The following is a 44,993-nucleotide window of genomic DNA, read 5'->3' as shown; positions in this document are numbered from 1 at the left end:
CCACCGCCGCGACACTAGATTCTCATCCAGATTGACGCGCTCCTCTCTCCCGGTTTGTCGCGCTATAGATCTCAGCGATTGGCCGGAACGGTGAAGACCACGTGGAAGTATGGGACCGGCAGCAGCTCAGCCTGCCGCTCGGCCAGCCACTGGGCGCGGGCTAGGCCTTGGCATTTAGGGCAGTGGCGGTTGCGGCAGGAGTTATAGGCTTGCCGCACGAGGCCGCAGTCGGTGCACTGTTCGGCGTGACCGCCCAGGGCCGCGGTCCGGCACGCCTCCACCGCGGCCATGACCCGGCGCTCGACACGCCCGAGATGGCCGGCATGGTCGCGGCGATAATCAGCCCCGTGACGGTGGAATATATCCGCCACTTCCAGATCCGGCGGATGGCGCGCGGCTCAGCCGGGGGCGTGATCTCCATGTGGAGTTGGTCAAAAGGACTGGCGGTCCGGCCGATCACAGCCGTTGAGACCTGGGCGTACAGTGTCGTCGTCGCCAGGCTGCGATGGCCCGCAGCACCTGAATGATCCTTATGTCCGTGCCGGCTTCCAAAAGGTGGGTGGCGAAGCTGTGGCGAAGGGTGTGCACCGTCACCCGCTTCTCAACGCCCAGGAACCCGCAGGCTGCTCGACATGCGATCCCCAAGGTCTGTGGGTGGATCGGGCCGCGGCCATCGCGCCGGGGAAACAGCCATCGCCCGGCCTGCAGAAAGCCGACCACCTCATCGGCGCTCAGCACGACCGGCAACTTGCGCGGCGTCCGGGCGTAAGCGATTCGCTCAGGCAGATCAGATCGACCCAGCGTCACGCCGTAGAAGAAACGCAAGGCGCAAACGGTCTGGTTCAACGCGCCCCACGAGACCCTTCGGCCCACCAAGTGGGCCCGATAGGCGCGCACCTCTTCGTATCCCAATTGATCGGGTGATCGTCCAAAAAATCGACTGAACTTCGCCACGTGATGCACGTAGGATCGCTGGGTCTCCGGTGACAAATTGCGGATCGTCAGATCTTCAATCATCCGCTGACGCAGAGGGCTTATCTGGGCCATCTGGGGTTCTCCTGTCTGGAAGGTTGGCTCGACACCAAATCTTCTCAGACAGGGACCTCCTCAGGCCAGACCGGCGCATCAGCTACCGCGGCAGCGGTTTAGTTCAATCAGAACTGCGATGATTTGGGAATCCCACGACTCTTACAAATCTCATCCCGCTCTAGGGCAGCCGCTCGGCGAGCAGGCGCGGCTGCTTTACCAGATGGAGTCACAGCTGGAGCATTCGGAGGCCGCTGCGACTGAAGACGAGCTGGCGGCGAGACAAGCGGCCGCGCAGCGGTTATCATTCGAACGCATGCGCCTGCGCGCAAGACCGTCCCTCCTCAGCGACGACATCACGAAACGCTTGAGCTGTTTCCGCGATGGTCTCCGGATTTCCCTCGAGATCGACGAACCCCTGACCGGCCTTCACCGGCCGGAAAAACGTTCATTCCTGATCCCGGTCGTCGCGCTACGGCGCCGACCCGAGCGGGAATGACTTTTGGTACGTCAATTGAGATCGCGAGCGAACTCCTTGACCTCTTCGCGTTCCAAGACAAGCTCCTCGCCGCCCTGTGCGACAATGCGTGTCTCGATGCGCCATACGTCCCGCAGCGCGTGCACTGTGGCTGAGATCGCGAGGCGAACCTTCCAGTCGCCGCGAGCGTAGGTCTCTTCCCGAGTGCAGGTGCCACGCGCCGTGTTCGGATCGTCGGGATGCACGGTAAATGTGTCGATATGCCTGGCCGAAACGATCATTCCGGTGTGCGGGTGTAGCACGGTGCCCGTGTCGCTAATGAGGCGGAACGTGGTTTCTCCGGTGATTTGGTCCGTGGTTAGCTGCCGATAGAAAGGTTCACCGGGTATGATGACGTCCTGCGCCATCGGCTGCGCGCTTTCGGACCCTGCGAACGGCGCCAGTTTGGCGTCCAGATCATTCCTTTTCCGCACCGGCAAAATCAGCCTGCTGCCGGTACAATGTATCGAGAGAGTTGTCCTCTCTGGACCGGGAAAAACGATAGGCCAATGGCTGGTAGCGATGGCGAGCCGAATTCGTTGGCCTTTTTCGAAACGCTGTCCGCAGCAACGCAATTTCATGCGGATCGCTTCCGGCCTGCCCGGCGTCATCGGCACAAGTTCAAGGTCGTCGTGTCGATGGGTCAAGTTCAGGATACCATAGCTGACTAGGACGGCTGCTCCGTCTTCCAGCCCGAGCGACAGCGTAGCTGACAGAATTGCAACCGGCAGATCAGAGACGAGTGTCACCTCGAGTTCCGGGAAGCCCAGAATTTCGACTGCCTCCGCAAGAGGCTCAGTTTCGAATACCAACGCGCTGTCGCCTTCCATGCGCTGGTCGATCGGCAGCGTCGGCACCATGCCGTCGGCGCACCAGGCGCCGGATGACAGCCCAGCTGTGGACGGCGAACAGATCGTGAGGACTTCGTCGCTGCTATCGTGTTCGGCAAGACGGCCCGGTAAAAGCGCTAGTCGGTGTTCGACGATACTCGGTGCGGGCCAGGAGGACTCAGCCACCCAGCGGCCAGGTCGTTCGAGATACATGGGTGCGGGATAGAAGGAATCCTGCATCCAGGCGCGCAACATTGGCTCGTCTGCAATGCCGGTTTCAAGGTCTTTCAGATAGTGGTCCCACCAGCGCAGGCATTCCTGGAGGAAGCCGATGCGTGGTCCTGGTGTGGCGAAGTGTGGGTACTTATGACCCCAAGGGCCAATCAAGCCCTTGCGAGATCCTGGCAGGTTCTCAAGCATGCGAAAAACCGGGTTGGGATAGGTGTCCGCCCAGCCGCTCACGGCATAGACAGGAACCTCGACTTCGGTGTAGTCCTCGCAAATAGAGCCGTGCTTATAGAAATCGTCCCGGCGCTGGTGCTCGAACCAATCCTGCAGCCAGACGCCGTTGCCGTTGAGCCGCTGCTCCCACATCTCACGCCAGCGCTCCCCAACGAGCGCCGGGTCAGGCGGGGCCGTGGCTACTGCCCAGGCTGTCGCGCCCCACGACAAATTACTGCACATTTGCGCACCGCCGAGATAGTGGCAGTCATCGTTGTAGCGATCATCGGTGGAACAGATCGAGATTACCGCCTTGAGTGCCGGCGGCCGGCGGGCGGCGACCTGCAAGCCGTTGAACCCGCCCCAGGAGATGCCTATCATGCCAACGCGGCCCGAGCACCAGGGTTGCCGTGTCAGCCAGTCAATCACCGTCAGGCAGTCGTCCTGCTCCTGCTTGAGATATTCCCCCTTGCAGATGCCTTCGCTGTCGCCGGAGCCGCGCATATCGACACGAACACCTGCATAGCCATGGCCAGCGAAATAGGGGTGGGTGAGCGCGTCGCGTTCAGCCGTCCAGTCGCGTTTGCGGTAGGGCAGATATTCCAGGATCGCAGGTACGGGGTCTGCGTCGGCATCTTCCGGCAGCCAGATCCGGGCAGCGAGCTTCACCCCGTCTGGCATCGGGATCCAGACATTCTCCATCTCGCGTACTTTGCGAGGGAAATCGGCGACTACACGGATATCTTCCATCATGCGATCCTTTTTGACTGTAGCGGCTGCGGCAGCAGCTTCGGTATTCAACGGGAAATGGCAGGGCAACAGGCCCGCACCGGCTGTTGCAATCGTCAGCGCATCCCTCACACAGCGCGGCTGGGAATCGCGCAGCGCGTGTGGAACTCGCAGCCCGCGGCCGCTTCTCAGGCTCGGCGCTTCGCCTTGAACTTTATGGGATCAAACTCCCCTTGGCTGAAAGCAGCGCTTTCGTGTAGGGGTAACGCGGTTGATCCCGCGTTCATTTGAGCCCACGCTGTCGGTCAAAGCGGCCTAGCTACATCGGGCATGCGGTCAGTCGTGTCACGCATCACATTAAGTTCGTGCGTGGCAATGAGGGTTGCGTGCCCGAGCAGACGCGAGAGCCGGTTTAGCGCCGGCCCCTGCGTCGGGAGGTTGGGGCCGCTGTGAGTTTTCGCGGCGATCGACTTCCTATGGTTTTCCAAGCTCCAATACAATGCGCGCCGACTAGCCAATTCATCCTCATATGGTGCATGAGCAATTACCCCCTTTCTTCTGAGCGAGTTCCGTTAGAAGCGACTGCTTGATTTGGACTATAAGGATCGTTACTGCGCCTCGCAGTTGAAATAACCTCAAGCGCGGGGTTACCTATTTTCGGGCATTGGAAAAAACGCTGCGCGATGCACAGCGACGGACTCGTCCGCCGCTCAGACCGGGATGTGCACGCGGGTTGGAAATCGAGCGCCGCAATCGCCATGGCATGCCTCGGTCGTTCACGAGGCTTGTGTTGCCCCCTGAGCTTGCTACCCAGCGGCGGCTACGGACCACGCCGACGCTTTGCGATGCGGCTGCAGAATGGCGATGAAGGTCTGAGGTGGCGCTCGGTATTCCTGCCACCGATCACGCGAGGCAAAATAGGCCGCTGCCGGCGGTGATGCCCCCGAAATGACCGACCATCTCTGACGTAGGTCGAGATACACGCAGTATCGGTCTTGCCGCAGGCCGGCACGGTGGTGTCGTCGCCGTGCAGGCGTTCGGCGTCAACCACATGGGTCTTTAATCAGCCGATGGGTCGGCCACGCACCGCAACGGCCTCTGCCCCACACGTGCGGCGCGTTCATGGGCATTAAAGCGTCGGCGGCAGCAAGATCGATCGGGAGCGAATCAGGGATGGCTTTCACGGCGAAGGAATCACATTCCGGGCCTTCCTTTCAAAGTCGAAAAACGACCCCCTACCTCCGAGCTTTCGGTTTTGCGAGCCGACACGATTAGATTTGGCGCATCCGAGCCGCGTCATCCCGGCAAGGCCGGACTCAATCTGATCACTCCAACGTCGACATCAATGTCTATTTTGGTCCCAAACGGCTCCGAGAGCTTCTGCATACGCTCCAGAATAGCCCTTGCTTGTTGGCCGGTAGCTAGCCGCGGAATACCGCGATTGGCAAACCTTTTGGAGAAGCCAAGCTCGATCGGAAGCAGTCGCAATTCCGCGAGCTGGTTCTGCTCAAATCGGCTTACCGTTATGATGCTCTCGTAGATAACAGCCCGTGAGAGCGCCCCCACAAAGCCGTCCGCCGTGGGGTATCCCTTCGCTTGTTCGTCAACTGTCACCTCAGCATCGGTGCCGCTTCGCGGGTCTTTGCCGTAGGCGGTGAACATATCCGCCCCGACCGGCGTTCGTAGGTCATCAAAGAAAAAATTTCCTAAACTATACAAGATCGGGCGACCTTTGTAGATTTCTATTCCTCGCAACAGGTGCGGCCCATGTCCGACATATGCATCGGCCCCGGCATCAATTAGCGTATGCGCAAAGGCTTGCTCGTAGTCCGCCGGCTCCTGGCTTACTTCGTGGCTCCAATTCGGCTCGTGACCGTGGTTTGTAGCCACGCAGAAGTCAGCGAACTGCTTTCCTTGGCGAACGTTCCGTAGGATTTCGGCGACATCGCCTGGATTGGGTTCGTAGCTATATGCTGCCTTGACGCCCGGCTTGAACGTCGCTCCTGCGACCGCGACCTTGGCTGGGTCGCCATCGTCGAGCTTGTAACCGGGCAATGCGTCGCGCAGTTGCCTTAAGTTTTTAAATATCTCCGGCGGAACCACGATACTTTCCGCCAAACGAAGGGGGTTGAGTCCGGGTCTGCCGGGTGCCTCTCCGGCGGGAGCGCATGCGGGAGACATCGGCATAAACGTTGTACAAAACGAAAGCAGTGCCACGCGACCCCGTGGAGTTTCCAAAAAGCGAGCGGCGCCGGCTTGTGCGAGATTCTCGCCGGCACCTGCATGGACTACACCGCTCTCATCGAGCACCCGGCTCGTCTCGCGCATGCCCTCAAGGCCCCAATCAAGTGTATGATTGTTTGCGCGGCTCATTAGATTGAACCCCATTGCCTTCAGATCAGGTCCAAGCTGTGGCACGCTGACGTGATACGCACCGCCGTATTCAGCCTGCGGGCTTCCCTTGAATGACCGGCTATCGAAGATCAGGGTTTCCATGTTGCCGAATGTGGCATCAGCATCCCGCAGGATTTTGACGACGTCTCCAAAACCCTGATGATTGCCATTGGTCAGTGGCCGCGACAAAATGAGGTCGCCAACCGCTACCATCGTGAAGCCGTCGGCAACATTTGTTTCAGTCGAACCAACCACATCATAGCCATCCTCCCGCTGAGCCGGATGGATTTTCTTTTGGTCTGAGTGGTATTGCATGGCTTATCCCTCTGTATTCTTGGTTGCCGTATCGGCATGATTTTCACTGTTCTTATTACCGCACCGCAGTGCTCATCGATCGCGATTGAAAGGTCTGTGGCTATGCCTCAGTCAGCGAACGATCGGCGGCCACACCGGGCTCTCCCGGAATGCCTGCGGCCGGAGCGCGCACATGACAGGCGACGATGCGGCCGCCGGCCATCGGCACCAAAGGCGGCACTTCGATGCGGCAACGTTCGACCGCGAGCGGGCAGCGCGGATGAAACGCGCACCCTCTTGGTGGATTGATCGGGCTCGGCACCTCGCCCTCGACGGGAGCCTCCAGCCGAACTCGCGTTGGATCCGGTATAGGAGCCGCCGCGATCAGCGCCTCGGTGTAAGGGTGGACAGGCCTGGCGAACAGCGCCTCGCACGAGGCGAGTTCGACGATCCGCCCCAGGTACATGACCGCGACGCGATGGCCGATGTGCTCGACGACGCCAAGGTCATGCGAGATGAAGACAAAGGCGATGCCCATCTGCTGTTGGAGATCCAGAAGCAGATTCAGGATCTGTGCCTGCACGGAGACGTCAAGGGCTGAGACAGCCTCGTCGGCGATGATGAGCGAGGGATTGAGGGCCAGAGCACGCGCGATGCCGAGCCGCTGCCTCTGGCCGCCCGACAGTTCGGACGGCAGCCTGTCCATCATTTCGGGCGACATACCGACTTTTCGCAGAAGTTCCGCCGCAAGCGCCTTGCGCTGCTTTCGGCTGAGGCGCTCAAAGTTCTCGACGGGTTCGGTGATGATCTGTCCAGCCGTAAGGCGTGGATTGAGCGACGAGTAAGGATCCTGGAAGACCATCTGCATCCGCCGGCGCCAGGCGCGAAGCTCATGCTTCTTGAGACCCGCAATGTCGGTCCCGTCGATCAGCACGCGCCCCGCCGTCGGTTCGGTCAGCCGCATCAGGAGCCGCGCGACCGTCGACTTGCCGCAGCCGGATTCGCCGACGATGCAGAGCGTCTCGCCAGCCTCGACCGAGAAGGATACATCCTCTACCGCCCGCACCACCGGGATGGTCTTCTTTAGGAACCCCGCACCGAGCGGATAATGCTTGGTCAGGTTCTCGACTTTCAGCAAAGGACCGCTCATGCGCCCACCACCTCTTCGGCGCGCCAGCAGGCGGCGGTGTGGCCCAGCCCGACGTCAAGCATGACAGGCGTCTTCTCGCGGCAAATGTCTATCGCGAACGGACAGCGCGGCGCGAAGCTGCATCCGACGATCGGCTCGCGCAGGGTGGGCACGATACCAGGGATTTCCGGCAGGCGGCGCTGTCGGCCGCGCCGCCGATCGGGAACGGAGCGCATAAGGCCCTGGGTGTAAGGGTGCGAGGGGCGCGCGAACAGATCAACGACGCTCGCTTGCTCCACGATGCGGCCGGCATACATGACAATCACGCGTTGGCATGTCTCGGCGACGACGCCCAGATCATGGGTGATGAACATGACCGCCGTTCCCGTGCGCTCCTTCAGTTCAACCACCAGCCGCAGGATCTGCGCCTGGATGGTGACGTCAAGCGCCGTCGTTGGCTCATCGGCAATCAACAGTTCCGGTGAACAGGCAAGCGCCATGGCGATCATGGCGCGCTGGCGCATGCCGCCCGACATTTCGTGGGGATAGTTGTTGACCCGGCGCTCGGGATCCGAGATGCGCACGAGACGGAGCAACTCTTGAGCCTTGGCCATGGCGTCTGATTTGGTGGCCTTGGTGTGGATCTGAACTGCCTCGGCGATCTGGTGACCGACGGTGTAAACCGGGTTGAGGCTGGTCATCGGCTCCTGGAAGATCATGGCGATCCGGTTGCCACGGATTCCTCGCATCTCGCGTTCAGAGAGTTTCAGGAGGTCGCGCCCATGAAAGCGGATCTCGCCGCCGACGGTCTTGGCGCTCTGCTTGGGCAGCAGGCGGAGAATGGAAAGAGCAGTGACGCTCTTGCCGCATCCGGATTCGCCGACAACGCCGAGCGTTTCCCCCCTCTTAACCTGGAAGCTGATGCCGCCCAGCGCGCGGGTGACGCTTTCCTCGCCGTAAAAGTGGGTCTCGAGGTCTCTGACCTCGAGCAGGACGTCATTGCCTATCGTCGTATGCATCTGCATGTCAGCGCCTCCGCTTCCCACGAGGGTCGAACAGGTCGCGTAAGCCATCTCCGAGCAGGTTGACGGCAAGGACCGTGACGGCAAGGCAGATGCCGGGAGCAAAGATCGTCATTGGCGCGATGGCGAGATAGAGGCGCGAACTGGCAATCATGTTGCCCCAGCTTGGGATCTCGGGCGGCACGCCGACGCCCAAAAAGCTCAGGCCCGCTTCGGTCAGGATCGCACTGGCACACACATTGGCGCCCTGGACCATAAGGGCCGGAATGGTGCTCGGCAGGATATGCCGCCAAAGCACCTTCGGCAGGCGGGCGCCGCCGCAAATCGCTGCCTCGACATAGGGACGCTCACGCACACTCAGAACCACCGACCGAACCAGCCGCGCGACACCGGGCAGCTCGGGAATGGCGATAGCGACGATGAGGATGCCGATGCCGGGACCGGTCAGGGATATCAGCGCAATAGCCAGCAAGATCGTCGGGATCGACATCAGGCCATCCATCACCCGCATCGCGACATTGTCGAAGGCGCGGCTGTATCCGGCAAGGATGCCGATCATCAGCCCGCCCAAAGCCGCGCAGGCCGCCGATATCAATCCCACCATAAGCGAGATCCGGGTGCCGAACATTGTTCGCGCAAACACGTCGCGGCCCAGATTGTCGCTCCCGAACCACATCTCGGCGGAAGACGGCTGAAGGCGTTTGAACGGGTCCATGTTCACCGGATCGCCGGCGTACAATGGCGCTGCAAGCGCCAGAATGATCAACACCGCCAGGAGGCCGCCGCCCGCAAAGACCAGCGGATGCCGCTTAGCAAGACGGGGAAGGTCCGACAGCTGCAGGCGGCCTATCGGCACGGCTTCAACCGGTGCAAAGAGAAGCGTCATATCAATACCGGATGCGAGGGTCGATCAGGGTATAGGCAAGATCGACGGTGAGATTGACAAGGACATACATGCCCGAAGCAAGGATCAGCACGCCCTGGATGATGGGATAGTCACGGTTGTTGATCGCATCGACCGTCAGGCGACCGACACCGGGGATGTTGAACACGGTTTCCGTGATGACGACGCCGGAGACCAGATAGGCGAAACACAAGCCGACCACGGTCAGGATCGGCACCCCGGCATTCTTCAAGGCATGGTGGAAAAGCATGGCGTAGGACGACGCGCCCTTGGCAGCGGCCGTTCGCATATAGTCTTCCGACAGAACCTCCAGCATGCTCGCGCGCGTGATCCGCGCGATGAAAGCAATATAGCCCAGACTCAAAGCCAGGGTCGGCAGGACCAGGTGCTCAAACCAGGACCCGAAGCCTTGGCCAATCGGCTGATACCCCTGAACCGGCAGCCAATGCATGCTGATCGCGAACCAGTATATGAAAAAAAAGCCGATGACAAAGACCGGGACAGAAAAACCAAGTGCCGCGAAGGCTGAAAGCATGCGGTCGATGAGGCCGCCGGCTCCCCAGGCGGCGAGGATGCCGAAGGAAACCCCGAACGACACCGAAACGATCATGGTCAAGATCGACAGCGAAAGAGTCGGCTCGAGCCGCTGCCCGATGAGTTCCAGAACCGGTCGGCCAGCAAAGATCGACGTGCCGAAATCGCCACCGAACATGTCGCGAACCCAGTGGATGAACTGAACCGGCATCGGATCGTTGAGGCCGAGCTTCTCGCGAATGCCAGCTATCATCTCCGCCGTCGCTGACTTGCCGGCGATGATCGCCGCCGGGTCGCCGGGCGCGAGCCTGAGGAGCAGGAAAACAAAGGCTCCGACCATCGCCATGACGGCGATGGCTGAAACCATCCTGCGAAGGACGTAGCTAGGCATCAGGCCGAAGTCTTCTGCATGTTCCAAAAAGGTTTTCGAGACGGCATGCCGATGAGGCCGGTCAGCGTCTTGCGGCGCGCGATTGGAACGACAAATTGCCCTATCTGAACCTGGGGCACATAGTCCCACCATATTCGTTGCATCTTGCGGGCCAGTGCCTTGCGCTCGTCGAGCGTTTCGACATCCGCCCATTTGAGCCGAAGAGCCTCATATTCGTCGCTCTTAGGCCAGCCGAACCAACCGTTTTCGCCATTCATCGGCAGGATATTGTCGGTGATGACTTGGCCGAAGTTCGCTTCAGAATTGCTGGTAATGAAGATGCTCCAGCCGTCGTTCTCAACAGATTCCTTTTTCGCGCGACGAGCGACAACCCCGCCCCAGTCGCTTGGCGCAAGTACGGCATTAACCCCAATCTTCCGCAATGTGGCCGCGAGAAGCTGAGAGGCATTGCTTGCCTCCGCCCAGTCCGTTGGCTGAAGGATGACGACTTTCTCGCCTGCATATCCCGCCTCCTTGAAGAGTTGCTTGGCCTTTTCGGGGTCGCCGCCCCTTTTGTACCATCCTGTATTTTCGTCATTGGATACCGCGGTATCGTTTCCAAACATCGAAGTGACGGTGTGGAAGTATTTTGGATTGCCATACGCGGCGAGCAACATAGCTTCCTGATCGACTAGGTGAAGCATAGCCTGGCGGGCCTTCACATTGTCGAACGGCTTTTGCAGGCAATTCATGCGCACGAACATGTCCTCGCCCCATTTGTTCAGAACCTGGAGTTCCAGGTTGGGATCGCTCTCGATGACCGGCAGAAGATCTCCCGGCGGCGACTCTAGGAAATCAACCTCACCTGCTTGCAAGGCAGCGACGGCGGTTTGCTTATCGGCGAATAAGCCGATGTCCCAGATGACACGATCGACCTTGACGACCTTCCCGCCGGACAGTCCGTCGGCCGGCTCGTTGCGTGGAACGTATTTTGCATTGCGATCGTAGGTGAAGCTTGCGCCCGGCTTCGCAAGGGCGTGATTGAACATGAACGGCCCCGATCCGATATTCGCGGTCACTTGCTCCGATGGAGAAAGACTTGCATCCTTCTCGCGCATGATGAATGGGCCTCCGTTGCCCAGGATGAGGAGCAGCGCCCCCAACGGCTGCTTGAGCGTGATGGTAAAGGTCTTCTCATCTTTCTTGGAGATATCTTTAGCCCGCGACATAAGCAGCTGCCCGCCGGGAGCGACTTGACCCCAACGTCGGATCGAGGCCACACAGTCCGCTGCGGTGACAGGTGTGCCGTCGTGCCAGCCCAAGCCATCGCGGAGCTCAAAAGTGTAGGTCTTCTTGTCGTCGGACACGTCCCACTTACCCACCATCTGCGGATGCGGCTCAAGGTTCGAATCGGCATCGAAAAGCGTATCGTAAATCGCCCCGGCATGGTCCTGGGTATAGTCGGACGTCGTAACCACCGGGTCGAACACACTGAGGTTGCCCATCACCATGCGGACAGTGCGGTCGGAGGTAGGTGATGTCTGCGCCCGGAGGATGGAAGGGACCGATAAAGCCGCTCCGGCGGCCAAACCCGTTTTGATAATTTCGCGTCGAGAGATTGTCATGCTTCAGTTCCCCTTTTTTGGTTTGTGGCGCAAACGATCAGCGCTATCTTATGGAGCGGGTCTTCTTCAATTCAACGTTGTCGATCGAGTCCCGTCGGATGGATGCCGCAACGTTGATCCTGGCCCTCACACGGAACGTGCGTCACATCAGCTTCGATAGTTTGTTAAGGTCTAGGCAGCAGGCGACAGGCACGCAATCGAAATAAAGTAAAGCCTCAGGCGACTTTTTTGCGCGTCCCAAGATTGATGATGGATGAGGATTTAAACGAAATTGCATACCAATTCCCCAATCGACATGGGCCGGATGTGCAGTTGAAACGGGAGTAATTCAGCAGTGCGTCGCTTTGTCGAACTCAGCGTAGTGACAGATATCAAAGCAACCATTTCGGCTATATTCTTCAGCGCGCTTCGTGATGCTTTCCTGCGAAATGCCGACACGATTTTCTCATCAGGCGGCGCTTGCCAAGTGGTTGGTTCGAGGGCGAACTAACGTACAAATCATACCGTTTGCGCCAGAAAAAGAGCCCCCTGGCAGTTGAATAACAGGATGTTGAAGAAGTGTCCCGTTTGGCTCTTTGGATTGCCTCGTCGCCATCCATCTCGCCGAAGCCGGCCCATGTGAAGAAGACCATCGTGGGGCTGAAGCTCAGATCGAGGCCGGCTTGCAGTGCGCCAAAGGCGATCTCACCACTATTGTCGACCTTGATACTGATCGTGGCGGGGCCGAGGTTGAGATAGCCGTGATCCCACAGATCGGCCTGAACGACGCGCCAGCGACCAATCGATTTGGCAGTCCGCCGGCGCACTCATATCGGCACCGCAAGCAGTTTCGGCAGCCGCACCAGGTTGTAGGCGCCAGCCCGCTAAGGTGAAGTCCGACACGGCCGCCCGCGGAACTTCGTCTTCTCCTAACCTGCGATGATCTTGATTCAGCCGAACGCCTTCTCAATGCGGATGCGCTGGCTGACGACATAGCCGCCGTGCCGGGTCGTCCGCCAGTCGATCACAGAACGTCGTCCGCTGGTATTCTGCGCCACATGTGGCGTTACCCGCATCGAGCGCAACTTATTGACGAAGTCCTCCGCGTCACCCGCACGAGCCAGCCTCCGCGATCCCTCGCAGACAGTGAATCAAGATCAAGGCGCAACGGCGGGAGCGGCAGCTGTTTTGTGCGTACGGCCGTCAGAAACGTAGACTTGGCCAGCCACGAAACCGCTCCTCCTGCGGATTCCGACGTGAAGCTGGCGCCCTCTGAACAAACGGGCGCAGTCTCGACTAAGTTTCCCCAATAACACGCGCCATAAGGCAGAGCTTGGGCGTTGAACTCTTATCGTTCTGCAAAGCCAGCGATTGGCCATTAGTGATTGAAAGCTTCCTGCATCTTTAGTCCACACCCATGGCAAGGGGCGGTGTCACTTCGGGACCAACGGGGTTTTTGAATTCGTTGGCAGCTCTGAAGCGATGAAACTCGGCCTTAGCCGCAGACAAAAGCGCATTGTCGGTGAAAAGGTCCCTTGCCAGGCCAGCCATTGCCTTGGCGGCAAACGCTACACCCTTATGCGCCGCCTCAGCCTTTCCTTGCGCAACGAGCTGCCACGAATGGAACGGCGTTCCGACGGCGTAACACGCTACCCAGCACTGCACGGTAGGTACAGCCCAGCTCACGGTTCCGACGTCCGTCGATCCAAGCGCAGTCGATATTGCGCACGTGGGGGGATGAATACTGGTGGATAGGGCCTCCTCCTTCACCGTCAACCCGAGTTGAGCATATGAGTCCGTGATCGCTGCGCGCGAAAGCGTCGTTTGAATCTCGGCTGCGAAGCGCCTATCCGCTTCGTCGAACTGGGGTCCCCCGAGTGCAGTCAAGTTCCGATGCATAGCCGCTTCGAGCGGAGCATTTCGGACAAGATTAGCTTCACCGGAAAGCTGCTTTATCTCGACTGCGGTTTCGGTCATCAGCGCGGCGCCTTGCGCGATTTTCTTGACGCGGTCCAAGAGCTGCCACATTTCGCCGAGTGTTGCCGCACGCACCAGATGGCGCACGACGGCCCTCGATTGAACTACGTTTGGCGCGATACCGCCGCCATCAATCATCGCATAATGAACCCGCGCCGTTGAGGGCATATGCTCTCTCATGTAGTTTACGCCAATGTTCATCAACTCGACGGCATCCAGCGCGCTTCGGCCCAGTTCGGGGCTTGTCGAAGCGTGCGACGCCCTTCCTTTAAAAGTAAATTCCACTTCGACGCAGGCCAGCGAAATGGTTTCAAGGACCCCGGTAAACGCCGCCGGATGCCAGGTTATTGCGATGTCGACGTCATCGAAAACGCCGTCCCTGACCATAAAGCTCTTCGCGGAGCCGCCCTCTTCTGCGGGGCAGCCGTAGTAGCGTACACGGCCCGGGATACCGTTTTCTTCCAGCCATTCTTTTACTGTAGAAGCAGCCAAAAGGGCCGCCGCTCCGAGCATATTGTGGCCACAGCCATGACCTGATCCCCCCACCACGATCGGCCGCTCTTGCGAGACGCCCGCTTCTTGGCTTAGCCCAGGCAACGCGTCGTATTCTCCGAGCACGGCTATGACGGGGCCATCTTCCCCTGCTTCGCCCATCAACGCGGTCGGAATCCCGGCAATCCCCGGTCGAACTGCGAAGCCCTCTTGCCTCAGTAGCTCTGCATGAAGATGTGCAGCACTGAGTTCCTGATAGTTCAGTTCGGGCGTATCCCAAATTTTGTCGCTGAGATCAAAACAAACCGTGCTTTTCGCATCTACAATCTTCCAAATTGGATCCTCGTTCGTAGCCATCGAATTCCTCTAACTTGGTTTCAGTTTCATTGCGAAACGCAATTCATCGAAAAAATTGTGTTATCTTAGATTGCGGATGCGGTATTCATGGGCTCCACCACCGCAGGCCGCGCTTGAAAGTCGGCAGCATGTCGATCTTCGGATCGTCCACCGCGCTTCCCGCCCCTCGGCCTCCAAACGATATCGACGGCCCAAACCGGAACCGCGCGCTAATGTTGCCACCGCCAGAAGATTGACCTACTGCAAAAGTCTCACGCGGCTGGTGACTAAAGCACTGCGACAGTAGGTCAGGGCGATCCGGTCAGTCACGTCTGAGTCCGAAAAACGGCAGCGGGCTAGTTCAACAGATTGAGACGTTCGCTGTATGCATCATGCGGCGTCCTAAACGTCGACCGCGAAGAGACGGGAGTGACACGCGGGGCGAGATGGTCCGGAAAATGTCAGAAGATCCTGACCTCAACGACCGAATCAGAGAAGCCGGCTAGAAGACCTTGCTCTGGTCCTCAACCGCTTCGATCCACTTCGAAGGCGTGCGCTGCACTGTGCGTCGATGAAATGCACAGGAATGCGCCCTGCCCATCGTGCCGCTATGCCCGCAGTATCCGACCAAGTGATAGCATCAGCGGGGTCATGATCGACTCTTGAGCGGCGGCGCTCGCAACCGGATGCGAGCCGAAGTGCGCGATCACCATTTCCGCCTTCGGTGCGATATACAGGCGCTGGCCGTGGATGCCCCGGGCTTCTAAGGCGCCCATTTCGTCATGCGGCACCCACCATTGGCTGCGATACGACCAGCCACCTGGGAGCTTGGGGAGGTTGTCCCTTTGCAAGTCGTGCACGGCGGAGGCGGGAATGACCTGCTTTCCGTCCCACTCGCCCTCACGCCGCATCAACTCACCGAAACGGGCGACGTCACGCAGGGTCGCGCTCAAGCCGCTCCCGGCGAGGGGCATGCCGGCGGAATCGACGACAACATAGCCGTCCTCCTCGCAGCCGATCGGCAGCCACAGGCGTTCATGGAGCAGTTGTGCGAAGGAACGTCCCGTCACCCGCGCCATTACCCAAGTCATCACTTCCGTGTTGATGGTCTTATAATCGGAACTTCCACCGTGAGCGCCCTCCTTCTTAACGGTGCGCAGGTAATCGCACATGGTCCGTGGACCGTCATAGTCGTACGGCCGAGACCGCCAGCCGCAGGCTCGCGCATAAGCCCAAACGCCCGAGTGCTTGTCGGAGTACTCCTCAGTGTGGGCCAGACTCGTCTCCATGTCCATGACCTGACGCAGGGTGGCATCCTCGAACGCCGAGCGGCGAAGCTCGGGCAGGTAGTGCGCGATCGTCATCGCGTCATCGAGCACACCTTCGTGTACGAACGCGGCAGTCATAGTGCCCGCATATGACTTCGTGACCGAATGGCACGCATGAGGTAGGTGCGGCTCAAGCGCGCCGAAGTAGCGCTCATACACGACGCGCCCGCGATGCAGCACCAGGATTCCATCGGTGTAGGTGTCGAAAAGCGCATCATCGATGCGCCAAGTGCGGGCATCCTGGTCGGCGAAGGTGACGGCCCCAAGGTCGGTGAACTTGTCGCTGCGATCAAGTGGCGAGGGTCCGCCGCGCCGGCGCCGCACGTTCACAGTCGGCGTAAGCTCGCGCATGTGAGAAAGCGACCAGCGCACCTGCGGGAATTCGAAGAACTTGTCGCCCTCGAATGCAACGCGCTTGTCGACGGGTGGCGGCGCGCCCTGCATCCAACCGAGCTCGCTCGGGTCTGAAGCGCGGCCGTCGAGGTAGCGTTGGCCGTCGAATTCGAGCATACCCGTCGAAAGCCGCTCCGCCTTAACGTTGCCCTCGTGTGCACGCAGTTCAAGTTCTGTCATAGGCCTGCTCCAAGATACCCTTCCGGAAATGGCTAACATAGTCGCTAACTCAGACGTCTAGCCGGGCTGCGGGCTGTCCGCCCATGCGGCACTTGCTCGATCCTCATCGCCAGTTACAGCAGGCCCAATCGTGCCAAACTTGGCGAAGGACTGGCCGCCGCAGCCCTCAGGACTTCACGTAGCAGCTCCGGAAGGGTTGCAGTTACGAAAAAAACTCATCTGCCGGATGATGTTGTTTCAGGATTTCAGGATCTCGGCAGACTTGCTTCGGCTGTGACGCGTACGGCTCATGGCTAGCTGCCAGATCCCACTTCCACCAGTCCTCGATTTGAATCTCCGTACCGGGGGGCAGCAGCGCGTTATCTCGGATTCCGTTCACTATTGCGGCAGTTCGACGAGGATCAACGCCCTGACTTAGCACCGAGCCGGTGCCTGCATAAATACGCGATCAAGCTTGTCGCCTTGGTCTAAAAAAGCGGCCGGTCGGATATATGCTCTTGGAACTTCCAGCGGCGGCGCCGTATCATCGGTGCCGTATCATCGACCTGACCGTCTTGATGCACGGCGATGAGGTTTTGGCGGCCTGAGCGGCGGTCTGGCCGCCGTTGCGGTGCCTTTTGACAAGCCTCGTCAGGCGCTGCGGTGTTCCGTCGTGATGGAAGGCGGGGTTTGCACGTTGCGGTCGGGGGGTCCGTTTCGGCGTCTGCGCCCTGTGGCTATTTCGCGAGCCGCGGGATGCGGTCGAGGGCAATGCGCAGAATACGCTGGTCGGGGCAGGATCTCGGCAGGTGCAGGCGGATCTGGGTTTTCATCTCGACCACTCGCGCGGCGAGCTTGATGGGGCGCAATCGCAGCGTGTCGGATTGGGCGAAGGCAAAGCTCGAGCGTTTCGGCATCGCAGCGCGGCAGGCCCCACCAATAGGCGCCGGCATGCACCTGCCATGAATTTTTCCCGGCTAGCAGGCTTCTCTGATTGGGGTCGGTGAGGTCAAGCTTTTCCCGTCTTCTTTCCGGATCATGTCGCCCCGCGGGTCACTCGCTTCTCTTCGCGGTCGGCGGGGAGCCGCCGCATGATGGGGTCAGGGAGAGCGAGGCGTCTCAATCTGTTGAACGACCTTGGAGAATTCGCCCAGGATCGTGCCTGCTAACGAGATCGCCTTGCCCATCGTCCCCACGGGAACGATCCGGATCACCCTCTCGGGCGAACCACTGTCTGTGTTCGTTTTTTTTCCTTGTCCTATTTCATGCCAATGTGGGGCCGGCGGCTTCCTTTCCAAAGCGGAATTCGGTTGCGTCGGCCCACATGCGATGCAGGATGACGGCCAGCTTGCGGGCTACCGCCACGCGGGCTCGCGCCATGCCGCGACGTTTGGCGATGTTCATGCCCCAGGCGCGCAAGCTCGACCATTTCTTCGAGCGCACGAGTAGCGAATGTGCTGTCTCGTAGAGGGCGGTGCGGGCGAGTTCGTCGCCGCAACGACTGACCTTGCCCTGAATGTCGGTTTCACCGGACTGGGATCGCGCTGGCGTCAGCCCCAGATGCGCTCCCACTGCCCGCGAGGAGCCGAACCGCTCCGGCCGGTCGATCGTGGATCGTGGCGCGGAAGGTGAGCGCGGTGATCGGCCCGACGCCGGGCGCGCTCATCAGTCGCCGACAGACTTCCTCCTTGCGGACGATGTCGGGAACCTGCTTGGTCAGGCGGGCGAACTCCTTGAGCATGGAGCCGAGGATCGAAAGCAGCGGTTCGACCGTCACCATCGCCTCGGCGTCGGCGCCGACCAGCTCGCGCACGCGATCAGCAAAGGCGGTGCGCGAGGGCGTGCCGAGCTTGATACCGGCCTCGCGCAGGATGGCGCGCACAACATTCTCTATGCTGCGCATCTCGTTCAGCACCGTGTGGCGGGCTACCAACAGTGCGCGCCATAACCGGCATTGCCGGCTCTTCACATGCACCTGCCGATACCAGCCCGTGCGCATGATCTGCGCAAGCGCGCGGGCATCGTTGCGATCGGTCTTGTTAGGCATCGTCTTCATGGCCGCATTAGCCTGGCGCGTCTCTATACAGATCGCAGGCAGGCCTTCGGCGCACAATCCATCGTGAAGCCAGGCCGTCAGCGAGCACGCTTCCAGCCCGATGCGCTCCAGCGGCAGATCGAGCTTCCGCAACGCATTGGACAAGGCCTGCGGTTCGCTCGCCGCTCGTGTTTCCTTCACGATCCGACTGCTCTCATCAACGACGCAAATCGCGGTCTCTTCCAAAGATACGTCTAATCCAGCAAAATACTTCATGGCTGCTCCTTCCCGATGTTTGTGGCGCTCCAAGGCGACCACGTTCTAACACCCCGACAGGAGCAGCCGCCCGCATCTGGGCTCGGGCGAGACCCCAATCACCCCATCTGTTGAAGAAGTCCATCTGGAGCGATGAAGTCTGCTTCATCGCCGTTGTGGAAGCAGATTTGGCCTACGATGAAACCGTCTGGTCGGATTTCAGCCAACTGTCGCCCTGAGCCTCGTCCATTTCGTCATTGCTTGGCCAGGAGAAGTCAACATGATTGCCGTCGCCTCACCCATGGCCATGTGGATCTTGGTGGTCAATCCATCTCGGGAGCGCCCTAAAGCCTGGTTCTTGCCCCCTTTTCGGGTCGCTGCCTGCTGGGCCGCGGACCAGAGTGCTGTGGAGCATCAAATAATCCTTGCCAGGATCATGGATCCGATCGGCGAACACACGTTCCCATACCCCAGCCTCCGACCAGCGCCTAAAGCGCTTATGGAGCGTCTTCCACTTTGCCGCATCGTTCGGGAATGTCGTGCCAATGCGCTCCGGAGCGCAGACCCAAAGGACGCCGTTCACGAACAGGCGATTGTCTCCGTCGCTGCGATCGGGATCGCCAGCCTTGCCCGGCAATAGGTCTTCGATGTGCTGCCACTATGACGCGTAAGTGACAATCTGAATTCTGAATGTCGATTGGGCCTTGGGGCTTGCTCTCCCGAGGAAACCCCATGACTCTACCCATCGTGATAGATCACCAATCTCACGCGGCCTGGTCGAGCCAAACCTTGCCGAGGTCGATCTCGAATGTCGGGTGGATCGCATAGCCCCTTACTTGCTTTGTCGAATGACTAAACAAAGAAAGCCAATAAGGCTGTATAATGACACCGGATTCCTGCAGGAGCGTTTCAATTTCTTGCATCAGCGTCTTGCGCTTTTGTGGATCTGGGACGGTCAACGCCGTGTCGAGTTTTTTATCGAATTCCGGGTTTGACCAGGCAGTCTCGTTCCATGCAGCGCCACTGCGATAGGCAAGGACCAAGGTTTGCACACCCAAAGGGCGCATGTTCCAGTTTGTTGTCGAAAGTGGGTATTTCAACCAGTTGTTCCAAAAGGTGCTGCTGGGGAGAACCGTGCGCTTCACCTTGAATCCCGCCTCCCGCAACTGCGCAGCAATCGCATCGCCCGTGTCCTTATGCCAATCCTCGTCATTACTGATGATGTCGTGCTCGAAGTCCATCTGGCCAGCTTCGGCCATAAGGCGCTTGGCAGCCTCAACATCCCGTTTCTTTTCCGGAACTGGGAAAAACTCGGGGTGCAGTGGTGCCACGTGGTAATTCGCAGCAACGCTGCCAGCGCCATTATAGGCAATTTGCAGCACAGCACTATTGTCCACTGCCAACTGTAGCGCATTGCGCACCCGCTGGTCGTCGTACGGCTTAGTAGTGACCTGGGTCCGGCACACTAGCGTCGTCGACGTTTTTGCTTCCGATTTCACTAATCCGAGGCTATCGTACGCCGCGACATAATTTGCGAACGTCTGGTAGTTCGCATCAATTTCGCCTGATTCGAAAGCGCTCTGAACAGGCGACGGATCGCTTCCATAGTCAATGAATTGCACCTCGTCCAGGTAGGCTTCACCTCCCCACCAACTACCATTTGTTCTACGCTTCAGGACGGCCCTTTGGCCGACGTCGTAGGACACTAGTTCAAAAGGTCCCGTACCTATCGGATGCGCAACGATGTCCGACCCGCTTTTTTCGTAGTCACGATGAAGGATTAACGCAGGATAATCGGAAAGTCCGGGAATGATCGTGATATCGGGTTTTGGCAGCTTGAGTTTGATCTTGTAATCGTCAACTCGGGTGATGGCGCTTTCTATCGCTTTGCCTGTCTTTTGATCAATTAGTGTGGCCATGCGCGACGCCATTGAGTTTCCAGGCACATCCCTTTCGCACCATCGCAGCAGATTAAACATTACGTCATCCGCCGTGAAGTCATCTCCGTTGTTCCACTTGACACCCTGCCGCACGTGCAGGACATATTCCGTCGCGTCGTCATTCGTGTCCCAGCTTTCAAGAAGCTTGGGTTCAAAAGTGTATTCATTGGTATACTTGATCAACGGTTCGAGGAATTGCCGGTAGATGTTAGACAATTCCGAATAGTCGCTTAGGCGGGGATCCTTCGGACCATAGACCAACATTGCAACTCGCAGAGTTCCGCCTTTCTTAGGCGCCTGCGCGGCATGCGCCTGCGGGATTGCATCCAGCATCGAGTACGCCATAGCTGTCGACGCGCCAAAGATGGAAGCGAGCGCCAGGAACTCGCGCCGGTCCACACCGCCCTTTTTTGCCTCCTCGGCGAGACTAGCGATGAGCTTAGGCATGGGCTCGCCACGCTTAGTAAAATACGCCATCTGAACTCTCCCAAAATGGATACCGACCGCGGCTTTGTACCAGCACAGAAAGTACCGAATTTTCGGCACGATAACCCGTGTCCAACACAATTGGGCTTCCGCTGGATATTTAATTCACGCACGCAGAAGGCTACAGAAAAGGGCTTCTCGGGGCACTCGAAATAAAATCAATCGGTACTCGATTTTTTTGCGACTTCATCCTTTAATTGCTTTGAGGTAACCCGCCACGTCGATGACCGGCCGCCTTCCACGTTAGATAACTTGACCATATCCTGAACAAATCGCGAGGCCAGAGTCCGTCCCTGACGTGTATGCCTATACGAGGATAACAGACCCACGCCACATCTAGGATACGTTGGCGCACCGCAACCCAAGGCTTTGCTATGGTGCTGGGGTGGTGGACGTTGATTGGACCCGGACCGAGAGGTTAGCGCTATGTCGTCGATCTCGACTTGAGGCTAGTTAAGCTAATCCCGATTTAATGAGGCAGGGCTGGATATGAATAGTGAATCTCGTCGCAAACAGCCGCATGTATTCCGGAGTTATGCCGACCCGAAGCTGTCGAACTTGCGCGCCTGATCCGGGCGCGCAATATCTCGGCGGTCGAGGTGATAACCGCTTATCTGGACCATATCGAGCAGGTGAACCCGCTGGTCAACGCGATCATCTCGCTTCGTCCCCGGCGCGATTTGTTGGAAGAGGCGGCCGCGGCGGATGTGGCCGTGTCTCGCGGGGAGAGGGTTGGTCCACTTCACGGCGTGCCTCAGGCGATTAAGGATCTCGCGAACACCAAGGGGCTGCTCACTACCTATGGCTCGCCCCTCTTCCGAGATTTCATTCCCGACAACGACGCTATCTTCGTCTCGCGGATGCGCGCGGCCGGAGCGATCATCATAGGCAAGACCAACACGCCCGAATTCGGCTTGGGCTCGAACAGCTACAATCCGATTTTCGGGACGACCCTTAACGCCTACGACCAGACCCGGATCGGCGGTGGATCTAGCGGCGGGGCTGCCGTTTCGATCGCCATGCGGATGTTGCCTGTTGCCGATGGCAGCGACATGGGGGGATCATTGCGCAATCCGGCGGCATTTAACAACGTCATCGGCTTTCGCACCTCGGCCGGGCGGGTGCCTCGCTTGGCGATTGACGCGTTCAGCAGCCAGATGACAGTCGATGGGCCGATGGGCCGCACGGTTGAGGACGTGGCCATGCTGCTATCGGTGCAGGCCGGATATGACGACCGGGTACCGCAATCGCTCGACTCGGCTCCGCGTTGGCTGGACAAACTCAAGCCAATTCATCCGCGCAAGGCGCGGTTCGGATGGCTTGGCGACTGGACTAGTCAGCTTGCTTTCGAGCCGGGGCTAGTCGATCTGGTCCGCGGGGCGGCAGGCAAATTCGCTCAGGCCGGAGCGGTAGTCGAGGACATTTCCTCGGGTTTCGACCTGGAGCGGCTGTGGACCACCTACGTCACCCTGCGAAGCACTGCCCTGGCCGGACAGCTAAACGACGCTTATGACGACCCTTCACGGCGTGATCTGATCAAACCCGAAGCCCAGTGGGAGGTCGAGCAAAGCCGCACGCTTTCGACTCACGATCTCTATGCCGCGCAACTGGCAAGGACAGAATGGTACCTTAGGATGGTTAGCCTCTTCGAACGGTACGACTATCTGTTGCTACCCTCGGCCCAGGTCTTCCCATTCGACGCGTCCTCCCATTGGCCCAAGAAGATCAATGGGCGGACAATGGATACCTACCATCGCTGGATGCAGGTCGTGATCGGCCCTACGCTGGCATCGCTGCCTTCGATCGGGATTCCCGCAGGTTTCGACCCGCGTGGCTTGCCGATGGGTATGCAGATCATCGGGCGCCCGCGCGGGGACAGAAGCGTTCTTGAGGCCGCGCTTTTCTATGAGCAACTAAACCCTTGGAATAAGCACCATCCACCTTGCCTTCGCCTGTGAAGGCTTCCGGATCGTATTGACGAGCGTCGGGGCTGCGAGGAAGACCAGCGGCACCGCCCCAAACTGTTCGGTCATGGTTGGCTAACATAGGCATCGAAGCTTGACCGAGCTTTGCTTTCAGAAGTGCTTGCCAATCTGTTTCCGTGCAAGAGGGCCCATCCCCTCCGCACCGAGATGTCCAAGTGCTCCGCTTCTTCAAGACAGACCACATTTACCATCAGCTCGAACGCGCGGCACCTTAATTGGAAAAAGGCTAGCGGACAGCCGAATACGCCATCTATGACTCTCGCTTCTGCGAGCCGATATCAGTCAATTTGGCGCGTCCGAGCCGCGTCATCCTGGCAGGGCCGGGCCAATCTGATCACTCCAATGTCGACATCGATGGCAATTTCGGTCCCAAACGGCTCGGAGAGCTTCTGCATGCGCTCGAGAATGGCCCATGCTTGTTGGCCGGTGGCTAGCCGCGGAATGCCACGATTTGCGAGCCTTTTGCAGAAGCCGAGCTCGATCGGATAAAGCCGCAATTCAGCGAGCTGGTTCTGCTCAAAACGACTGACCGCAATGACGCTCTCGTAGTAAATCGGTGCCGCAAACGAACCACTAAACCCGTCCAGCGTCGGGTATCCTTTTGCCTCCTCGTCGACCGTTACCTCGGCATCGGTGTCAATCCGCGGATCTCTGCCGTAGGCCTCGAACATGTCAGCCCCGGCAGGCGTCCGCAGGTCGTCATAGAAGAAATTTCCTAAGCTGTAGACTATAGGTCGGCCCTTGTAAATTTCGATACCTCGCAGCAGATGCGGTCCGTGTCCGATATAGGCGTCTGCTCCCCCATCGATCATCTTACGCGCAAACGACTGCTCGTAATCAGCCGGTTCCTGACACACCCCCCCACTCCAATCAGGCTCGTGACCGTGATTCGTGACGATGCAGAAGTCAGAGAACTGCTTGCCCCGGCGGACATTGCGGAGGACGTCGGCGACGTCGCGCGGATCCGCTTCGTAACTAAAATCGGGCTTGTCGCCCGCCTTGAAAGTCTTCCCAAGAAGCACCACGCGGCTTGGATCCTTCTCGCTGGCCTTACTGCCCGGCAGCACGTCACGTATCCTTCTCAAGCTCTCAAGCATCTCCGGCGGAAGGAGGATGCTAGGGGCCAGACGAAGCGCATTGACGCCTGGTCTGCCAGGCGCCTCTCCGGCGGGATCGCACGCAGGAGCCATAGGCGCAAACGTTGTGGTAAGCGACACCATCGCAACGCGACCGCGCGCGGTTTCCAAAAAGCGGGCGGCTCCGGCTTGTGCGAGATTCTCGCCCACGCCTGCGTGGACGATACCACACTCATCGAGCACCCTGCTCGTCTCGCGCATGCCTTCAAGGCCCCAATCGAGGGAATGATTATTGGCGCGACTCATCAGATTGAAGCCCATCGCCCTCAAATCGGGGCCGAGTTCTGGCAGGCTCACGTGGTAGCAGCCTCCGTGCTCAGCCTGTGGGCTGCCCTTGAAGGAACGAATATCAAAGATAAGCGTTTCCATGTTGCCGAATGTGACATCAGCGCGATGTAGGATGCGAACGAGGTGGTCAAAGCCGGGATGTTGGAATTTTGTCAACGGCCGAGACACAATAACATCGCCCACTGTGACCATCGTGAAGCCGTCCTCAACGTTCGTATCGATCGAGCCGACTGTATCGTATTCGTCCCTGTGTGGCGCTCGACGAGAATTGTTGTCAGGTGACTTGGTCATAGCTTCCTCAATGATTTGACGGCGAACTAATGAGATGTCCCTTTGCGGATGCGCTGTTTCGCCTTGCGTACTGTCGGAATGCCAATTTCCACTTGCATTTTATGGCGTCCAGGAAATCGTCGAACTGTCGTAGTCGAGGAATTGACTGCGGTAGCGTATCAAGGGCGGCACTTCGAGGCGACATCGCTCGACTGAGAGTGGGCAGCGCGGAGAAACGCGCATCCGCTTGGCGGATTAATGTGGCTCGGCACCTCGCCCCTGACGGGCGCCTCCAGCCGAACTCGCGTCGGATCCGGGAGCGGGGCTTCCAGCTTTACAACTCGATAATTCCGAAGCTTATGGCCTTTACAGCAGCGAAAGTTCTAGTTGAAGCGTGTAGTTTTCGCATCGCATTTTTTAGATGGAAATTCACTGTATTTACAGATACTCCAAGAATCTGTCCTGTCTCCCACGATGACTTCCCTCGAGCTGTCCACAGGATGCATTCTCTTTCTTTTGGAGTGAGGTTAGGAAGGTCCTCCATTCCGCTCGAATCCGCGAAGCCCCCAACTAGTAGATGGAAATGTAGCGCAGCAAGTTGCAAGTAGGTGACTGTTGTATTTTGAATTTCCCCGTCCCAAGGCTGAGCAAAGCTCATGATCGCAAGCCGGCCATGCGGGCCATGCAATGGAACACTAACGCCTGACTTTAAGCCGAACATTGCAGCCTCCTCGAAAACGACCCTTTGCTCTTCAGTCGTGCTTGCGTCGTTGTACACCTCGCTCCATCGAAACGCGCCGGCCCACTTTCGACTCGCCTTGATGATGGGGTCTATCCTGTCATAGCCCATTTCGAAATAGCGCTCCTGCCATTCGTCAGGATAGTTCAGCATGACTGCCGGATCGCGTCGGACCGGCTGCAAAATCTCCTGGCGGGGTGTAAATGATCCATAGGCGATCCAGGGGCAATCAAAATTCAGAGCAAAAGCAGACAACAGGTCGAACAGCTGCTCAGATTGAGCAACACCATCAGTCTTGTCCAGAAACCGGCCGAATTCGACCGCAACCAGCTCCTTGGCGGCCCTCGGGATCGACGCACCAGCTATTCTGATTGGACACACTGTTGCCAACACTCAAAACGAGAGAACGCAGTCATGCCATACCCTCCTCGGCGGCCATTACGCCGGATGTAACGTCACTGATGCTCAACATGCCGATCGAAAGGTGGCGGCCGCCCTTGGGCAGGTCGGCATTGGTAGAGGCTCTATCACATCGGCGCGGGAAAAAATAATATCTAGTGTGAATTACATGATGCTGAGAGTTTCAGATTTGTAGCAATTTTAGCGAATTCTCAAACTATGATTGTATACTCATCAATTCACGTAACTCTACGGTCGCAAATCTCTAATTCCAGCATTGGGCGGTTGATTTATGACTGAATTTCCCTGAGACCCCTGAGTGTCTTTAGACGGCCTCCGAAGTCGTAGGCGCGGACGAGTCCTGAAGCCGCGCAGATCGCGGCTGTCATATTGGAATCGCTTGACGATCGCGTCCATGGTGGTGCGGTTCATGTGCTGGACCTGCCCGTTCGTCGAGGGATGGTTTTGGTAAACCTATGCATGATGCCCTTCTCACGGCATCCCGAGTCAAACATATGCATCATTATCCCGGGTGGTCTCAAACGTGCTTGCGGCTCGGGTCGGTGCACCTGGTGCGGTCTTGAGCACTTGAAGACCTGAGGCTCGTCCTGGGTCGTAGCCTACAAAAACTCGTCCTCTTCATCCGGCTGGACCCGAGCCAACATCCCCACTATCGTGGATGCGTCGCCTCAGTGATACCAGCTCCGATACCGGGGCGATAGTCGCGCAGCTTGCGTGACCCAATTTACTCTACCATGTCCTCGATCCGGAGCCGAAAAGCTAACGGCCGTCCTAGCAGACGGCTAGCGCAGCAATTGCCCATCTCCAGCCAAGCAGCGTCATAAGCGGGAGCTACTTCGAAACGGGGCCTGGCGTGGGCGGGGACCTTGATTCGGGATGGCGTAGTTGTGAGCTTCCGGGAGGTTGTCCATTCGGACCGGACGGAGGAGACTGGAGCTACCTCAGCACTCACCGGAGGGACCGAATGAGCGTCCACAAGAATGCCCGTCTGACGCCGCTGCGTCGAGAGGAGATCGCACTGTTTATTGAAAGCCGTCTCTCTAAAGCCGATGCGGCTCGGACGTCGGTGTGTCGCCAAAGATCGTCGCGCGCTTGGGGGAGCGCTACAATTCCGAGGGACGGGCCCGCATAGTCGACCGCTGATCCGGGGCACCCTTGCCATTCCGGGCATGAACGAACAGGCGGTGGCCGAGCGCATCCTTGGCATTGCGCCGCCGGCAGCTGACCGGCAAGCACATTGCCATGGAGGTGGGCTGTCGCTGGCTGCGGCCAGCCGGGTGCTGAAGCGCGCCGGGCTGTGGCGACTGAAGGACATTGAACCTGTCGAACCAATCCGGCGCTACGAGTGCGAGCAGGGCGAGATAATCCACGTCCACATCAACAAGCTCGGCCGCTTCAGCCAGATGGCACCGCATCACGGGTGATCCGGAAAAAGGCGAGCCTCGCGGCGACGGCTGGGAGTTCGTCCAGGTTTGCATAAATGACCACTCCCGCCTTTCCTTCTCGCAGATCCTGTCCGGAGAAGAAAAGCGCCGTCGCTTTCCTAAAGGTGGCTGTCGCCTATTATGCAAGCCTCGGCGTCACCGTACGCGTCGTGACAGACGACGGCTCCTGCTAAGATAAAGGTTTGCCGGAGCCCGTCGCGACTTCGGGCTCAACCATATCAAGACAAGCCCTATACACCCAACATCAACGGCAAGGCCGAGCGCTTCATCCAGACCGCACTCAGGGAGTGAGCATGTTCGCTTCTGCCGACCACCTCGTCACCGAGTTGCCCATATAGCTGCATCGCTCCATTTGCACCATCCGCACGAAGCCTGTTAGGCAAACCGCAAATCAGTCGCCTGGGTTGACCAAGGACAAACGTTGAGATTGGATGGTTATCGCCCTCCCCAGACCGCATCGCAGTGTGCATCGCTGTTGAGGGTTGGACCTGACCTGCAGATCACCATACCGGCCAGCGACTTCTGGAGATGCCGCACATGGAGGCCTGACAGAAGACCGCACTCGATCATACGTCGAAAAGGGCAGAAGCCCCTTGCATCACGGGCGGCAACCCAGAAAGCTGCCACACCCAGGCATGGAGATGGCAGGAATCACGTTCGTCCTACCTGTCCTGATAGTTTTGAGAATTCGCCCCCCGTATACATTGTACGACTCGTCGACCGCCATGCCCAGTCAGCAGCCTGGCGCGGTCTAACGGGAGGAAGCAGTGAATATGTCCGCTACGCCGCACGTGCCAGTGAACGCGACCGTCCTGAAGTTCGGCGGCTCTTCCTTTCTGCATTCTGGAGACTATGGTCGAGTCGCTAGGCATCTAGCCGAGCGACTAGCAGCAGGCGAAAACAAGATCGTTGTCGTGGTCAGTGCGATGTCGGGGACCACCGACAACCTGAAAGCAGTCATGCTCGAAATCAACAAGCAAGCATCACCATCGAACCTTGATGCGGCCCTTGCAACCGGAGAGATGCTCAGTGCCTGCCTTTTGGAGGCCGCGATTAGCCGGCTGGACGTTTCCGTGGTGTCTCTGAACGGCTATTCCCTTGGAATACGCACTAATTCAGACTTTGGGCGCGCGACAATAGAGCACGCAGACTCTAAACAAATTCTTTCAGCATTGCAGGAGCATGACATTGTCATCGCCACGGGTGGCCAAGCAATTGATCAGTCTGGCAGGTTAACATTTCTCGGCAGAAACAGCTCCGATCTGACAGCCGTCGTAATTGCAGCTATGTTGGGAGAGCACGTTTGCGAAATATACTCAGATGTTCCAGGTATCTACACGGCAGACCCTTATCTTGTTCCAGGGGCACAACTGATTCCGGAGATTGCGTACGGGACAATCGCGCGTATGTCGCGATGTGGCGCAAAAGTGCTGCACCATAGGGCGGTGAATTACGCAGAAACGCATGCGGTCACCATTATCTGCAAATCGCTCACCAGCAACGGAGCCATCGCGGGCACGACTGTGACAGGCCGTGGGGACGCCCGTTCCGTGACAGTGGCTCGTGACGCAGCGGTGTTGTCGTGCGCCAGCGTCGCGGATCGCGACAATCTCCGCGCGCATCTTGATCGAAACGACATTAGCGCCATCAGTGTCAAGGAGAACGACGGGCCCGGCATATGCATTATAAGCGACATTGATTTTGCCATGGGGTTTCTTCCGCGCGCGGACACCCGCTTGGTCGCGATTAGATCAAGAACCGTGGTGATAGAGCTTGATACTTCAGTATTGCGTGTCCACTTGGACAGCAATTATGACCGCGCCCTTTCCCTGGCGCGCCAGCTCCACGGGCGAATGTATCCCGGATCGGTTGGCGGACCGTTTGCCCTGAGAATGGCTACACGGGGCTCAAATTTCGGTTCGCTGCTCTTCCGCTTAAATGATCCGTCCGGAGATCCACACTAAACCGTTCGACACGCGTTCTAGAGCGGCGGACGTTCATGTGAGTCCATATCCTGCGGCAGCGAAGTAGTTTCTGCATTCTGTTGGGGAGAAGAGATTGCAGATATCGCCAATGGCCTGCCACAGGGCGTCGATGGTCCTGATGGCCTTTGCGCGCAGAGGCGCCTTGAGCCTTGAGCTTGGCGAAGTCCTGCCGCGCCTTGCTGATGTCGGGACGATCTTGCTCGTAAGCGCCAAGCCGACCCCATCTGGCGCGGCTTGAGGTGATGAGCGAGAGATAGTGACACTGAAGAAGCCGAGGAGTCTACAGTGTCAATTTCTATGTCTGCGCCTATGCCTGATGATTGAAGTTTCCATGTCCTTGAGGCGGTTCCGAACCGGCTGGAGGCAAGCCCGCAGCGTCCGCGGCGGCGCTGGTCGGCGGAAGCGAAGTCGCGGCTGATCGAGGCGACACTGAAGCCGGGCGCGAATGTATCGGCCATCGCCAGACAAGCGGGGATGGCGCCAGCCCAGCTGTTCGGCTGGCGGAGCAAGGCGATCAAGAGCGGTGCGGTCACGCCGCAGCGAGATGCGGATCGGCTTGGCTTTGTCGAGGTCACCCAAGCGGCCTCTTCGACAGTGGAGATCTGTTTGGGCGATGTGTCATTCGGGCCGGCGCCGACGTCGGCCAGGATCATTTGGCCAGGATCATCCGGGCGGTTCGCCAGGCATGATCCCGGTCGGCGTGAAGGTGTTGGTCGCCAGTCATCCCGTCGATTTTAGAAAAGGTCCCGACGGCCTTCTGGCACTGGTGCGCGATGCCGGCTCGGATCCGTTCAACGGCGCGCTTTATGTCTTCCGCGCCAAAAGAGCGGACAGGATCAAGATCGTCTGGTGGGACGGCAGCGGGGTATGTCTTTATGCCAAGCGGCTGGACGACGCGAAGTTCTGCTGGCCGCGGATCGGCCACCACCGGGTCCAACTCAATCATGCCCAGCTCATGGCTTTGGTTGACGGAATGGACTGGAAACGGGTTCGGACGGAGACCGTCAGGCGGCCGCAATCGGTTGGGTAAAACACTGCGGCATGATGAATCAGGGAGCTGAAAAAGCGGGAAAATTGCCCGCGAATATGTTCTGATTTGGCTATGTCGGCACCCGATCTTGCGCTCCCGGACGACGTTGACGCGCTCAAGGCGATGATTGTTGTCATGGCCAAAAAGGCCGCTCTTCTGGAGGAGCGCAACATCCATCTCGAGTTGGTCAACAAGAGCGCTGATGAGCGGATCGCGCGGCTGACGGCGGTGGTGAAGACGTTGGAGCGGTCGCGCTTCGGCAGCCGCTCCGAAAGGTGGCGGACCGGTACGCTGAGCGAGGAGCAGTATGCGCTCGTCTTCGACGAGATCGAGACCGGCGTGGCGGCCATCGAAGCGCAGATGGAGAAGTCTGCGGGCGGCTCGAAAGCGAAGCGCGCGCCGCGTCCTCGCAAAAGCTTTGCGGCCCATCTCGAACCGGTCGAGGTGGTTATCGAGCCCGAAACGCCTGCTGGCTGCGAAGCGCTGGAAAAGATCCTGATCGGCGAGGACGTCTCCGAACGGCTCGATGTCACCCCGGCGAAGTTCCGGGTGATCGTCACGCGTCGCCCCAAATATGCCTACAAGGGCTGGGACGGCGTTATCCAGGCAGCCGCTCCCGCCCGCATCATCGAAAGCGGCATTCGACCGAAGCGCTGCTGGCGCAGATCGCCGTGTCCAAATACGCCGATGGCCTGCCGCTTTACCGCCAGGAAGCGATCTATGCCCGCGATCAGGTCGAGATCGACCGGTCACAGATGGCGCAGTGGATGGGCAAGGTCGGCTTCGAGCTCGAGCCGCTCGCCGATTACGCACTGACCCGCATCAAGCAGGGTGAGCGGGTCTTTGCCGATGAGACCACCCTCCCAACGCTGGCCCCAGGATCGGGCAAGGCCAAGACGGCCTACCTCTGGACCTATCTCCGCGATGATCGGCCGTTCGGTGGCAGCGGACCGCCCATCGTCGCCTACCGCTTCGAAGACAGCCGTGCCGGCGAATGCGTCGCCCGCCATATGGAAGGCTATCGCGGCATCCTGCAGGTCGACGGATACGCCGCCTATAACCGGCTGGCCCGATCCGATCGGGGCAATGATGGCGTGCTGCTGGCGGCGTGCTGGTCGCACGTGCGGCCAAGTTCTACGAACTGCAGCCGCAGGCTCCTCCGTTATTGCCTCGCAGACGGTGGCGCAGATGGCCCCGCTGTGGGCCGCCGAGGCGGCCGTGCGCGGCCAAGATCCAGCAGTACGGATAGCTGCGCGTCAGGAGAAATCCGCCGCCGTCGTTGCCGCTCTCTTTGCGCTGTGGGAAAAGGAGCTGCCGAAGCTGTCGGGAAAATCGAAGCCCGCTGAGGCGATCCGCTATGCGCTCGGCCGGCGTGCCGCGCTCGAGTGCTTCCTCGCCGACGGCCGCATCGAAATCGACTCCAACACCGTCGAGCGCGCCATCCGGCCACAGACAATTACTCGAAAGAACAGCCTCTTCGCCGCCAGCGACGGCGGCGGACGGACATGGGCCACCATCGCCACGCTGCTGACCACCGCCAAGATGAACCAAGTCGATCCGCACGCCTGGCTCACCCAGACCCTCGAGCGTATCGCCAATGGCTGGCCAAACAGCGATATCGAGGCGCTTATGCCTTGGAACTACCAGCGCTGAACGGCATCAGCTACCCGCTTACTCTTGCTCGCTGGCCAGCAGCGTTTTTTTGAGCGGTAGCCGTTTCTGATGAGCCAACGCGAGATCGAAGCAGGAGCAACCTGGACGCCGGTTACAGCGGCCAGATCGGCGGCAAGCTCCGGCATGGTGATGTCATCCTTCTCGACCACACGGCTAAGCAGGAACGCACGATGCGGATCGAGCTTGGAATGGCGGCGACCACCGCTGGCCTTGGGCACCAGGTTATTGGTCTCTCGATAGTTCCGCATCAGGATCACGACGAACGAAACCGACACCCCAAAATGGGCCGCCGCCGCTCGCCGTGAATGGCCAGAGTCTCGACAAACCGCACCACACGTTCACGCAAATCGAGCGAATAGGGCTTGGGCATGGCAAATCACCTCCATACGGAAGTGAATCACAAACCCCACATCATCGGAATCCCTCGCGATTCAACCTGAGCATCTGACGCTCTAGTGTACATGATCCTTGCGCCGCCGGTTCTGCGTGATCGCTGGGTGAGGCTACGCGAACAGCCGGCCTTGAATTCATTTAGACGCTATGTTCCGGGGCTCAGATCGGTGGCCCGCGCCTGGATGAAGGACGAGTGCCGGTATCTATCTGAGCCAGCTTTTCCGGTGGCGCAGGGAACGCTGCCAGATCTCGGCGGCTTTCAATCCGCAACTCGACCCGGTGGATATCGCCGCGGTGCTACCAGCGCCGCCGCCGACGATGTTCTGGAGCGGGGATGATCCCCGTCCGAGAGGTGTGAAGGTGTGCTTCGGCTTTACGGAAATGCGCGCAGGCTTCCCCGTCCTGTCACCGACGGTGCAGGAGAGATTGAAACGCGATCCGCATGGTGGTTCAGCGGTTGGTGCGGGGCGAATTTCTCGAACGGAATCATCGCCACAAGGTTCGGATCCGCTTCGGAGGTGGGTTGGTCAAGCTGACCTGGCATGAGGGCCAGGGCGCGCTTGCCATTTGCGGGGGGACGATATTGGCGTTCGTCGCGGCCGCTATTACTCGTTTGCGATATTCCGGGGGCCGTCAGGGCAGAGGCAATTTGGAAAAGTGCGTGTTCCAAGGCTGTAGTTGCTCGTGTAGAAGCGCGGCCTCACGAACGCTCCGGTCCCCGCGCCGGCGTGCTGTGATCTGCAAGCCAATGCGTCAGTGCGGATGCGTCGGTCATCGAGCATGAGTTCCGCGCTATTGGGACGGGTTCATCTAAGCGCTGCGCCGATCGCCTACGAATTCGGGCTCGACGTTCTCTTGAATCGCGAAGGCATGGCTCCTCGATCTGGCTCTTTGGATGGCCTTTGATTATGGCCTCGAGGGTTTGGCAAGCTAGGCGGGGAGGCACTGACGCGGATGAGCTTGCATGTGGCCACGACGGATTAGAGCCGTGCCCAATTTTCGGCCACTCGTGGCCGAATGGCGTTTTCGACCGGTCTCAAGTTCGAGCCGGCCGCCGTGCAGGAAGCGGGTGAGCCCTCCACAATGAGCGAGTCCATAGCGGATGTCGGCAGCCACTCGAGCCGGATGAGATCATCGACTGTTGCTTTTCAACATGGGTTCAGGGGCGCCGATTCGGCGCGGAACAACCTAGTCGAGGGACTTGAGCACTTGAGGCGGATGCGCCGGCACTGTGCCTCGCTGGCGCAGAGCGCCGCGATCCGGTGTATCGCAGCTTCGGCGATCGGGGACTTGGTGTTGCGTGCCATATTCGCAAATCATCGGCGCAGGTGGCTCCAGCAATGGACGAGCAACCACGATGTTGTGGCCGCTCCAGGCGTCCGCGGGTCAAAGCCCTCAGAGGCGTCAACCTGCAGGAATTATCCGCCGAAGCGTTGAAGGAGCCGTTCGGCATGCTCGCCGCCGCCCCGAGCACATAGTGGAACAGCACGATAGGCGGGCCCTGGCCACCTAGCCGCCGCCAAGCGATTGCCCCAGAAGAGGCCCGTCTTGATCTTCCGGGCGTCCGGCCGTGGCGGCGCCGTGTCTAATCTATGAACAGGCGCTCTGCTGCAGCCAGACGCCCGTGCATGTGGTCGGCTATTGCTTGGGATAGAAAAAGGCCAGACCTGCCCAGCTGTACAGTGCCGCCCGATTCAGCTGGATGCGGCATGCACATCACCCTCGCGAACCAGCGGCCAGACGAACTTTGAGCCCTCGAGCCGCTTGTGAACGAGCACAAGGCAGGTGTGATCCCACACCAAATCTTGGTCCTGTCAGCCGTTTCCCGGAAGACGAAGGCTGCCCCACAGTATGGGTCGAGGTCTAGCATGTCCTGCACAGCCAATGCGAATCCGTCGATGCTGCGCCGGAAGTCAACCGGTCGGGTCGCCGCATAGATCTTCAGATCGGCGCGCGGTGCAATCGTCGCGAGGCCGAACCGCTCGGATCACGATAACTGCTCGAGGTCAACCGCCGTTCGGATCACCAGTCGATCACAAAATTCCATTTTCGCCGTTGGACCGTCCACAACCTCGAGCGCTGTTGGGAAGTCCAAATGAGCGTTCCATTTTGCTGTCTGTTCCCTCGTAGCCTCTCCCCTCACTCGCGATCAGGGTTCTTCACACATTCACCTCATGCGCTGCCGAGGAGATCGGCGTGGCGCTTACGATTCGCCCTCGAGTAGGCGCGGCAGCACGGCGCCTAATGAGGAACTCCTGGCGAAGGGGGGCGCTATAAGGCCTTTACGAATGCAGACTGTGCGACAAAGCACCGGGAAGCGCACTAGAGGCTTATCTCATTCCGATCCAGCCAGTGGATTGGGCAGCTGATGCTTCAACCCACCCTTGCGATAGCGCTCCAGATGCATCTGGAGCACCGAGCGGGTGGGCCATGGATTCTCAAGAAAAGCCTTGCGTTCCTCCAGCCAAAACGCGTCCGACAACATGCGCGGCCTGAGGGCGTCAAACGTTGCCTCAGCTTCTTCCCGCAGGATGCGCCAAAGGCTCGTGCCCTTAAGCGTATACTGTTCGGTGAGGCACAGTGCCATCTCATGAAGATGACAGATGAAGCAAGCGTCGATGAGGAATGAGCGGACGAGATTGATGTCGTCATCGGATGTGGAGGGTACGACCTCCTCGCTACTGAAAAGCTGCAGGCGGTGCCCTCGTTCCTCGAACAACCGCACAAAAATTGGTCCGTCGCCGAAATCACGGATCAACAACTTTCGCGGGCGGCCGATTTCATCGAAAAGGATGATACTGTTTTGCTGATGCGCCTCAAAGGCGATGCCGTATAGCAGATACATTGCGAGCGTCGGCCGAATGACGGTGCGTGCATAGGCCTGGAAAAACGCAGACACCATAGCGTCGCTTTCATCGCCGCTTCTGGCGACCAATTCGCAAACGAGCGGGCGACTATCAATCGGGCTTGTCGTCAACAGTGCAGCTGCTGTAACGGGGAAAAGTCCGTCATTACGTGCTAAAGCGTCAACATTACGATAAACAACTGAAAGAAAGCGGCCCGGTTGCTCGTCGCCCGTGTCGGGGTGATGCAATATTGCGCCCAGCTCTTCGGGGAAGATCTCCAGTTTCTCGAGAAGTTCCTTTTCTTGTGACAGGATATCAGAAATCAGAGTGCTTAGACGCGGCCCCATGTGAATCGACTTGGCCTGCAGTGTACGTTGTTCGCTCGTCATCCAGATCGCCACAGGCAGCTTGATGAACGGCCTCGGTTCCTGTTCGAACGGCATCATCGTGCGGAATGACATAGAAGGCAGTGTCAGGACCTCCGGGCCGTTCGGATCGAAAACGCCGGATGCTACCTCGGACGCAAATTCACGGCGCACGAAATTCTCAAGGTGCCAGCTATGGACAGGCATGGGAAGCCAGTCCTCGGGCGACTTTCCACGGGAATTCAGGCCTTTGGCCCAGTCGCGCCAGAGGTCGGGGAACTTTTCTGAGAACCATTCCGAGTAGCTGCCGATATGGGTCATCTTCTCCACATAAACCCATTCCTTGCGCAGCCCGGTAATGCGGACGCGCACATGAGCACCGAATTCGGGCGACAACGCAGTCACGTCCTTAGGCGTTAGGCCGGGCTTGGCCTTCCATGTCGGATAGAAAGGGTGACCTTCCAATGCGCCCCACTGGTCGAGAGTCGTGGCTGCTAAGTGCGTCGGCAGGCTCTTAGCGAGGTAGGCAAGAAACCCTTGCGCGCCTGATTCAGCGACCCGCTCGCGCAGCGTGGCGCTCCAGTGCTCCCGGTGGCGACGCGCAAGGACGTCGTTGCGCACGCTATTATCGACATCACGCAAAAAACTTTCCACTCCGTCCGATATAGACGAATTCTCCACGCCGCGCGCGACCTGCCTCATAAGAGTGGAGGGATCACCGATCGGGTGCCGGGCACCGGTTCCGTCCAGAACTTCGATGGGTCCACGATTTTGCAATGTTCCGGCAGGTGCACGACGCAAGTCGGTGAAATGCAAGACTTGGCGTGACAACCAAAGCGGGAGCCAGGCTTGATGCCCATCGCACGACCACAACAATCTATCTCGTTCCAGAAGACCCTCCGCGAACAAGCAGCGTACTAACCGATTGAGCGCATTGCGCGATGCATTCTCCCAAAGTTGCGCGTTGTGCGCCTGAGTTTCGCCATTTGCCGCAGAAGGCATTCTCGGTTCCATTAGGTTTCCTTTGGCCAGGTGCTTGCCAGATACGCGTGGCACTTTATGCCACCCGCCCGCAGGCAGCTTCTGCTGCCTCGCTACAAGGAAGGTTCAAAAGTCGTGCCAATTGGGCAGAAGGAGTCTCAGAAGCAATGTTCTGCATATTAATCAAATGCTTTGAATGAGAGTGCATCAGCAACAAAGCCGAGCCACGCGTCATGGACCCGACAAAACCCACAGTCGGAGGCTCGTTCCCTTTTCGCAGAGCTAGTGAGAGATTTCGTCTGCGGATGAAATAGAAATGCCGCCAATCAGCGAATTGGGCTTTCAAATGTTTGGTTGCGGTTTCGATAACGTCAATCCGGCGTGGATCGGGCCCCTTTAACTGGAGATAGCTAGTCGGGTCGGTCCACGCAATGGCCTGCCACACGCCTCGTTTGGCTAGGAGCCCAGCGCACTCAGCGATTTCGCATGTTCCGTCCACAGTCCCCCAAAGCTGGTCGAACATTCCGCCATCTCTCACCGGGGCCCGAAGCTGGTGCCGTGTCCCAGACTCAACGAAGTAGGCGCGATCTTGCGAGCGATTACCACTTGGCTCTCCAGGGCGATCGCTTCGACCGACGCACGCCCCAGGCGTTCAGCCTCGACTATTTCTGCGTCCGGTGCAGGAGCAATCGGCTTCAGGCGCGAGACACCGTCGTTGATGTCTGCGGGCTATTATTCCCTGACCTCGCTCAGAAACTGGGAGCCCACCCGAGCGGCCGTACTGGAGGAACCGAAGAATCTGATCCCCGAGGTCGCGGCGGAGGCGATTAATTTAGCGGCGGTCGCGAGACTGTCTCGAAGCCGGGCGGTCCTGCTGGCGCAAGAATGGCGCTCCATGCCCCCGTTCCGAGGCCCTTCGGAAGAGGACTTACTTCACGGAAGACTTAACTTGGCAGTGCGGCCACCATCCACGACAAAGATCTGGCCAGTGACGAATGCAGCCTCGTCGGATGCAATCCATGCGACAATAGCCGCGACTTCCTCAACACGGCCCGTTCGACCTAACGGGTGAATGACCCCGAGCCGCCCCCGCGCCTGCTCGGTCAATGCGGCGACGAAATTGACGTTGAGATCCGTGTCGATCCAGCCGGGAGCCACACCGTTGCAACGCACCCCGTCTGGCCCGCCATCGACCGCCACGGCACGCGTCAGCCCATGCAGTCCTGCCTTCGAGGCACAGTAGGCCGCGTGCCCGGGGTTAGATGCCAAACCCTCTATGGAGCCGATGTTGATGATGGAGCCGCGGCTTTTGCGAAGATGAGGCATGGCGCGACGGATCAGCAAAAATGGAGCATCAAGATTGAGTGCCATTGTGAGTCGCCAGTCGTCCAGCGCCGTCTCGTCAATCTTCGCTTCGACCATGCGACCGGCGTTGTTGACCAGGATATCGAGCCGGCCGGCCTGTTGAACGACCTCGTCAATAATCACGGCCGGAATGTCGGGGTCGCAAAGGTCCGCCACCATCGTTTCGACACGGCCAGCCTCATCAAGTTGAACCGCAAAGACCCTGGCTCCCTCGCCGGCAAGCCTGTCGGCGATTGCCGCTCCAATGCCACTACTTGCGCCGGTCACCAAGGCAACTTTCCCCGCGAAGCGCGTCATGCGATAGCCCTTCCGCCATTCACCTCAACAGGCGCGCCGCACAAACAACGCGCGGCATCGGTCGCCAAGCGCGCGATAACATTCGCGATATCTTCGCGCGCACTGCGACCAAGTGGGACCGAGTCGCCAAGGTCTGCCATCGCAGTATTCTGAACGAGCCCTCGTAGGGCAAAACCTGTGCCTAGCGGCGGCGTTTCGACCTCGTTGCGGCAGTCTAGGTTAGATCGGACACATTCCTGCGTAGGGTCGTGGTCCATCGACTGCGTCGGCGAGGCGAGCCCCGCTTTGAGCGCGGAAATAGCCCTCGTCCTGAGCGACCGCAAGAGGGAGATTAGCGCTTCAGCCACCTGAGGCTCCGACCCCTTGTAGCCCGGCGCCTCGAGCGCGCGGTACGCGCTACGAAGGATATGTGGTTCAATACGCCCTGGCCGCTCTGTGGGCCGGAACTGACGGCCATGCGCAACCCACGCCATCGCTTTGGCTGCGCCCGGCGCGCTACTCGATTCCAAAGGCAACGTTAATATCGCCTGAAGGCTCAATCTGAATCGTGGTACGAGCATCTGTACGGAACCCCTTTTCCTGTTGCCTGCCCGAGGCTCCGCTGCGCCATTATCAACTTGATCCGGTTCAAATGCGTCGCGCACAAGCTTCTCCAAACCGCCCGTTGGAGGCGAAAATCCCCACGGCGGGTGCCCCGGCGGTAGGAATCCGCAAGCATCATTGATCCGGTGGCGGGTGGCGGTTCCGCCTCTGCACTTCAATGGACCATGTTCCGCCCCCTGGCAGTCGCACGCCGACAATAAAACAACTGGCTTAAGAAGACGTCTGGCAACGGCCAATGTACCACCCGGTTGAGCGCGTAGCGCGCCTGAGCCAGGTTGCCGCGGGAACCATCCTCTCGTCCGACAAGTAGTGCGTGGCATATCCTCGAAACACTTTCAGCTACTCGCCTAGGGCAGCTTCTGCAGCCTCGCTAAACCCGGTCCAAAAGTCGTGCCAACCTTATGAGAAGCAGCATCAGGAACGGTCTCGCAATGTTTTCAGTTACTTAGATGAGAGCGCATCAGAAGCCAACCCGAACGTGTGTCACGGACTCGCCAAAACAGTGGCGTGGGTCACCTGCGATCCACCGGCTTGTCACCCATCCGGCAAACAGCCATCTTAGGGCCGTAGGTGCAAACATCGCGCGATCGGAAGCCGTGACAGTCGGCTAAGCAAGGCGCTCGTTAGCGGCGCGCGATTCCTCAGGATGCCTAAATCGATTGCGAGGAAAAGCGTATGACTGGCAGCGTATCAGAGGATACTCGACTCTAACGATTCCGATCAGAGGAGCCTGCGAGCGCTAGCATAGTTTCGAGTTTTCTGGACGTGGCCTATGCGGAGAGCGGACCGGAGAGACTGGAGTCACCAGGCCCGAGGGTCCTAATAAACATCCAGCCCTGCGGCCGGAACGTTCGCTCGCCAATCTTGGGATGCGACCCAACGGATCGCACTCAATACTACAATTCCGAACCGGGCGGCCGCCTGGCGTGCTTCAACGCGCGGACCGAAGCCCCTGGCTCGACCCTTGCCATCATCCACCTCATCAAAGTGAACGTTGAATCTCAGGCAAGACCATCTGTAGGTCACAATGGATTCATCAACGCTGGATCATTTGGACTGTAAGTTTTACACGAGATTTCACAAAAGCTTAACGACTGAAGGTCGCTGACAGTGGTATATCACGCCAACTCTAAGTCACTCACCGCAGACAGACTTCCCGGGTCCCGCACCATACGGAGAAAGACAGATGGTAACAAGGGCGCTAATCCTGCTTGAAGGCCATGGAAGCAATGGTCCGCTTTATGTCAAAGCGGCGCAGCATCTCGGCCTTCATCCAATTACACTGTCGTCTGATCCGACTCAGTACGAATATCTTTTAGCGGCAGGCATCCAGGCTATTCGTGTTGATACAGATAACCTTGATGCGCTGATCCGCGAATGCTCCCGCCTGCGTGCTACTTATCACATTGCTGGTATCACCGGATTTGCAGGCGACGACGAGTCGGTCTCTGTGACTGTTGGTAAGCTCTGCCGGCACTTCGATCTACCGGGGCCGAACCCCAGCGCGACTGAACGGTGTTGCGATAAATACGTTCAACGTCAGATCCTCGCGGACGCTGGTGTTTCAGTACCTGTTTATCGATTGGCAGCGAACGCGACGGAGGTTGAAGCCTGTGCTGTGGAGATCGGCTTCCCTGTAATTCTGAAGCCTTCGGAAGGCAGTGGCAGCATCGGCGTTAGTTTGTGCCGCAACGCCGAGGAACTTGCTGAACAGACCACCTTTCTATTGGAAAAGCAAGCGTGGCGGACCGCGCCGAGGATATTGGTCGAAGAGTTCGTACAGGGCCCACACTACTGTGCCAACATAATGGGAAATGAGGTCATTGCGATTGCCATGGCTGAGTTTGGCCCACCACCTCATTTCGTCTTCCGTGAATACATTTTTCCCGCTCCGCTTGATGATGACGCACATAAGCGAATCGCCGATCTATCGCTGATCTGTTTGCGAGCTCTCAACCTTTGCTGGGGGCCAACGAACATTGAATTCCGGTGGACAAAGCGTGGCCCAGTGGTCATTGAAGTCAATCCGCGTATGGCGGGTGGTGATCCTAAACTGATTCAGCTGGGTTACGGTGTAGATCTCATTACCGAGCACCTCAAGCTAGTCATTGGCGAGGACTGGGATTTGCGCAAAGGGGATTCGCAGACCGTCGTCTTACGCTCCTTACTTCCAGATCGCGATGGCATCCTGGATTGGATCGACGGCAGCAGCCGAGCCGCTGCGGTCGCAGGTGTGGTCGAGGTCAAATTTACTGTCCAGCCTAAGACACTGATCGTTAGAAGAGGCGATTACCGAGACCGGATCGGCTATGTCATCGCCGCGTCACCCAGCCGTGCTCGGACCGAGGCGATACTTGCGCGTGCTGTCGACTTGATCAGTTGGTCGATCACACCATTTCAGCCCGCTGGTGGAGGGGAACAACCTGTAGCCCCTTTCTAATGACGTGAGAATTCGACATCCTGCCGACAATGTGGATGTTCCTTTTCGCCTGGTTTAGCAACTTGGCTTCATAGCGGTGCTGCTTGTGTTGGGGTCGCGCAGGCTGGCAAGTTCCCGCGGTAAAGGAGCATACACTCGCTCTACAGATACAGAGTGAATCAGCTCTTTCCTTGTGCAGACCAAAAAGTAGCCTGGCGGTTGGATCTGATTTCATCGGCGAAGCGTATAAGCGCTTTCCATGACAGTCGTGTTCGGCCATTGACGAGAGGTCGCTTGGATCGAGGCTAGAGATTCGCGGTAGACCATTTATTTTTAAAGCTACTAAGGCGCGACTGCCGCCGGCTTGGTCTCCTTCACGGAGGCCACCAAGCACGACTTTCTCCTTGCGGGAGATATTGAGGCCTCCTTTGTCAGTCGCCCGAATACGCCAGCATTGTGGCCACGATCGCCGGAAGCGGCTCGACCTGCGATCTGTCTTGTTCGGCATCGTCTCAATCGCTGGATTTTCCAGTCGGGTTAACACAAATCACCGGCAATGCTTCGGCGCGAAGAGTATCTAAAGCCAGGCCGCCAGAGAGTAGGCTTCGAGCCCGATGCGTTCCAATGGCAGATCGACTTTGCGCAGGTCTCATAAAGCGCCTGCGGCTCGCTCGCCGTCCGCCTTCCTTCACAACGCGGCCGCTCTCGTGAACAACGCAAATAGCGGTTTCTTCCAAAGACAAGTCCAGTCCGGCAAAAGAAGACCTCAGGGCTGCTCCTTCCTGATGCTTGTGGCGATCTAAATGGACCACGTTCTCACATCACGAGAGGAGCAGCCGCCCTCATTTCTGCTCGGGGGCCGACCCCGATCACCCCATCTGTTGAAAGTTGACCTGCGAGCGATGAAGTCTGGTTCATCGCCGCTGTGGAAACAGATTTACCATTTAATGGGGCCGTCGGGTTGGATTTCAGCCCAGCCGCCGCCCCTGCGGTGCGTCCATTTCACTGCTTCGCCGAGAGAGGGGCGACAGATTGCCGTCGCCTGCGCCTAATACGGCGCAGCCGAAGGTGCGCTGCAATTTGCTGTGATCTGGATGAACCGGGCGTTCTCGACGCCCGGACCATGCCGTTCAGCGCGTCGGATCCTCGGGAAGCTGGTCAACCCTGATCGGGCGACTTGGTGACGACGCTTGGGAAAAATAGTCCTCCCGGGCAAGTTCGTAGTATTTGACGGTTTCTCCAAAATAGAATCTGTCGTCAACATAGCGAAACCCTAGCTTCTTAGCCGCCTTCTGTGATCTGGCGTTGTCCTTCCCAATGAAAGCGACAATCTTTTCTTTAGTCGAGTTTTGTAGGGCGTGTGTTATTGTAAAGCGTGCGGCCTCAGGCCCCAGACCTCGCCCCGTCCTATTTTGGAAAAAAGCATACGCAAATTCCAGATTATTAGTTTCCTCGTAGTCGCGCAGGCCACAGCGACCGATGAAAATCGGCACATCATCGACCTGTTCGTAGACCATCCAGTCGCCGAAGCCGTTCTTGCGCCACTGAGCCAAAAACCAATCAAGCCACTTATGCACATCCTCATTGCTCTGCGGCACATTCCTGAAGATTGCCTTCTGAACCAAGGGATCATTGTGCAGCTTGAATAACTCCGCCTCGTGATCGGATCGCGCGGAGGTTAGTATCAAACGTTCGGTTTGATATGCGGTCATCGGTATTTCTCCAGATCTGGCGAGAAGCTGGTTGTCGCATCGGTAGATGCCCAAGGACTTCTCGAAGCGGCCGAAAACGGTATTAGTCCGTAGAGAGGATCCGGCTCGCCTACACTGCCAGCCGAGAACCCTCCCTCCCGCCCCGGGCGCCCATTGCAGCGCCGGCCGCGTTCCAATCCAGCATGATTGCTTCGGGAGCGGCTGCTGGATGCCCATCTTCGGGGTGATCTATCAGATCAGGGTGGTTCACATCTCGATCAGCACCGATGCAAATACCTGCCATGGCTTGGCAAATCCGGGCAACACTTTCTGTCATGCACCAGGGCAGCTCCTGCTGCCTCGTCAGAACGGTTCAAAAGTCGTGCCAACCGAACAGAAGCAGCATCAGAAACAATTTCCCTCTTAGTCAAGGGGTTAGATGAGAGTGCATCAGCGGCTGAGCCGAACGCCATTATGTCACAGAAACGACAAAACCAACTCTGGACGTGGGAGCCCGACGTTTTGCTGGGGAGATTAGGCAGAATTCCTCCGTCACATTGCCGGACATTCTACCAACAATCGGGCAGCACTAGTGCGTCACGCGCCGTGGAGGCAGAGTTCGGATTCCACGCCTACCAACGGAAGGCGAGCGAGTCCTTCAGGGGCCGAGCTGCTGCGCGACAATTCGGGTGGGAGGTCCGCGATGATTTCTGGACCAGAATCCCAATTTCGAAGATGCGGCCTTGAATGTTGCGCTATACCGAGCACTTCCATCCAGCCTGCTGCCAGCAGTTTGCCGCTTCTCCTTGTAACAAAACTTTCCGATAACTTTACATGATCTTTGCGTCCGCACGGTACTGAAAATGCTAAGTCATCGTCAAGTGTGAACACTGCGCGGCAAAAACGTCCTCATTTTGATCGAAGGTAATCCAACGGGGGTACCGGACTCCTCTACGTCAAGCGGACCAGCGGCTTGCTCATCATCCAATTACCTTGCCGGGTGCCCAGCTGAGGAAGGCCTTCGAAGCAAGCCGCGTCGATACACCCGATAGACTCGGCAATCAGTCTGCGATGAGCCGTCCACATGCGATTTCTTCGAATTTGACGCACGTCAACAAGATTTCTGCCCGAACGGCATAGCACGAGTGTCCCGGGTAGAGACAATCAAGCGAACCGCTTTTTATCGGCGCGGGAGTACCCTATGCCAACCAGATACCCGACTTTTGATCACGCCGTAGAGGAGGCGAATATCTGGCTCAGGGCCACTGCCGAACAGCTTGATTTGAACAACCAGGGCCATGCATATACCGCATTGCGGGCGACGCTGCATGCCCTGCGCGACCGCCTGCCTCCTGAAAGCGTAGTCGGCTTCAGCGCGCAGCTACCAATGTTGATTCGCGGGGTTTACTTCGAGGGCTGGAGACTCGCGGGAAAGCCGGTACGCGATCAAACGGTCAACGCATTCTGCGCCCATATTGCTTTCGAGTTGCCGGCGAATTTCCCCATGGAAGCTCGCCTCGTCGCGTGTGGCATCTTCGAGGTAATTTTCAAGCGGCTGGATCCGGGCGAGGTGGCACAAACCATCGACCACTTACCGGTGCCACTCAGAGATCTGTGGCCAGAGCTTGCGCGCCGCGGTTAGGAACATACCACCGAGATCGAGGCGAAAAGTCGCGCCCATTGGCGTAAATGTTATGGGGCGACGAGGGTGTGCCATGTATCGGCGCTGTTAACCAACTCTTTCCCGCCACGTCACAGTCTTTTGGCGCAAGCCGCCCCTTACCTCGGCCGAACTGGAGGTCCTGTCCTGGCGTCGCCACAACCCACCGTACTCGCCAGTCGAGCTCATGTAATATTCACCCGGTT

The 44,993-nt window shown here is 58.6% G+C and carries 29 protein-coding genes and 10 pseudogenes; 12 read left to right on the top strand and 27 right to left on the bottom strand.

The genetic code is table 11. The features are described 5' to 3' along the window. Nucleotides 1-83: 83 nt before the first annotated feature. Both ACWTU9_RS30785 and ACWTU9_RS30780 read right to left on the bottom strand, forming a co-directional pair. A pseudogene (locus ACWTU9_RS30785) lies at nucleotides 84-377 on the bottom strand (IS91 family transposase); the annotation flags it as partial. Nucleotides 378-400: 23 nt separating this feature from the next. Beyond that, a pseudogene (locus ACWTU9_RS30780) lies at nucleotides 401-1,047 on the bottom strand (tyrosine-type recombinase/integrase); the annotation flags it as partial. 118 nt (nucleotides 1,048-1,165) lie between these two features. Between ACWTU9_RS30780 and ACWTU9_RS30775 the strand changes: the two are divergent. Further along, nucleotides 1,166-1,525: a hypothetical protein gene (locus ACWTU9_RS30775; protein ID WP_455861596.1), complete on the top strand. Its 360-nt coding sequence runs from the start codon at nucleotides 1,166-1,168 to the stop codon at nucleotides 1,523-1,525. A gap of 11 nt (nucleotides 1,526-1,536) precedes the next feature. Here the strand turns inward: ACWTU9_RS30775 and ACWTU9_RS30770 are convergent, their stop codons facing one another. The 16 genes and pseudogenes from ACWTU9_RS30770 to ACWTU9_RS30695 all read right to left on the bottom strand — a co-directional run bounded on the left by ACWTU9_RS30770 (nucleotide 1,537) and on the right by ACWTU9_RS30695 (nucleotide 21,186). Continuing rightward, nucleotides 1,537-3,675, bottom strand: coding sequence for a CocE/NonD family hydrolase (locus ACWTU9_RS30770; RefSeq protein WP_455861595.1), 2,139 nt, complete (start codon nucleotides 3,673-3,675; stop codon nucleotides 1,537-1,539). 742 nt (nucleotides 3,676-4,417) lie between these two features. Beyond that, nucleotides 4,418-4,597: pseudogene (locus ACWTU9_RS30765) on the bottom strand (IS66 family transposase); the annotation flags it as partial. 242 nt (nucleotides 4,598-4,839) lie between these two features. Further along, complete coding sequence (locus ACWTU9_RS30760) at nucleotides 4,840-6,252, bottom strand: CapA family protein (protein ID WP_455861594.1); 1,413 nt, start codon at nucleotides 6,250-6,252, stop codon at nucleotides 4,840-4,842. 100 nt (nucleotides 6,253-6,352) lie between these two features. Next, nucleotides 6,353-7,381 carry an ABC transporter ATP-binding protein gene (locus ACWTU9_RS30755; RefSeq protein ID WP_455861593.1) on the bottom strand — a complete coding sequence of 343 codons (1,029 nt, stop codon included), beginning with the start codon at nucleotides 7,379-7,381 and terminating at the stop codon, nucleotides 6,353-6,355. Continuing rightward, nucleotides 7,378-8,385 carry an ABC transporter ATP-binding protein gene (locus tag ACWTU9_RS30750; protein WP_455861600.1) on the bottom strand — a complete coding sequence of 336 codons (1,008 nt, stop codon included), beginning with the start codon at nucleotides 8,383-8,385 and terminating at the stop codon, nucleotides 7,378-7,380. Before ACWTU9_RS30750 ends, ACWTU9_RS30755 begins: the two co-directional genes overlap by 4 nt. A 1-nt stretch (nucleotide 8,386) precedes the next feature. Next, nucleotides 8,387-9,268 (bottom strand): ABC transporter permease, encoded by an 882-nt coding sequence (locus ACWTU9_RS30745; RefSeq protein WP_455861592.1) that lies wholly within the window; start codon nucleotides 9,266-9,268, stop codon nucleotides 8,387-8,389. Nucleotide 9,269: 1 nt separating this feature from the next. Further along, nucleotides 9,270-10,211 (bottom strand): ABC transporter permease, encoded by a 942-nt coding sequence (locus tag ACWTU9_RS30740; protein WP_455861591.1) that lies wholly within the window; start codon nucleotides 10,209-10,211, stop codon nucleotides 9,270-9,272. Further along, nucleotides 10,211-11,815, bottom strand: a complete 1,605-nt coding sequence (locus ACWTU9_RS30735) for an ABC transporter substrate-binding protein (protein WP_455861590.1) — start codon at nucleotides 11,813-11,815, stop codon at nucleotides 10,211-10,213. Before ACWTU9_RS30735 ends, ACWTU9_RS30740 begins: the two co-directional genes overlap by 1 nt. 398 nt (nucleotides 11,816-12,213) lie before the next feature. Next, on the bottom strand, nucleotides 12,214-12,621 hold the full coding sequence (locus ACWTU9_RS30730; RefSeq protein WP_455861589.1) for a hypothetical protein: 408 nt from the start codon (nucleotides 12,619-12,621) through the stop codon (nucleotides 12,214-12,216). Next, a pseudogene (locus tag ACWTU9_RS30725) lies at nucleotides 12,622-12,903 on the bottom strand (IS5/IS1182 family transposase); the annotation flags it as partial. It lies immediately after the preceding gene. A gap of 295 nt (nucleotides 12,904-13,198) precedes the next feature. After that, on the bottom strand, nucleotides 13,199-14,620 hold the full coding sequence (locus tag ACWTU9_RS30720; RefSeq protein WP_455861588.1) for a M20 family metallopeptidase: 1,422 nt from the start codon (nucleotides 14,618-14,620) through the stop codon (nucleotides 13,199-13,201). Between the two features lie 587 nt (nucleotides 14,621-15,207). Beyond that, nucleotides 15,208-16,500, bottom strand: coding sequence for a serine hydrolase domain-containing protein (locus ACWTU9_RS30715; protein ID WP_455861587.1), 1,293 nt, complete (start codon nucleotides 16,498-16,500; stop codon nucleotides 15,208-15,210). A 716-nt stretch (nucleotides 16,501-17,216) separates the two neighbouring features. Beyond that, nucleotides 17,217-17,436: pseudogene (locus tag ACWTU9_RS30710) on the bottom strand (transposase); the annotation flags it as partial. Nucleotides 17,437-17,742: 306 nt separating this feature from the next. After that, a pseudogene (locus ACWTU9_RS30705) lies at nucleotides 17,743-18,790 on the bottom strand (IS110 family RNA-guided transposase). A 274-nt stretch (nucleotides 18,791-19,064) separates the two neighbouring features. Next, nucleotides 19,065-19,406, bottom strand: a complete 342-nt coding sequence (locus tag ACWTU9_RS30700) for a transposase (RefSeq protein ID WP_455861586.1) — start codon at nucleotides 19,404-19,406, stop codon at nucleotides 19,065-19,067. Nucleotides 19,407-19,533: 127 nt separating this feature from the next. Beyond that, the gene (locus ACWTU9_RS30695; protein ID WP_455861585.1) at nucleotides 19,534-21,186 is read right to left on the bottom strand and encodes an ABC transporter substrate-binding protein; all 1,653 of its coding nucleotides are present in this window, start codon (nucleotides 21,184-21,186) and stop codon (nucleotides 19,534-19,536) included. Nucleotides 21,187-21,695: 509 nt separating this feature from the next. Here ACWTU9_RS30695 and ACWTU9_RS30690 point away from each other — a divergent pair. Next, entirely contained in the window at nucleotides 21,696-23,153 is a 1,458-nt protein-coding gene (locus tag ACWTU9_RS30690; protein WP_455861599.1) for an amidase, read from the top strand. Nucleotides 23,154-23,458: 305 nt separating this feature from the next. Here the strand turns inward: ACWTU9_RS30690 and ACWTU9_RS30685 are convergent, their stop codons facing one another. From ACWTU9_RS30685 to ACWTU9_RS30675, 3 genes and pseudogenes are all read right to left on the bottom strand, one after another. Next, a complete protein-coding gene (locus ACWTU9_RS30685; protein WP_455861584.1) occupies nucleotides 23,459-24,895 on the bottom strand; it encodes a CapA family protein in 1,437 nt (478 codons plus the stop codon). A gap of 156 nt (nucleotides 24,896-25,051) precedes the next feature. Then, nucleotides 25,052-25,200 (bottom strand): annotated as a pseudogene (locus ACWTU9_RS30680) (oligopeptide/dipeptide ABC transporter ATP-binding protein); the annotation flags it as partial. An 8-nt stretch (nucleotides 25,201-25,208) separates the two neighbouring features. After that, nucleotides 25,209-25,994 (bottom strand): LuxR family transcriptional regulator, encoded by a 786-nt coding sequence (locus ACWTU9_RS30675; RefSeq protein WP_455861583.1) that lies wholly within the window; start codon nucleotides 25,992-25,994, stop codon nucleotides 25,209-25,211. A gap of 1,003 nt (nucleotides 25,995-26,997) precedes the next feature. Here ACWTU9_RS30675 and ACWTU9_RS30670 point away from each other — a divergent pair. Together ACWTU9_RS30670 and ACWTU9_RS30665 are read left to right on the top strand one after the other, a co-directional pair. Beyond that, a pseudogene (locus ACWTU9_RS30670) lies at nucleotides 26,998-27,766 on the top strand (IS481 family transposase); the annotation flags it as partial. A gap of 485 nt (nucleotides 27,767-28,251) precedes the next feature. Continuing rightward, complete coding sequence (locus tag ACWTU9_RS30665) at nucleotides 28,252-29,442, top strand: aspartate kinase (protein ID WP_455861582.1); 1,191 nt, start codon at nucleotides 28,252-28,254, stop codon at nucleotides 29,440-29,442. Nucleotides 29,443-29,475: 33 nt separating this feature from the next. Here ACWTU9_RS30665 and ACWTU9_RS30660 read toward each other — a convergent pair. Continuing rightward, nucleotides 29,476-29,616: pseudogene (locus ACWTU9_RS30660) on the bottom strand (IS630 family transposase); the annotation flags it as partial. 204 nt (nucleotides 29,617-29,820) lie between these two features. Between ACWTU9_RS30660 and ACWTU9_RS30655 the strand changes: the two are divergent. From ACWTU9_RS30655 to ACWTU9_RS30635, 5 genes and pseudogenes are all read left to right on the top strand, one after another. Further along, nucleotides 29,821-30,201, top strand: coding sequence for a transposase (locus ACWTU9_RS30655; protein WP_455861598.1), 381 nt, complete (start codon nucleotides 29,821-29,823; stop codon nucleotides 30,199-30,201). Further along, a complete protein-coding gene (tnpB, locus tag ACWTU9_RS30650; protein WP_455861581.1) occupies nucleotides 30,149-30,493 on the top strand; it encodes an IS66 family insertion sequence element accessory protein TnpB in 345 nt (114 codons plus the stop codon). Before ACWTU9_RS30655 ends, tnpB begins: the two co-directional genes overlap by 53 nt. Before the next feature lie 72 nt (nucleotides 30,494-30,565). Next, entirely contained in the window at nucleotides 30,566-31,309 is a 744-nt protein-coding gene (locus tag ACWTU9_RS30645; protein ID WP_455861580.1) for an IS66 family transposase, read from the top strand. Then, nucleotides 31,198-31,936, top strand: a pseudogene (gene tnpC / locus ACWTU9_RS30640) (IS66 family transposase); the annotation flags it as partial. The gene ACWTU9_RS30645 and the pseudogene tnpC, both read left to right, overlap by 112 nt. Continuing rightward, on the top strand, nucleotides 31,934-32,146 hold the full coding sequence (locus ACWTU9_RS30635) for a transposase domain-containing protein (RefSeq protein ID WP_455861597.1): 213 nt from the start codon (nucleotides 31,934-31,936) through the stop codon (nucleotides 32,144-32,146). The pseudogene tnpC and the gene ACWTU9_RS30635, both read left to right, overlap by 3 nt. Here ACWTU9_RS30635 and ACWTU9_RS30630 read toward each other — a convergent pair. The 4 genes from ACWTU9_RS30630 to ACWTU9_RS30615 form a co-directional block, all read right to left on the bottom strand. Beyond that, entirely contained in the window at nucleotides 32,134-32,442 is a 309-nt protein-coding gene (locus ACWTU9_RS30630; protein ID WP_455861579.1) for a hypothetical protein, read from the bottom strand. The genes ACWTU9_RS30635 and ACWTU9_RS30630 overlap by 13 nt on opposite strands. A 1,703-nt stretch (nucleotides 32,443-34,145) precedes the next feature. Next, on the bottom strand, nucleotides 34,146-34,445 hold the full coding sequence (locus ACWTU9_RS30625; protein WP_455861578.1) for a hypothetical protein: 300 nt from the start codon (nucleotides 34,443-34,445) through the stop codon (nucleotides 34,146-34,148). 450 nt (nucleotides 34,446-34,895) lie between these two features. After that, nucleotides 34,896-36,773: an IucA/IucC family protein gene (locus ACWTU9_RS30620; RefSeq protein ID WP_455861577.1), complete on the bottom strand. Its 1,878-nt coding sequence runs from the start codon at nucleotides 36,771-36,773 to the stop codon at nucleotides 34,896-34,898. A 912-nt stretch (nucleotides 36,774-37,685) separates the two neighbouring features. Continuing rightward, a complete protein-coding gene (locus ACWTU9_RS30615; protein ID WP_455861576.1) occupies nucleotides 37,686-38,414 on the bottom strand; it encodes an SDR family NAD(P)-dependent oxidoreductase in 729 nt (242 codons plus the stop codon). Between the two features lie 1,789 nt (nucleotides 38,415-40,203). On the opposite strand from ACWTU9_RS30615, the gene ACWTU9_RS30610 reads away from it, so the two are divergent. Beyond that, a complete protein-coding gene (locus ACWTU9_RS30610) occupies nucleotides 40,204-41,457 on the top strand; it encodes an ATP-grasp domain-containing protein (protein WP_455861575.1) in 1,254 nt (417 codons plus the stop codon). A 1,109-nt stretch (nucleotides 41,458-42,566) separates the two neighbouring features. On the opposite strand, the gene ACWTU9_RS30605 is transcribed toward ACWTU9_RS30610, so the two are convergent. Continuing rightward, nucleotides 42,567-43,148 carry a GNAT family N-acetyltransferase gene (locus tag ACWTU9_RS30605; RefSeq protein WP_455861574.1) on the bottom strand — a complete coding sequence of 194 codons (582 nt, stop codon included), beginning with the start codon at nucleotides 43,146-43,148 and terminating at the stop codon, nucleotides 42,567-42,569. Between the two features lie 208 nt (nucleotides 43,149-43,356). Here ACWTU9_RS30605 and ACWTU9_RS30600 point away from each other — a divergent pair, with 208 nt between their 5' ends. Together ACWTU9_RS30600 and ACWTU9_RS30595 are read left to right on the top strand one after the other, a co-directional pair. Beyond that, nucleotides 43,357-43,554, top strand: coding sequence for a hypothetical protein (locus ACWTU9_RS30600; protein ID WP_455861573.1), 198 nt, complete (start codon nucleotides 43,357-43,359; stop codon nucleotides 43,552-43,554). Between the two features lie 774 nt (nucleotides 43,555-44,328). Next, a complete protein-coding gene (locus ACWTU9_RS30595) occupies nucleotides 44,329-44,769 on the top strand; it encodes a DUF2267 domain-containing protein (protein ID WP_455861572.1) in 441 nt (146 codons plus the stop codon). The last annotated feature ends 224 nt before the right edge of the window (nucleotides 44,770-44,993 follow it).

Source organism: Mesorhizobium sp. 128a (assembly GCF_053848025.1).
The sequence above is the reverse complement of the archived record's forward strand: the minus strand, read 5'-3'. Positions and strand labels throughout refer to the sequence as shown.

What these genes read in the sequence shown, in the direction of transcription:
- ACWTU9_RS30615 (WP_455861576.1), bottom strand. Translation starts at nt 38,414, where the DNA reads ATGACGCGCTTCGCGGGGAAAGTTGCCTTGGTGACCGGCGCAAGTAGT.
- ACWTU9_RS30760 (WP_455861594.1), bottom strand. Translation starts at nt 6,252, where the DNA reads ATGCAATACCACTCAGACCAAAAGAAAATCCATCCGGCTCAGCGGGAG.
- ACWTU9_RS30665 (WP_455861582.1), top strand. Translation starts at nt 28,252, where the DNA reads ATGTCCGCTACGCCGCACGTGCCAGTGAACGCGACCGTCCTGAAGTTC.
- ACWTU9_RS30685 (WP_455861584.1), bottom strand. Translation starts at nt 24,895, where the DNA reads ATGACCAAGTCACCTGACAACAATTCTCGTCGAGCGCCACACAGGGAC.
- ACWTU9_RS30745 (WP_455861592.1), bottom strand. Translation starts at nt 9,268, where the DNA reads ATGACGCTTCTCTTTGCACCGGTTGAAGCCGTGCCGATAGGCCGCCTG.
- ACWTU9_RS30720 (WP_455861588.1), bottom strand. Translation starts at nt 14,620, where the DNA reads ATGGCTACGAACGAGGATCCAATTTGGAAGATTGTAGATGCGAAAAGC.
- ACWTU9_RS30605 (WP_455861574.1), bottom strand. Translation starts at nt 43,148, where the DNA reads ATGACCGCATATCAAACCGAACGTTTGATACTAACCTCCGCGCGATCC.
- ACWTU9_RS30740 (WP_455861591.1), bottom strand. Translation starts at nt 10,211, where the DNA reads ATGCCTAGCTACGTCCTTCGCAGGATGGTTTCAGCCATCGCCGTCATG.
- ACWTU9_RS30755 (WP_455861593.1), bottom strand. Translation starts at nt 7,381, where the DNA reads ATGAGCGGTCCTTTGCTGAAAGTCGAGAACCTGACCAAGCATTATCCG.
- ACWTU9_RS30595 (WP_455861572.1), top strand. Translation starts at nt 44,329, where the DNA reads ATGCCAACCAGATACCCGACTTTTGATCACGCCGTAGAGGAGGCGAAT.
- ACWTU9_RS30600 (WP_455861573.1), top strand. Translation starts at nt 43,357, where the DNA reads ATGCCCATCTTCGGGGTGATCTATCAGATCAGGGTGGTTCACATCTCG.
- ACWTU9_RS30695 (WP_455861585.1), bottom strand. Translation starts at nt 21,186, where the DNA reads ATGGCGTATTTTACTAAGCGTGGCGAGCCCATGCCTAAGCTCATCGCT.
- ACWTU9_RS30620 (WP_455861577.1), bottom strand. Translation starts at nt 36,773, where the DNA reads ATGCCTTCTGCGGCAAATGGCGAAACTCAGGCGCACAACGCGCAACTT.
- ACWTU9_RS30775 (WP_455861596.1), top strand. Translation starts at nt 1,166, where the DNA reads ATGATTTGGGAATCCCACGACTCTTACAAATCTCATCCCGCTCTAGGG.
- tnpB (WP_455861581.1), top strand. Translation starts at nt 30,149, where the DNA reads ATGATCCCGGTCGGCGTGAAGGTGTTGGTCGCCAGTCATCCCGTCGAT.
- ACWTU9_RS30750 (WP_455861600.1), bottom strand. Translation starts at nt 8,385, where the DNA reads ATGCAGATGCATACGACGATAGGCAATGACGTCCTGCTCGAGGTCAGA.
- ACWTU9_RS30735 (WP_455861590.1), bottom strand. Translation starts at nt 11,815, where the DNA reads ATGACAATCTCTCGACGCGAAATTATCAAAACGGGTTTGGCCGCCGGA.
- ACWTU9_RS30715 (WP_455861587.1), bottom strand. Translation starts at nt 16,500, where the DNA reads ATGACAGAACTTGAACTGCGTGCACACGAGGGCAACGTTAAGGCGGAG.
- ACWTU9_RS30645 (WP_455861580.1), top strand. Translation starts at nt 30,566, where the DNA reads ATGTCGGCACCCGATCTTGCGCTCCCGGACGACGTTGACGCGCTCAAG.
- ACWTU9_RS30610 (WP_455861575.1), top strand. Translation starts at nt 40,204, where the DNA reads ATGGTAACAAGGGCGCTAATCCTGCTTGAAGGCCATGGAAGCAATGGT.